The following is a 56,405-nucleotide window of genomic DNA, read 5'->3' on the forward strand; positions in this document are numbered from 1 at the left end:
AAAACTACCCCGCTAAACACCCCCCCCCCCCCGGGGTTTTTTGGCGCGGGGCGGGGCCCCACAAAAATCTCGGCAAAAAAAACCCCGTTTTATCCCCCCCCCGCCCCCCCGGGGGCGCGCGGCCCGGCGGCGTCGATGAACACCTTTATTCGCCGAGCTTGGATAGCGGCATCCCTATCACGCTGAGAGCCTGTTATGCTGGTCCAGCGTTTGATCGCAGTCTTGATCCATGCGAGCAGCTTGTGAGGGATGCAACCGAACGAGGCGCTGCTCCCACAGTCGTCGCAGGCCCTCCATCACAGCGTCACGCTTAGCCTGATCCGGCGCAATTGTATTGAGGAGATCTCCCAACATGGCTTCGCCCTCAATCCGCATCAGCAGATTAAACAAGTCGTGTGAAATTCGTACACTGTCACTGCTGAAGTGGGTCGTGCTGATCTCGCAGTGAGTCTCCCGACGATCTGGCGCTTTGTAAGCGCGGGTTTGATGGAGGGACACATAGGGCGGCAACGAAACCGCAAGCGCAGTCCAATCCTGCAGCGTTGCAGCCCGCTTTTTTACCAGGAAGGGCCCGACCACAAGTCCATCCAGCTCTGTCGTCAGAAAGGTGGCAATCGCGTCTGCAACCGAATCCACGATCGGTTCGGCATTGTTGTTAAAGGACGTATTGAGCAGAATTGGAGTGCCTGTGCGCTTCTTGAACGCATTGATGACCTCCCAGTACGCGGGATTGGCGTTGCGCGATACTGTTTGCAGGCGAGCGGTACCGTCGACGTGCGTGATGGCACCGAGCAAGGCGCGCTTTGAGTCACGCACGCGAACGACGAAATTCATGAATGGAAATTCGTGCCTACCGTCCGGCAGGTCGAAAAATTCGCTCGCATCCTCCTCCAGCACAGATGGCGCGAAGGGCCGATAGCCTTCGCGCTTCTTGACCATCGCATTGATCCGGTCCTTGTTTGCGGCGGGCCGAGGGTCGGCAAGAATGCTGCGGTTGCCCAGCGCACGTGGCCCAAACTCCGAACGACCCTGCACCCAGCCGATCACGGCGCCGTTGGCGATCCAGTCGGCTGCACTGCTTGCCACGTCATCAGAGCGTTCAACCTCGAGATGTCCGGCCCATGCATTCAGTTCCTGTTGCACGGCGCGCTCGCTCCCGAGATCAGGACCCCAATAGACCTCCTGCAGTCGCTCACACGGCGCGGGGCGGCCCATCTCGTTAGAGACTATCAGCGCAGCTCCCAATGCGCAGCCAGCGTCGTGAGACGCGGGTTGCACGAAAATGTCTTCGAAAAGCCCTGAATACAGCAGCTTACCGTTCATCGTGCAGTTGTGGGCCACCCCCCCCGCCAGGCACAACCGCTTCATGCCGGTGGCCTCACGGTGATGCCGGAGAATGTGGAACACGATCCGCTCAAGCGCTTCCTGCAGTGACGCACTCACATCTCGATGCTGCTGGGTGAAGGGCATTCCCTTTCGCCTGACCTCGATATTGCGGAGCAACGCCGGACCGATGCGGTCGAGGTGAACACGGTAGCCACCGCCGTTGGCGGAGAGCTCGTAGAACTGCTCGAAGAGCTCGCGATAGGGAGCGGGGTCGCCGTAGGGCGCGAGTCCCATTACCTTATACTCGTCGAACAAGCCGTAGCCGAGATAGCGGATCGTCTCGAGATAAAACAGCCCAAGAGAATTGTTCTCGGGGAAAGCCTCGAGTTGCGTAATTTCTGTGCCAGACCCTACCGCCAAGAGGCCCGATAGGAAATCACCAGAGCCATCAATCGCTAGAATGAGACTTTGTTCGAAGCCCGACATTGCAAAGGCGCTCACGGCGTGCGCCTGATGATGACTTACGAATGAAATACGCGAACTGTCCAACTTAGTGCCGAACTCACGCGTTAACAGATCCTGCACCAACGTTTTAGCATCCAGCGGAATGGAGAGAATGTCCGGGTGGGACGCGGACATACCTTCAAGCATGGCGTTGGCATAGGGCTCGCTGGCGTAGAGCGCGACACGATCAATGTCGTTGAGCTGAACCCCCGCCGCTGACAGACAGTATTGAATCGAACGAATTGGGAGCTTGTTGGAGTGTTTCATCCGATTGAGGCGTTCCTCTTCGACGGCTGCTATCACCCGTCCGTCTCGGACGAGCACCGCGGCGCCATCGTGCATAAAGGCGTTCCGAAGCTCGAATCGGTTTTCATGGACTTGGTCAAGTCCGCCGCTAATTCCTAGACACAGCATTTCTTTCTCCACATAGTGACGGGCAAGCCAAATTGGCCTGCCTCAGACCGTTTCCAACTAAATAGGCCGCGTTGTCGCTTGCAGCTGCAACCGCCTGTCAGGCATCACCGGCATCAAAGAACGCCTCATAAGGGTCCGCCTGAATCAACATGAGATGCTTCGATCGTGGTGCCTGCCGTTCCATGACGCCGAGAGCTTGGCTGGATCATCGAATCTTGAGCGGCTGCTGACTTGCATGCCGGCGATGCCGTTTTCATCTGCAGCACGAACTTGTGACGCGGGCTGCCTATACCCTTGCGAAGGGGCGGCTGTTGACGAATAATGCCGCGCCGTGAACTGGCCCGATTTCATTCCCCGAAAGACAGTCGCACAGGCGAGTGACATGTGCTGCACTGTCCGCCTGCTTCCCGGTCGCACATCCGATACCGCCTTCGCTTGTGCAGGAGGCCGCATCGCGTCATTCGTCGGCCAAACATGGCACCGACTGGAAGCCCGGCAATACCGCGTAGATGTAAAGTGCGCTGATGTTGTATGGTAGCGCTGCCGGCCGGGTCTCCAATCCGCTGCCCAAACGAGCGGACTGCCTGCAGCAAAAAGCCCGCCACAAGCAGAATCGCGCTGGGCAGCTGGCTCGCTTGCAAGACTTCGCAGCTCAGGAACATTGGGGACGACTAGCGTCGAACCGCCGACATGATCGGCCAGTTGCAACTCACTTCTCGGCACGACCTCCACTGCACGTCAGGGCGCATGGAAGATTTTCTCCTTTGGATGGGTGATCGGTGCGGACGTGCTTTTGTCCATGCAAGATTTCCGTAGAGTTATGAAATCGTTTGTTTCGATCAAAGTCATCCACGCTATGAATAGCTGCCGGACATGCGCTTCAAAGGGGCTTCAGGCTTCCCGGATGGCTACTCCGATTCGAAGCGCGTGGCATTCCATGCGCTCTATGACAACATTTTTCAGCAAAGGGTATGAGAGCAAACCCACACTTCTTTTTCAGAAGTCGCTTCGAAGCAGCCGAGGCCTTGATGGGCTTCTTCACCAAGTTCGGCGATGGTGCCGCAGACATTCTTCCTCTTTCCGGGCTGAACAAGCGCAGAGTTCGCGCCTTGGCAGTGTATCTGGGCGCTCCGTCTGATCTTGTTGAAAAGATCCCGACCGCCGACCTGGAGAACCTCGTCCCGGTCTCACATACGATGAGATTGACGACTTCCTCGAAGGCCAAGAGATCAACGAAGCGGCGCACAGGCGTATACTTCATGCGCATTCCAGCACAGCCCATAAGCGAGCGCTTCCCGTCACAACGATTGCCATGACGGGTTCGATATTTAGGCATCGGCAATAGCGTCTCAACATACACGATCGATGGGCTTGCCGCAGTTAGGCAGCTAGCGGCCTGAATTACCGCTGGAGCGAAGCGCTGCTCTTTCAGCCCGCATGCGGTCATGAGGTTGACAGTGTCGGCACGTATCGCCGAGGCCGGCACGCGAACTCATTCTCCCTGAATGCCTGCTCTATCGATCTTCCGCAGCGTACCCACTTGACCGGTCGCTTCGACATTCCAAGGCACCTGGATTGTAGCCGATCCTTGCCGCTCTCCTTCGGCCGGTCGCAATGCTAGACGTGCGGCCGTTACGCTATGCAGAGCTGGTTGTCAGATGCGTGATGCGAAACGTGAGATGCAGCTCCAGTTTTGGCGATGGCGGGCTCGCCGCATTGTTGATATCATCCGCACAGAACAGGCGCGCAAATGACATCGGATTCAGAGAAGGCTGAGGCGGTCGAGCAGTTACTTGATACACCTGACCTTGCAACCGCACTGGAAAGCGAACAGTTCAAGAAATTCCTCGACCAGGTGCCGATCGCCATAGCCGTTTCGGACCTTGCCGGTGAAGAGCGCGTGGTCTACGCCAATCCGGAATTCGAGAAACTCTCAGGCCTGATGGCCGCCAGGCTCACCCAAGAAAACTGGGCGGCCCTTTTAGGCACGGGCCTCCATCAGCAAAAGGACAGGCCGCTAGCCGAGGCGGTGGTCGAGGGAACCGATTTGGTCGGCACCTTCAGGCTGGAGCGCGGCGAGGACAAACCCGCGATCGTCGACGTTTATTCGAACGAAATAGAGGACGACAACGGCAAGGTTTGCTTCCGACTGGTGGCCCTGGTCGACGTATCGGCTCACGGGGAGGCGGGAGATCAGCGCTCGGCCGAGGAGCGTGTCAGCGAGAAAGACACCCTGCTTCGCGAACTGCAGCACAGGGTGAAGAACAACCTGCAGATGATCACCGCACTGATCCGGCTGGAAAGCCGCAACGCTACCGAGGCCGACCGGAGACGGTTTGAGCGGCTCGCCGGTCGCGCGACGCTTTGGCGATCCTCTACCAGACGCTAACGGCCGACGAGCCGAAGGAGGAGGTCGACCTTGGTGTGTATCTCAGCCAGGTCGCGTCCTCGGTGATGAGCTCGCATGCAGTCGAGGGGATCCGGCTGGATATGAAGGTGGATACATATCCGGTGTCAATAAACGTCGCCATGCCGGCGGGACTGGTCGTGAACGAATTGCTGACCAATTCACTAAAACATGCCTTCCGGGGGCGCGACGGCGGTACGATAACGCTGCACAGCATCGTCGATGGCGACGGCTGCCGGGTTATTGTGGCGGACGACGGAATCGGCCTGCCGGAAGGCGAGGTGTGGCCCAAACCAGGCAAGCTCGGAGCGCTGATCGCGCGATCGCTGACCGAGAACGCCAAGGCGCAGCTAGCCGTCGAGTCCAGCGCCAACAAAGGGACGAAGGTGACCATCGTTTTCAAGCGGTCGGCGGCAGCAAGCTGAACGGTTGCTGTCGAACTAGCAGGCTGGCGGCTGGCTTCATGTCGCGGCTTTGAGCAGGTGGCTGCAAATAGGCTAGGTCGCCCTTCACGGCCTGTTTCACATGGTCGAGGTCTTCCATTATGCTCCAGGCTTGCTGCTTCTGACTTCGGCGGCCAGTCCATCCCCACCTAGCGGAAGGCACTCCCGCCTGATTACGTTGCGGCTTGAGTCTTGACGGCGGGGGCACCTGACGCCTTCGCGCTCATCACGCGCGGGCCGGCAATTCAGCAGCGAGTCATCGCTTGGCCAATCTTGCCGAGGACGAAGGTCTAACCTACAAATAAAATTGGTCCGACTGTTCGTGGCCGGAGGTAACCGCGAATTTGCGCTATCGGGACAGGAGAGCAGTGCTGTAGGCAAACCGCGATGCGTGCATTCGTTCGATTGGTTCTACGATTATCCTGACGCCTGGGGTGACCAGTTGCACCAGTATTTCCTACTACGCGCAATCTTTGTAGGGTCATGTGCAGATCATCGCGGCCCGCCAAGACATCGGAAAACTGATCGACGATCCTTCAACCCCTGAGATATTGCGCGCCCGAATGGCATCGGCGGCCGCCATATAATAGTTTGCGGCAAAGACGGCCGCGATCGAACGGCTGAGGACGCGCTCGCCAACAGATTGCGCGACAGACGATGGGGTGGATACCGCGGATACGACGCCTGGTTCGATGCTCCGATCAACAACGCGAAGCTCGCCGCGACTTCCGTCTACAGCGATTCGGTTCAAAGGCTTGGCGCGTTGGACAAAGCTCGCCGCGCCGAAGCGCGATGCATAGAAGCCGGGATAAGTCGCCCGAACACAAGTCGAACAAGCGGAGTGGTCGACCGTTTCGTCCTCCCCGGGGACGAGCCGGTTGCTCTGGCCTGGGGCGACCTGATGGGTCTTGCGGAGCACCGTCTCCAGCATGGCGATCAGGTCTTCGGGAAGTATGGCCTCATTCTGCACAGACGGTTTTGCGTGGCTGTTACGGATGCCGGCGGGCACGGTGGCGATATGGCGGTCCTTTCGATCGAGCGGCTCGCCACGCTGCGTATAATTCCACGCCAGGGAGGAGAGACGGCGCTCGATCGTCGCCACAGAGTTTGGTTTCTTGTCTCCTGTAACCTTTCTGGATGCACAGGCCGTGATGTAGAGGCCGACGGTCTGCGGATCAGGCGGCAACACCTCCGAGGTGCTGCCGGCGCGCCCAGGCGCAAAAAATCCGCTCTCGACCGAGCGGCGTCAGACCGGTATTCTTATGGATGTTCATCCGGTCCCCCTGGAGTCACTGAAGCTTCGACAATCTCAGCTTTCCCGGTTCGGACCGGATGGACAAGCTACTGAAAGCTCACAACTAGCTACCAATGCGATCAGCTTTCGGGCTATCGGGCGCATCCAGGGAGGATGGGTATGTTCTTGGCTAACGGGCTCAAGCTGCGGGACCGCGGGTGCACGCTGGCACTGATGTTGGCGATTATATGTGTATGTGCGCCTGCACTGGCGGCAAACGCGTCGGATCAGGCGTGCCGGTCCATCGCCAAGCTCAAAATTCCAAGCGTGATCTTTACCGAGGCTAGCCTTCAAAAGCCGCAGGAGATCCCCGCAGATCCCTTCACTGCATTCACCGGCGCCTCGCCTCAGGCGGTAAAAGTGGGCGGGCACTGCCTTGTCCGAGGTGTTATCGGGAAACGCCAGGGGGTCGATGGTCAATCATATGGCACCCGGTTTGAGGTGCGTCTTCCGACGACCTGGAACGACATGTTCCTTTTCCAGGGCGGCGGCGCAGTTGATGGCTTCCTGGCGCCGGCCGTCGGGACCATTCCTTGCCGGAACTCGACCGCGGCTCCCGGGCTCTTGCGCGGCTACGCTGTTGTAAGCATGGATGGCGGGCACCCAAGCCCCGATCCGGCTTTCGGGGTCGATCAAGCCGCACGCATTGATTTTGCGTACGCCTCCATTGGCAAAGTCACTTCGGTCTCGAAGCAGGTGATTGCAAAGTTCTATGGGGCGGCTCCGAAAAAGTCGGTGTTCATGGGATGCTCGAATGGCGGTCGTGAGGCGTTGATAGCGGCTCAGCGATATCCGCTCGAGTTCGACGGCATTGTTGCAGGTAGCCCGGGTTTTCGTCTCAGTGCCGCCAACATTGCCGAAGCCTGGGATACTCGCCAGTACATGAGCATCGCTCCCAAGGATGAGGCCGGCCATCCCATTCTGTCCCGCGCCTTCTCCCAGCAGGATCTGAACATCGTCGCCAAGGCGGTTCTCGCTGCCTGTGATGCCCGCGATGGCATTGAGGATGGCGTCATCAACGCCTGGCAGCAGTGCCGGTTCGACCCAAAGGTCCTGTCCTGCCAAGGCGATAAGACGGACAGCTGCCTCACGGCTGGTCAAGTGCAGGCCATGAGCCGCGCGTTCGCGGGTCCGGAAAGCTCCGATGGCGAAAAGCTTTACAGCGATTGGCCATATGATACGGGCGTTGCGGGCGCGGACTGGAGAATGTGGAAGCTGGGCAATTCCCCCACTTCCCAGTCGGATGCAAATAACATCGTTCTGGGAGCCCGCTCGCTTCAATACTACTTCATGACGCCCCCGGCGCCGAATTTTGACCCCCTGAAGTTCGACTTCGACAAGGATCCGGCACGCGTTGCGGATACGGCCAAGCTCAATGATGCGACCGGCACGTATCTCGCCAGCTTCGCTGCCCACGGTGGAAAGCTGCTCTTGTTTCAGGGACTTTCCGATCCGGTCTTCTCAGCCAACGATCTGGTGCGCTGGTACAAGCAAGTCGTCGAGGTCACAAGCGGCGGCGATTTGGAAGCGACTCGCCGTTTCGTGCGCATGTTCATAATCCCGGGGATGACCCACTGCGGCGATGGCCAAGCCTTCGACGACTTTGATCCTTTGGCCGCCATCGAGGGCTGGATAAACCAAGACAAGGCTCCGGATTCTCTCGCGGCTGGCAGCAAGGCATTCCCCGGCAAGCACCAGCCGATCTGCGCTTATCCCACTCAAGCTGCCTATGGCGGTAAGGGAAATCCCGATGAGATCGCGAGCTATTCGTGTCGGGGATAAGAGACCTCGTCATTTGTTCGCTTCAATCTGCGCGCATTCCCGGAACAGGTCTCCCGGACCAAGGATCGGTTGGAAAAGCTAAACCCGGAATTTGTGGGCCGTGCCATAACGCAGTTGATGATCATGCCTGACTACGAAGCGTCGGCCGCCGATAGTCTGGACACAGCGCTCGCTGTGCTCGATGAGGTAATTGTTATCGGCTGAGATCTGACCGCCTCATCCCAGCGGACAAAACGGGGGCATCAGAGCCCGGACGCCTTGGTGAGATTTACGCGGAAACGATCGCGCCGGCGCTGATAATTTCGCGTCATCTCCGCGGAGGCATGGCCGAGCTGTTTTTGCACATAGCGTTCGTCGACCTCGGCCGACGAGGCGAGGCCGGCGCGCAGTGAGTGGCCGGCGAATTTCTTGGCCCGTTCGCCCTCCGACAGATCGCCGCGCACGCCGGCGGCGAGCGCCGTGCGCTTGACCAGGCGTGCGACCTCCTGGTCGTTCAAGCGATCGGCACCGACGGCTCTGCCTTGACCAGCAACGCGCCGAAACAGCGGTCCGTGCGCAATGCGCGCCAGTCTTAGCCAGGTCTGCAGAGCGACCACAGGGCAGGTGGCGTCGGAGGAGCCGCGGCCGATTTCGACCTCGCGCCAGCCGGTTTTGCCGCGCAATGTGACAAGCAGACCCTTATCGGCAAAAATCTCGACCCAGCCGCGCCCGTCCTCGGTCTGATCCCTGCCGACGTCGAGGCCGACGATTTCGGATCGGCGAAGGCCGCCGGCGAGACCCAAAAGCAGCATGGCGCGGTCGCGCAGACCACGCAGCGTGCCGCGGTCGAGGGTCTCGAACATGCGATCAGATCCTCGGGCAGGATCGCTTCCTTCTGCCGGGGAGGGGAGGCGTGGGTGTTGCGAACGCCAGCCATCACCGTGGCGATATGCCGGTCCTTGCGGTCCAGCGGCTGGCCGCGCTGGGCAAAATTCCAGGAGAGCGACGAAAGCCGGCGCTCGATGGTTGAAACGGTGTTGGGCTTTTTGTCGCCAGTGGCCGTACCTGACGCGCAGGCGGCGATATAGAGCCCGACGACCTCAGGATCGGGCGGGAACATCTCGATGCCTTGGCGCCGGCACCAGCTCGAAAAATGCTTCCAGTCGGCTGCGTAGGCGCGGCGCGTGTTGGCCGAACTCGCCGCCTCGATATAATCGCGCGCGCGGCCGGCGAGCGCCTCAAGATGCGCAGGCAGGCTGGGATTGGCAATGGCTGGAAGGGGAGGGGACGAGGCTAGGTCGGCATCGCCCATCTGCATGACGATATCGATGATGTCGGGCAAAGCCGCGGCGCTTTGTGTGTGAAGCTTGTCCGAAATTCGTAGCATGTTTCGGACATCTTGACCGTCACTTCGTCCGAAATCGGACCACAGATTTCGGACAAAGCCCCGGCATCAACCCGCCAATATCTCGATCTGCCGTCGCCGCTGCAAACGTCGCCTGTGAGAGGCGAGCCGCCTCTAAACTGGTCGTATATCCCGATTAATAATAAGAATGTAGTCAACTTCCATATTTTAGAGGGCACGCATGCTGCCACTCAACCGGCCTGATCACCACACAAAGTGAGGAAGAACCTGGTTAGGTGCAAAGCGACAATTGCCTCGACAGCGGGTCCCGGAAGGTTTATGCTGCCCAATCTTACCGCAATCCGAAATGGCGATTGAGTACCTTCACGAGTGAAGGGATTCCCGCGGTCTTAGAGATGAGTTGTCGAATGGCGCGAAGTCGCACAGAATCGCGAAGTCGCACAGAATCGTGTGTTTGATACCGATCAGGATCGCGAGCTATTTCAGGCGCAGAGAGGTCTTGCGCCCGATGCACGAGTTGCTCCCGGTCCAACGGAAGTGAATGGGGTGGAACTGCTTTGTCGACCAAATTGTTGACGGAACGTCCGGCGCCCATTGTTGCTACATGTCTGGATTCTTGGGGCGTTTTGGATGATGCAATCCACCATCTCACTCCAAAGGGCAGTGGAATCTGGAACAATGTCGCTTTTGTACGCAGGACATCCTTCGCGCCCGATTGGCATATTGTCTTTAACTCTGCTTCTATTTTTGGGCTCCCTGTTGATATCGAGGCGAGTCCAAACAGGACAATTTTTGCAATCGGCGAACCGCCGACGAAAGCTCATCGCGCATTTCATGAAGGGCAAGGGAAAAATACCATCGTCCTGACGTCTGACGCAGAGCTGGCTGCTCGGCAGAATGCAGAGCGCCGATTCGTTTTGTCTCCACCTATCACTCGGTCTTGGTCTGTAACAAAGACATATGACCAACTTCTGGTCAGCGAAGTCGTGGACAAGCCGCTTCGGCTCTCATGGATTACCAGTAACATCGCCCTGCTTAAAGGGCATCGATATCGGCTGGCGTTTCTGGAACGGCTGAGAGAGGAGCTCGATTTTGACCTGTTCGGCCGAGGTTTTCGGCTGATTGGAGATAAATGGGACGCACTCGCACCGTACCGTTACAGTATAGCTTTCGAGAATACTCGTGCTGATTACTATTTTACAGAGAAGCTTATGGACTGCTTCGTTGCTGAAACAATGCCGATCTATTACGGCAGCCCGGCAATCACGAGGTTCTTCCCTTCCGACTCAATGGTTCTGATTGACCCAGAGGACAAGAACGTAATCCAAAAAATTCAAGAAATCATCGACTCGGACCTCTGGAAGGAGCGTCGCGGCGCAATACAAGAGGCGAAGCGGTTGGTTCTTGAGAAATACAATACGTTTGCTTATCTCGCGGGCTTCATCGAAAGCGTTCACGATAAACCCTTACCGCCGGAAGTTATACACATCGGTTCGCCTGCGGTCGATTTTGGGACAGACGAATGAAGTACTCCAACGCTCGCTTCGCGTGCCCGGCGGTTGGTGGTCTGGCGAGATCGGTACGGAGCGCTCGGCGGAGAATGCCTACCTGCGCAGACGGGCCAGCACGGGCGCACGAGGTCATGCGCCCCCGGCTGCCGCTGATCAGACGAACTGGGGAAGGCCAGGAACGGAATTGAGGACCTCGTCCACGAGTTCGTCGCCGGCATGTTCCTTGGCGAAGGCGATCGTCTCGTTGGCGATGGCGGCGATCTTTAGAATGCTGAGACCCTCACTCATCAATTGCTGGCCGAGCCCCATGAGGCCGCCTCCGCCCTCTGGGTCGTTGCCATGATACTTCGCCACTAATTCCGAAGCTCCGGGAATGGCCGCGATCATGCGCGCAACGGGACCGTCGGCCGCGTGGCGTTGCAGGAAACCCAGCATTAACCCAACGGCCTTCTCTGCGAGAGCCGGGCCGATGCCGGCACCAGTGGCGATGCGCGATAAGAATTCTTCCATGGCAGGGTTCGTCTCTCTTTAATGAGGTTTACACGGGGCCGGTCCGGCGCCCAAAGCGCCCTTGGCCGAACCACAATTGAACTCCACAAAAATAGGCCGGCGGAAGTGCTATTGCAACTGCGCGTAAAACCGCCTCTGTCAACGCAAGCTGCGTCGGACGTGCGTATTTCGCAAAAACGGGACAGTCGTTCCGCTAAATCGCGGACAGCAGTTTCACTAAATCGCGGACAGCAGGATCGGGTCGACCCCCGGTTGCCTGGTTGAACTCATTTGCGATTGATTTCGCCGTTTTCGGCGCCGGTCAAGGGCGGCGGTGTTTTTTGCTTTCTCATGCTGTCGCCTTCGAGGGTGATGCGATGGGCGTTGTGGATGATCCGGTCGAGAATGGCGTCGGCTATTGTCGGCTCCGCGAATGCTTCATGATGCACCTTTCCTTGATCGCCTGGTCCGTTGCAGTCGGCGTTGAAGTTGATCGATCTGGTCGCTGGAAAGGTTTCCGCTTGGCCGCGGGCGTCACCATTTCTTTCCCACAAGATCCTTCAACGCGGCATTGTCGAGCATGGCGTCGGCCAAAAGCCGCTTCAGCCGCGTGTTCTCGTCCTCCAGAGCCTTCAGTCGCCGAGCCCCGCAGACATCCATCCCGCCGAAGCGGGCCTTCCAGTTGTAAATCGAGGCGTCGCTGACCCCGTGCTTGCGGCACAGATCGGCAACCGATACCCCGGCCTCATGTTCCTTCAAAATTCCGATGATCTGCTCTTCAGAGAAGCGGCTACGTTTCATGTCCTGGTCCTCTCGATGGGCCACAACGAACTTCAAACCGGATTAGATAAGAGGGGCAAGGTCAAGGTCGATGACTCAACTGTTGTGTGGGGAGAGCTCTTACTTCTCATTCGCTCCAAATGCGGACGCGGCGCACGAGCTCGGAAGTTGAGATCCCGTAGCGATCGTGAAGCGTCGGCAGCGCGCCAGCGTCGAGGAACTCGTCGGGCAGGGCGATCTGGCGAAAGACTGGGGTCACTCTCTCGCGCATCAGCAGCGCGGCAACGCCTTCGCCAAGGCCACCAATGATGGTGTGGTTCTCCGCCGCCACCACCAGCCGTCCCGAACGGCGCGCGGCAGCGAGTATCGCCTCCGTATCCAGAGGTTTGATCGTCGGAACGTGCAGAACGGCGCAGCCGATCCTGTCGGCTTCAAGCGCCTTCGCGGCCTCCAGCGCGCGCATGGTCATCAGGCCGCTGGAAATGAACAATACGTCCGCGCCCTCGCGCAGCATTCGCGCCTTGCCGATTTCAAATGTATAGTCGTCTTCGTCGAGCACGACAGGAACCTTACCGCGCGAAAGCCGCATGTAGACCGGCCCGTTGTAGTCCGCGATCGCCTCCGTGGCCTGTTCGATGTCGAGCGCGTCGCAAGGGTCGATGATCGTCAGGTTCGGCATCCCGCGGAAAATCGCGATGTCCTCCGTCGCCTGGTGGCTGGGGCCGTAGCCGGTCGTCAGCCCCGGTAAGGCGCAGACGATCTTCACATTGAGTTTCTCCTCGGCGATCGCCATGCAGATGAAATCGTAGGCACGTCGCGATGCGAAGACGGCGTAGGTGCTGGCGAAGGGCGTAAAACCCTCCCGCGCCAAGCCGGCGGCGGCGCTCATCAGCACCTGCTCCGCCATGCCCATCTGATAGAAGCGGTCCGGATGCTCCTGTGCGAAGACATGGAGATCGGTGTATTTCGCGAGGTCCGCCGTCAGGCCAACTATCCCGGGCCGCTGGTGCGCCAGTCTGGCCAGTGTGTGCCCGAACGGCGCATTGCGTGTCGGTACGCCATCGGGCGCGATCGACGCGATCATCGCCGATGTGGTCTTGCGCTCACCGGCATTGGCGGCGTGGCGCGGCGCGAACTTTGACAACTTCAACGCGGACGTCCCTTTTCCAAAGCTTCGAGCGCTAACGTCCATTCGTGCGGTTCGACGCGGATGAAATGCGTGATGTCGCGGGTTTCCAGGAATGGCACACCCTTGGCCATGCGCGTATCGCAAACGATCACACGCGGACGAGGTTCCTTCAGGCCGCGCGCCATGTCGAAGGCCTTGCGGACCGCCTCGATGTCGTTGCCGTCGACGCGCTGCGCATGCCAGCCGAACGCCTCGAACTTGTCGGTCACCGGTTCGGAGGAGAGCATGGCCGTCGACGGACCATCGGCCTGCTGATTGTTGAAGTCGACAATGGCAATGAGATTGTCGAGCTTGTGGTGGGCGGCCGACATCGCGGCTTCCCAGGTCGAGCCCTCACCGAGCTCGCCGTCGGACAAAAGATTGTAGACGAAACTGTCGCTTCGCTTGCGCGTCAGCCCCATGCACATGCCAACGGCAATGCCAAGGCCGTGACCGAGCGAGCCGCCGGTGATCTCCATGCCGGGCGTGTATGGCGCCATGCCGGACATCGGCATACGGCTTTCATCGCTGCCATAGGTTTCGAGCTCTTCCTCCGGCAGCACGCCCGCTTCGATCAGAGCCGCGTAGAGCGCGAGCGCATAGTGTCCGATCGACAGCAGGAAGCGGTCGCGTCCCTCCCACAACGTGTCCTCCGGCCGGTAACGAAGCGCATGGAAATAGGCGACGGCAAGCACGTCGGCGACACCCAGCGCCTGTCCGACATAACCTTGGCCCTGGACTTGACCCATCCGCACGGCGTGTCGGCGGATACGATAGGCTCGTTCGGCCAGGCTGACATTGCTGCCAGCGCGAGGCATCTCAAGCTCCGTTGTCCACTCAGCCATGGATTAGCATCCCACCGTTGACATCGATCACGGCGCCGGTGATGTAGCTGGCCAGATCGGAAGCCAGGAAGAGATAGGCGCCGGCTACGTCGCGCGCCTCGCCCAGCCGGCTGAGCGGGATTCCCTTGATGATGTCGGCGCGCATGGCGTTGGTCAGTTTGCCGCCGGTGATGTCGGTCTGGATCAGGCCCGGTGTGATGCAGTTGACGCGGATGCCTTCGGGACCGAATTCGCGCGCCATGGCCTTGGCAAGCCCCAGAACACCCGCCTTGGCAGCCGAATAGTGCGGGCCACCGAAGATGCCGCCGCCGCGCTGGGCCGAAACTGACGACATGCAGATGATCGAGCCGCCGCCATTTTCGCGCATGTGCGGGATGAATGCCTGGCTGAGATGGAGCACGCCGCGTAGGTTGACATCGAGGATGCGGTCCCAGTCAGCCGCGCTGATCTCCAGCGTCTTGACCGGCTGCGTGACGCCCGCATTGTTGCAGAGCACATCGATCCTGCCCAAGGTTTCTGTCACTTGCGCCGCCGCCCTCTTGCAGGCGTCGAGGTCCGCGACGTTGCACGCAAGGCCGATATGGTCGGGTCCAAGCGACGCAGCGGCATCACGCGCTTGCCCGTCATCGAGGTCGAGTATTGCAACGCGAGCCCCGTGCTGTACCATCAGCGCTGCCGTGGAGCGGCCAATTCCCCGGGGGCCCGCGGCCCCCGAAATCACCACGGCCTTGCCCTTCAGCAACAAGTCGAACTCTCCTGCTATTTCTGTTTGCCGGTGATCTAAAGTCGGTAGAACCGGGCGGCGTTGTCATGGAACAGCGCGAGCCGCTCCTCGTGCGGGTGGGCGATCGTAATTTCCTTGAAGGCGTTCAAAATGGCGTCGAAGCTCGAGAACAGCTTGTCGACGGGGAAGTTCGTCGCGAACATCGAGCGGCCGACGCCGAAGGCTGCGATCGCCTCCTCGATGCTCGGCGCCGTCGACCTGCATGCCGGTGTGATTGAGAATGATCTGCACGGCGGGAAAGTCGCGCGCCAGTTCGAGGAACTCGCTCATCTGCGGATAGTAGAGCTGCGGGTCGAAGCTCAGCCCGCGCTTCGCCAGCTCCCGGAAGCCGCGCCGCCATTCGGGCGTACGACTGACCTCCGGCCGCGCCAGATAGGTCTCGGCGGGGTCGGGATGATAATTCATCGGCTGCCGCATGCCGCGGAAGTTCGGATATTCCATGTGGCGGTCGAGGAGGTCGCCGACGTCGGGTTGGGACAGGTCGGCATAGCCGACGATGCCATGGGGAAAGCCTCGCTTATTGGCGATCTCCTGCAGCCAGCGCGTTTCCCCAACCGGATCGCCGGGATCGAGAAGCAGCACTTCGGCTCCGGTGGAAGGGCACGAGCGATCCGGACGATCTGGCCTTCGTGGAGGGACAATTTGCGTGCCGGCATTATCGATGCTCGCTTCGCCGATCGCTGGGTCGATCAGCTGGAGCGCTCCGAGCGCAGTTTCGCGCGTGCGGCGACGGCTGATCTGCGACCAGCCCGACCTCGCATGCACAATGCCGATGTTTTCCGCGACCGGACAGCTCGGGCAACAGCGCCAGCTCCTGATGCACCACCGCGATGATCGGGCTGTTGTGGTCGGCCTCCGACGAGGCGAAGCCAATCTCGCCGGCTTCGCGTGAGGTCAGCCCTGTGACGATGCGGATGAGAGTGCTTTTGCCGGCGCCGTTGCCGCCCAGGAGCGCGTGGATTTCGTCGGCCCGGACCTGAAAACTCACACCCCGCAGGACACGGGTTGCGTCATAACTCTTCTCGATATTGGCAGCTTCGATCAGGGGCTTCCTGGTCAATATCTGTCCAACTCCCGGCACGTTGCCGGCGCTACCCAAGCTTTGGGTTGAACTCGGCTCCATCCTGTATCTCCTTCCGGGACCACTGTGCGACCGATTGACATTCGGCTCAATTTTCGTTTCTTAACATTCTGTGTAGCTGAGCTTAACTGACGAGGACGAGGTCAGACATCAAGTTCAATTCGATGACGCATTTCGAGGCAGTCGCGCGGCTCGGCGGCGTGGCAAAGGCCGCTCAGGAATTGCAGGTGACACCTTCGGCGGTTAGCCAGCAGCTGCGGCTGCTCGAACACCAACTCGGGGTGCGGCTTTTTCAGCGCGAAAAGCGCCATCTCTCGCTCACGATCGACGGTGAGCGGCTCTTCCAGACCACGACCCAGGCTTTCGAATCCATACGCGAGGTGCGTAATGCCATTGTGCGGCAGCGCGAAAGCTTCCAGCTTAGCCTGCGCGTCAGTCCTTCCTTCGGCGAGAAATGGCTGGCGCCGCGGTTGGCCGAGTTCAGCAAGGGCTATCCGAGCTGGAATTTGCGCGTCGCCACGCCCAATTTCTCGGATTTCGAAACGGAGGTCATCGATCTCGATCTTCGTTATGGCGACGGCGGCTGGGCCGGCCTTTATTCGGATTGCGTCGTCAACGATCTGATCCTGCCGATGTGCTCGCCTTCCTATCTTGCCGAACTGCGCGCGATCTCACCGGATCCGCGGGAGCAGCTTCGCCATGCGCGGTTGATCGACAGTGTGAAGGCCTATTTCCGGTGGGATTATTGGCTGCCGTGCAACGGTATCCAGGGCGCCCGCATGACGTATCCCTATCGTTTCGACCGTTCGTCAATGTCAGTTCAACTGGCGAAGGACGGTGCAGGTGTGGTCCTGGAAAGCACATCCATCGCATTCGAGGACCTGGTGTCAGGTTCTCTGGTTCCGGTCTCGATAGAGTTCGAGGTCATCGAGTTTCCGGGATACTGGCTGGTCTGTCCTTCGCGGCATATGAACCGGCGCGCGGTTCGCCTGTTTTCGGACTGGGTGTCACGCGTGGGTAAGCGCGACACCGATCTGGCTCGCCGGTTTCTGGCGGATAAGCAACTGCGCATATCGTTCGAACGACGGCCTCATTTCGGGGCACGGGATGACAAAGCGGCGCCAATGGCGTGAACAGTTCGGCGTTCAAGACATGGCAAGACGAAGATTGACAGCACGTTGCGGTTGAGGAGCTGGCAAAACCCAGGCTGTGTGCAAGCGAATGGGTTGGCCCCGCTTTTCATTTTCCGCGTAGCCTGTGCCTGTGGCTGCCCGCGCCACAAGGCATTGGTGCAAAATGTGGCATTAGGCACAATCAGCTCTTTGATGCCGCCTGCTATGTCGGCCTTGCCGGGCAGCGAACGGACTCCGGGCGTGCGCACGCCGTCATGCGGTTGAGAACGGCGCAGCCGATGGCGACCTCGGTCTGCTGAGCCGAAAAGGAGCGGGCTCGCAGGCGACGTCCGATCAGCCCCTTGTAGCGCCCGACGGCGGTCTCGATCAGGGCGCGCTTGCCATAGCCGGTGGACGCCTGCCAATTCAGCCTTCCATCATTGGCGATCGCCGTGATGTGACCGTCCCTTTGACCGGGTGGTCCGGTGTCATCACTCTCCACGGCCGTTGAACGTGGCGGGATGACTATCCTTGCGGGGACGCTGTGTTGCAGCACCGCGCAGTAGGTGGGACCGCCATCATATGCTCCGTCGGCCGTGAATTGGTCGATCTCTGCGTCGATCCGGTCGAGCAGCGGCTTCACCTGCGTGGGATCGTCGCCGTCCTGGTCGGTCAGACAATGGGCGATGATCTCGCCGCTGTCGGCATTGAGAACCAAATGCAGCTTGCGCCAGGTCCGGCGTGATCTGGCACCGTGCTTGTCTTCCAGCCATTGGCCGGCGCCGTAGACTTTCATCCGGTGCTATCGATCAGCACATGCAGCGGACCGTCCTCGGATGCCGCTGCCGCTTGGCCGATGGTTCCCATATCTGCGCCCGGCGGCTTAGCGTCGTGTGATCGGGAACCGGTAGATCAAGCCCCATCAGATCGAGCAGCGAGGTCGCCAATCCCTCGCTCTGGCGCAGACGAAGCCCGAAGACGCATCCCAGTGTCAAGACCGCCTCGATGGCGAGATCGGAATAGCGGGGCTGGCCGCCGCGGGTCGTTCTTCGCGGCGCATGCCACCTGGCCAAGGCTTCTTCTGTCAACCACAGCGTCAGACTGCCGCGCCGCCGAAGGCCCGCCTCGTATTCCGGCCAGTTTGTCACCTTGAATTTCATCTTCGCGACTCGGTGACGGCGGCTGGCATTGTGTTTGTAGGGTATCGGGCGAAGATCATGTCGTTGGCGATCTCGCCTGCCTATCGGCAAACCCTTGAAAAATGTTCCACGCACCAACGCCTCGACAAACACCTTTCTTCATACATTTCCCGAACGACCCCCAGCGCAAAGCCTCCCCATGAGAAAAGAGCATCCCATGTCTTTCACGCCATTGATTGCCCCGAGATCAAGGCCCGCTACCGGGATTTTCATCTGATCAGCATTGTGGTGCGGAACGCTGGAATCGACGTGCCGGATGCACAGGCGTTGAACGACACGATTGCGGCGGCGGAACAGGCGGCGCTTCGCGATGACGCCCAAAGGGACGCGCATCTTGCGGCGTGGGCCGTTGCCTACGAGGCTTTCGGCACAAAGGCCAATCGAACGCCGTGCTCGGCCGCCGCGCTTCTCAAGCGGGTGCGGAAAGATGGCTCTCTCCGCGGATTTCCCCACTGGTTGATGCCTACAATGCCGTCAGCGTGTTGTATGGCCTTCCGATTGGCGGGGAAGATCTCGATCTCTACCAGGGGTCCCGAGACTTTTAATTGCGAAGGGAGCGGAGCCATTCGACACGATCGAGCAAGGTGAAATGGTAACCGAGCATCCCGAACCGGGCGAAGTCATCTGGTGCGAGGTGTCACGTGCCGCCGCTGGAACTGGCGGCAGGGGCGGCGCACCATGGGTCACGGTCGATACCCGCGCCATGTGGCTCGTGCTGGAAGCCCTCGGCCCAATGTCAGCTAAACAGATGACGGGCACCGGAGAGCATTTGATGGGACTTATCCAAGCGTTGTGCCCGGGTGCGCGAATCGAAACCGCGCGGTCCGCGATCTGGCGGATGACCTTCGACAGCTTTCTGCCAGCATCGGAATTGTCGGCATGCTGACTGGCGCATTCATGGCCGCCAAACGACATGGCTTCGGACGCACCTTCGGATGCTGGCTCGCCGACGTCCTGCTGGCGCAGCGGTTGGGCTGGGCCCATGCGGTGCCGTTGCTGGGCGCGGAGGTGGCTTTGGGCTCAGGACCCGGCCGCTCCCGCCGCTCGACAATTGCCATTGCGGCGAGCACCGGGGATGAAGCCGATCGAGCGAAAGGACTGCTTGCCGCCCAGGCGCGCGCTGCGTTGCGCGCAATTGATCTTCACGCCGAACTCGGGCGCCGCGCGGACCGGCTGCTTGCCGTCGCCCCGAAACTCAGGGCCAAGGCGGCAGACGCCGTTGTCGGAAAGCTCCTGTCCGACGATGCGATCGTCGCGTCCGAAAAGATCGCCGGCATGAGTGATCGCGGCCTGCGCCGACTGTTCGACCGGCTGGTCGAACTCGGCGCCGTGCGTGAACTGTCCGGCCGCCCAACCTTCCGCATCTACGGACTGTGAAGACCATGGTGGAAGCGGCGCGCAGACGAGGGAAGGGCCGGTCAGATGACGGTCGATCAGGCGACCGCCTGTTTGATAAGGAACTGGATCACCTACCGCCGGAGGCGCGCTGGCGCGAATGGATGCACCGCGTCGAGGCGACCATTTTTGCGGCCAGCGAGCCGGTCAACCACGAAACGCTCGCCCGCATCGTCGGCAAAAGCTGCAGCATTGATCTCCTCATCGGCGACATCCGCGAAGAACTGCGCGGTCGGCCCTATGACCTCGTCGCCGTCGCCGGCGGCTGGAAGCATCTGACGCGGCCGGCCTATGCCGATGCCATCGCGCGGCAGACCTCACGCAGTCAGAGGTGCTCGTGCTGATGTGCATCGGCTACTTCCAGCCGATCACCCGCGCCGAGTTGTCTTCGTTCTTCGGCAAGGAGATCAGCCGCGATCTCATCGGTCATCTGCGCGGCGCGAAGCTGATTGCGTCCGGTCCGCGCAGCCCAACGCCCGGCGCGCCTTACACCTATGTCACGACCAAACAATTCCTACTGGAGTTCGGGCTCGACACACTGCGCGACCTGCCGGATTTCGAGGCGCTTGAGGATGCAGGACTGCTAAGCAAGGAAAAGCTGCTGGCTGGCGATATCATGCCAGGGTTTGCCGATGACCGCGATCCTGGCGCTAGCGCCGTAGGGGACAAATAGTCCCCGCGCCAAGACAGGAGGGGCCGCCGTCAATCCGTCAGGCTTGTGCAACTCCAACGTTGTGGTGTGGCTTTGACGTGGTTCGATCGGCGACCACGCGCAGATAGGCCGTCAGCACGTCGGCGGGAGTCGGCGAAGCGAGCAATTAATTCATCATGGCCGCTCGCTGCCAGGATCACTCGGCGCCGTTGCGAGTGTGGGTGCCGTCGGTCCCTGTGGACCTGCGATGCGATACTTCCCAAAAGGGCGTGGGCTAGACCTGTTCGGTCGTGAGTATCCACCAAGACCACATCGATGCGTTTTGTTCATCGACCACGATGCGAACCAGGTCTCCTGCGTCGCCACAGCGGGATCGGTCGATCCGGCTCGTCGATTTTTCCTCGATGCCATATCCGCGACAGCAGATAGCGGCTTGCGGAAGCTTGTCCGGCTTCAGCAAGCGCGTCTACAGATGGAACGAGAGCCTTGTCGCGGCGAGTCGTATCCGCGACTATGGTGTCGACGATGGCGAAGGTGACCCAACGTGGCGCGCTCAATCTTATTGCCGATTTGGGGGTGCGGGAGATGACCGGGAGAGGGCGGTATCGAGCATGGGCAATTATCTGGACTCTCCCTCGTTTGACGATAGACCGAGAAATACTCGCCGCGTAAAGTTGCATTCAGTGGGGGATAATAAATGCCATCGTTGAAGACAAATCTCGTCAAAAGAATTGATCGGCTTCCCAAGCCGACCAACGCTGCAGACGCCATGCAACCACTTTCGAAGCGGTCAGTAATTCGATTCACAGCACACAGGACCGGTTCAAGGAAAACGTCGCAACCAAAGGGAAAATCATTGTCACCCTCACCATGGCGCGCCGACAGGCGCCCGCAAAGATTGTGGTCGAAGACAATGGCATGGGGCTCGACGGCAGAAACTATGACGCTTTCACCACTACCGATACGGACAATAAGATTGCGCGCGGAGGCAAGGGCGTAGGGCGTCTATTGTGGCTGGATTGCTTTGACGCGATCAGCGTGTCCAGCACTTCGGTAGAAGATGGCGACCCGAAGCGCCGGAAGTTTCGCTTTGTCCTATCGCAATCCGACCAGATTCAAGACTACGAAGAGAGCAAACTCGACGCCACGGCACCGGACACCGGGGTAATGGTCGAGTTTGATGGGCTCCGTGACAATGGCTATCGTGCCAAATTCCCGGGTCGCCCAGCGTACGTCTTTCAGCATTTCACGTCGCATTTCTTGCCGACCTTCATCGGGTCGCGCTCGCCTCGCATCACGGTGCACTGCGGTGACGAAACCCGCCACTATCCGGATGAGATCAATTCGATCATCTATCGTCGGGAGACCATCGAGGACATTCCAACCGCTGACTATGGGCCGCTCACACTCACGTTGATGGAGTGCGATAAGGTTGCGAGCGCGGATCTGCAGAGGTCGCACTTCGTCCATTTCATAGCGCACGACCGAACGGTTCATTCCCAAAAGATCGACGGCAAGCTCGGCCTAAAGTACTTTGGGGTAAACGAGGACCGGGTCTTTCACGCTGTGCTCACCGGCAAATTCCTGGACGACAACGTCAATCAGGATCGCACGAAGTTCCAGTTCGAGGACGCGATCCTCGATCGCATCGTGAGCGATGTCTGCACACCACACATCGAGAAGGTCCTGGCAGAACCGCTGCAAGCACTGCGCCAGGATCAGCGAACCAGGGTCAAGGCAATTACCGAATCCCTACCCATCTGTTGCATTCGGCGACGTCGATGAACTGCAAGAAAAGCTCCCTTCGGGGGAGCTAAACGATGATGCGATCTTCGGACATCTGTCGCGTGAGCGCTATCGCCGGGATCAGCGCCAAGCGGAGAAAATTCGCGCGGTGCTGGAGCGATTGAAGGAGCCGTCCGTCGATGTCAATTCGTTTGCGAGCGCAATCGAGGCCGCCGGCAAGGCAATCGAAGAGGCGGAGCAGAAGAGTCTCACCGAGTACATCGTTCGCCGAAAGGTCGTGCTCGATTTCATCGAGATCCTGCTGGAGAAGGTCCGCGACGATACGCGTGACAGCAGCTATCAGCGCGAAGACATTTTGCACTCGTTCATCTGTCCTCTGCGGGTCAACACCCTAGCCGATGGCGCCAGAAAGGTAGTGCCGGCGGCGTCGCACGACCTCTGGATCATCGATGAGCGATTGACCTTCGCCCAGTATTTCAGCTCGGATGAGGAATTCCAGAATCTCTCTGATGCAGTCGCCAGCGACGAGCGGCCGGATGTTCTGATTTTCGATCACGTACACGGCCTGCGCCAGACCGAGGATCCCTCGCGCGTGCTGCTCGTTGAGTTCAAGCGCCCGGGACGAACCAGCTATGCCGCGGACGAGAACCCCCAGCATCAGGTCGAGCGCTATGTGCGCCGGCTGCTTGAAGGGGGGAAGCTTGACGTCAAGGGGCGCCCCATAAAGCTGAAGGAGGACACGGTTTTCTATTGCTTCATAGTTGCCGACATCGTGGGCAAAATGGACGACTGGACCTATTCGTGGGACCGCACTGCCGACGGGAGAGGGCGCTACTACCAGCCCCGTTCGGGTTTTAAAGGGTCGATCGAGCTCATCGGGTGGGACACACTCCTCAGTGACGCCAGAGAGCGGAATCAGGCATTCTTCGATCGCGCCGGCATTTCTGGAAAGAGCTTCTTTGTGGAAACGCAGGAAACATCCCATCAGCGTCTTCGGGCCGAGGACGAACACGCTGCAAACGCGATCTCACTAGCTGACGCGGCAACGGTTTGATCGGCGTCTCTCCACCGTGCTGCCAGATAGCTCGAGTCCGATGAACGCTGCGGGATTTTGTGTTTGAGGGGAGACAAGATGGGCTTGATGAATCTCAGTGACCGCGAGAAACAGGCTATTGGAGCCATCGACAGCGGGGCGCTTCACGACCTGGTTGACCAGGCCATCAGGTCAGAGCAACTCGGAAAACTCAGCAATCTACCGCTCTACAACTGCGGAGAATACGTGGCCACCAAGCTCCGATACTTCGATCAAGCGCTTGCGGCATACAGGATCGCGAAATCTGCGAAGAAGCGGGAAGGAATTCTACATTCTATTCGTAAAGCCGGCAGTGATCTGACTTTTGCATTCGGTCAGATGAAGCAGCGCTTGGAGGTCGAGGAACGCGAAAGCCAGTTGTTCTTCATCTACGATCCGACGATTGCTCCGTTTCGTCTGACCCAGGACATGCAGGTTCGTGTCAGCTACAAGTGGCGCCGAACGATCGAGGATGAGTGGACTTCCGGTTCCATCATCTTCAAACACAAGGTCCAGCCCCGTTTCGACTATCATACGATCGCTCAGCCCAAGTCTAAGCGCAAGCCGAGCGCCAGGGAAGCTTGCGGAGGACCGCGAGACCGACCTGCTACGCGAATGGGAGCACCTCGAGCAGCTGGCTCATTGGTCAGTGGCGACTATTTTCGGGCGGGTCATGACAGGGGGGGTATCCCCGGTGAGTTTGAGGTCAGGCTCGGTGACGGTGACCACCTGAACAATTTCAGCGCTGATTTCTGGGGGCGCAAAGCCAACACTTGAAGCTTAGTCAGCTCTCCATGGCCTTTTCTGCCGCAAATTTGCCAGCTCTCCACGTGTTGTGGACGAGCCAGTCTTCGGCAAGAAAGAACTCTCCACCCAGCACCTCAGCCCCCTCGGTCACGAGGCGCCGCTTCATTGCATCCTCGCCTACGATCGCCGTCTTGGCGTTAGAATACGGTGCGGCATCTGGGACGGGATGAGGGTACTTTATCACCCACTTGAATTGCCCCTGTGGGTATGCACTTTGGATCTGGTCGCGACGGGCCGCGGGGCTGCGGGAGAAACCGACCTTAATGATGGCGCGGCCATCAACGTCGGCGGGTGAACGCCCGAGATAGGCCGATGTATCGCCGCTGAGCTCCAATATGTAGAGATGCTTGGGGCCATCGGTTTCGCCAACCCAGTACGGTTCGGTCGCGGGTGGGATCGCGCGACTTGGCGACAAAGCGGACTCGAGCGTCTGGATTGTGCCGTTGACGCGGCTCCCTTGGCCATAGACGGGCACCTCATAGACATCGAGTTGCATGAGATGCTCGGCTTCAACTGCGTCAACCTGGACACCACTAGATCCGATGTATTCGGCGTGCGCGCTCGCATACGCGGCTGGAAACAACTGCTCGACAGGTTTCCAATCCTCCTGGACGATCCGCCATGCGCGGGTTGCCTGCACGGCGAACAGCCATTTGCCTCTCGAGGCAGGGTCCATTTCCTTCTCGGCCCAGCGGTCGCCGGCGATGAACTGACTGGCATGGCCGGCGTTGTGGGAAACCTCGAGGAGGCCCACGACCTTGCCCCGCATCTCCTCGGGCCCCTTGCCCTTGGTGACGTAGATCGCCACCAATGCATTGGGAGTGGATAATCTCAGATAGCGGTTGCGCTTGGCCTCGTCGGCAAAGCCGATGCAGCCCCAACTCGCGGGGTCAAACCCCCAAAAAGAGGTCAGCCAAATATCACGGCCGCTCGGAAGTCTGTCGACGTCAGGAGCCAGGTCTGGAATCGATCGCCAGTCGAAGGCGAAGACCTCACGTTGTGCGGCATCGATGTCGATATCGCCCAAGGCTCCGCGGATATACGCCATGGCGTCAGGCTCCGGATGCCTCTCGCCGCGCTTGACTAGCGTCGTGAGCGGCGGCAGTCCGCGATCATGCAAAGCGTGCAGGACGACCTCCAGATTCTTGCCCAGACCGCGACCTGTCGGATGGTTCCAACCGACGGCGTCCCCCACCTGCTGATATGTCGCACGCGTTTGCCGCACCGCTTTTTCCGCAAGGAAGCGTGCAATTTCGGCTTGCATAGAATCCATCGATCCCCCAATCGATCACTATGGTAAGTGTGCTTCAGGTGCCTACGTCCCGACGGCCAGCGGCTACTAAGCCTTGCCTATGCGTTCAACGCAATCTATATTCTGTTCAACACAGGAGGTTCTCATGGCTGCGCAGACACGGACGGCTGCAGAAAGCGAAGCAACGGTCGCATCGACCCGCAATAAGCTTGTACTCGAGCAAGCGAAAGCCGCCGGACTGCTCGGCGCGGCGAAGAATACCCGTCTTTCGGGGCGAGTGCCTTCGGAGTTGATCGAGGCGGCCAAGAAGCGCGCTCATGTCACCTCGGACACGGAGCTGTTGGAACTGGCGCTGTCGCGCCTGGCCCTCGAAGATGACTTTGGCGCCCGCCTGGTCGGACGTAAGGGCAGCATCCCGGCGGACATAGATCTTGGGGTTTGATCTTTCCGAAACCCTCCGATCGCTAAAGCCCCAAAAGCACAACGGAACGCTGAAGCGCAGGGCCGACGACGATCTCCCATGGGTTGCTGACGAACCTGCGATCGGGGGACCGCTGTTTCTGGATACGAGCGTCTATCTGGATGTCCTGCAGGGACGAGCACCGGTTGAAGTCGATACGCTGCTTACCTATCGCCGATGCCACCATTCCGCGGTCTGCCTTTCTGAGCTGACCCACGCCTTTGGCCGGCTCGACCCAAAGCATGCCTCCACAAAAGCTGTCCTCGAGACAATCAAAGCCACGGTGGAGGACATTCCGGACCACCGTCTTCATGACCCGGATGCAGCGATGTGGGGACAGGCCGGTGTGTTGGCTGGCTTGCTCTGCCGGCTGAGCAATCTGCCCAAGGGGGAGGGGCACGAGCGCCGCTTCGTAAATGACGCCCTCGTATTCCTGCAGGCGCGTCAGTTGGGGGCGGGCGTGCTGACCGGCAACGTCCGCGATTTTGATTTCCTTACCCAGATTCTGCCGACCGGACGGATCATTCTCTATCGAGCTCCGCCGGGACCGCAGACATCATGAACGTCACGGTCGGCCCTCCTGTCGATATTCTCCACGAACTGGAACAGCTGGGTCGGGCGCCGGCGACTGACGTTAATCACCTGCAGAACACTCCGGCGTTTCTGCGTTTTGCGGAGTTATGTCAAACTCGATACCCCCAGATTAGATCTGGCTCCATGCTGCGACTTTCGCTTGCCTCAGCATTGCGGCAGCTCGGCTTGGCCTGTCTCGTCGGTGGCCAGGGTTCTGGGTTGGCAGCGAGTGCGGCCGAAATATCGGATGGCCTCGACAAAGCCATCCGGAGCACGGCATCGAGGCGACTGCACCTGTGCCCGCTCGATCTGGCATCGCGCCTTCCGACGATCTCCTTCGGTCCAAATCAGGTGCGGTGCTTTTCGGCGACGGAGCTTGAGGAGCTTTTCGACGTTTTGCGTCTTCATCGGGCGAACCAGAACTGGTCGTTCGATAGCAAACGCTTCTCCGAGTTCAATTGGCTCGTCGTCGACGAGAAGGTTTCCCACGACGACATGGGTCCCGACGGGAGAACACTGCCCGGCCTGTTCGTGAATCTTAGCCAGGATTTTGGACGAATCGAACCGCACAAAACTAGCCTCCCTTCATCTGTCGAAGCTGCGCTTTTTGGACTCCTCACAATCCCCTGGGAGCAGATCGCTGAATACAAGGACATGGAATGGCGTGGTTTTAGAGTTCCTTGGGTCTACACCGTCGACTCTGACGTGTTTGCTCGTCGGGTTCCGCCACCTTCTCCAGACAGCCTGAGCTGGGAGCCTGCATGGCAGTTCGATGTCAATGGCGACGAGCATGAATATGAAGCGCCGGTCGCCTATCCGCTAAATGATGACAGCGACAGCGCAATTACCTGGCTGACCGACGACGCGTGGAGTGACATTGTAGCGGCGCGCCGGACGACGTTGTTCGACCGTCCTGTTGCGCACTTCTTTGTCCGTGGATTTCAATCAGAAGCCATCGACGAGTTTCTTGCCCATATTTCAACGATCGAGGCGGCGCTCGGCTTGCCTTTGGACCATGACCCACGCGCCCGAAAAAAGATCGAAGGAAAGAATCCCGGCGCGACGCGCCGGGCCACGCTTCGCATTTCCGGACTGCTCAACGATGGTTCGTTTGGGAACGCCTATTCCAAGCTTTTCGGGCTTAGGAGCGATTTCCTACACGGGAGGCCGATGGCGGACATATCCGGGAACGATAGACGAAGTGCCAGAGAACTCGCTCGCAAGGTGGTGTGCGGGCTTATTGGCGCCGTATCGTCGGATCCGATGGTGAACCGCGAACAACTCCTTGATGGCTTCCTGGATAGGGGGAGCCAGCTAAGCCAGCACGGCGGACCGCCCGCAAGTGAGGCTGCCCATGGCCATTAGCGTCTTGCCCCCGAGCCGCCAGGGCGTGCAGAGTTTTGCAACAAAGTTCGCGCTGCAGCAGGACAGATGGAACGATTTTTCCTTCATGACGCTGTATCACCTCTACTATCAGGTCGAGGGAAGCCCTCCTACTTTGATCGGGCCGGTCAAGATTCTACGGCGAGGCCAAACCACGCAAGACGGCATCCTGATCACCGAACCATTCGACCGGCTTCCGCCTGACTTCGGCTCTGTTGGCAGCTCACTCGACTATTACCAGCGGCTCAATGAGATTGCTGGGGAGGACCGAGATGAGATTCTGGGCTCGTTGAACGACGTCGTTGCCAACTCGCAACTAGAGCCGCTATTCAGCCAGGAGGAAGGCTGGCGAATATCTCTGTTCCGCGACAATCCGGAACCCGAGGGCTTCCTTTCCGATGCTAGACAGATTCACTCTCGCAATGCCAGCGAGGTTCCAGACCTCCATCTGTCGTTCACATTCCATCCGGCCGGATGGGCGGCGCCGATCCAGCTCTATTTCGATGCGCCGAGCCCACTGTTTTATTTCGGCCCGACACGCGAACTTGGCCCCAGCAAGCGCAAGGTCTTGCTCCCACGGCGAGTGATGGTGCTGATTGGACGCAACGGATCGGGCAAGAGCACCTTCCTATCGCGCATCGCACGGGTCGCGTTTGCGTCGCCATCGGACAGAACGTGGCCTCAGTTGACCGCCGTCGGCGTGTTCGATCCACCGTCAATTGGCTTCATGCGCATTATCGCGGTTTCGTACAGCGCGTTCGAGAACTTCTCCGTGCCCGGGTTGTATGAGACTGAGCTCGAGCAGATCGCATCGGACATGGAGAGGGGAGGCGGTCGCTACGTCTACGCCGGCCTTCGCGACGTCGTTGCCGAAGTGCGAGAGCAATTGTCATCCGCACGGGCCAAGCCGACGGACGTGGATGAAAGAACTGTCCTGGACATCGAGGATCGACGATCGAGTACGAAACTGAAGTCGCTCGAGCAGCTCGCTGACGAGTTTGTTCGCCTAATCGGGCAGATCGCGGAGCATGGAGATGATGCGCTGTTCGATGCTGCTCTTGCGCTGGTGCTCGCCGACGCCTCGTTTGCCGATGTTGCCGGGACGGATCGACAGGCTCTGCTTGGTGCCAATCCCCGTTCAAGCTTTCTCGGATGGAGCACAGGCCACAAAATCACGATGCATGCGATCGCCTCGCTGGTGGCACATACGACGAGAAAATCCCTCGTGCTCTTCGACGAGCCTGAGACACACCTTCATCCCCCGCTCATTGCAGCGGTCATGCACGCCTTGAGATTGGTACTGGAAGAAAAGAACGCGTTCGCAATCGTGGCAACGCATTCACCGGTGATCCTCCAGGAGACGTTGGCACTGCACGTGAGGGTCATAAGGCGGATCGGATCGGAATTTGAGGTCTTTATCCCGCCACGAGAGACATTCGGCGAGAACGTGGGAACCTTAACCCACGATACCTTCGGTCTGACTTCTGCCGCGACAGACTTTCATGGGATTCTTGATCTACTCATTCAGGCACACAATACAATCGAGGACGTGAACCAGCATTTTCGGCCGGGCCTTAGCGGGCAGGCGCTCGCATACGTGCTTGCGGGCCTCGCCCGGAAGGCTCGCCAGTGAGAACCCTGCCATGTCCTTCTCGCGAGGAGGCGCAAGCCTACCTCGTGCGCGCTATCGAGACCTACGTTCACGCCGGTATTGCGAAAGGCTATGCTGCGACCCAAGCTGAGATCGACAGCGTGATTGCCATCTACGACGCTTATGACGCGGGTTTGGGGGGCCCCGCGGAAATCCTAAAGGGCGGCGCGCTTCTTCAGCAGTTTCGCGACGCGATCTATAGCGGGTATGACTTCACCCAAGCGGGTGGCAAGTTAGCGTCGGTTCGAGCGTCGCTAATGGCAGGAATTGAGCTGTGCCCGATATGTGGAATTGCACCGCCGCGCCAACTGGATCACCATCTTCCGCGGTCAGATTACCATCCGTTGGCTGTTTATCCTCGCAATTTGGTGCCCCTTTGCCAAGAGTGTAATCAGTCGAAGAGCAAATCGGCTGCCCTAGAGCCTGCCCAGCAGTTCTTTCACCCCTATTTCGAAGCGGTTCCGGATACGTCATTCTTGCGAGCCGGCGTCACAATTGAAGGGGGCGGCCTGGTTGCTACGTTTGACATTGATCCAGCCGCTCCAATCGAAGCGCTAGTTAGCTCGCGCCTCTCATTTGTCTTGCAGCGCCTGAAACTCAACGAACGCTATGCGCGGGAGATCAATATCTATCTGACCAGTCAGGCGACCGCAGTTAGAATCCTGTTTGATAGTGCTGGCGCTGAGGGTGTCCGCAGCTATCTTCTTGCACAGGCAGATGTGGAGAGCCGAGAGTTTCACCTCAATCACTGGCGGCCCGTTCTGCTCCGAGCACTTGCAGCCCATGTCGGGTTCTGCGGTGGGGAATTTGCAGAGGTATTGCCAGCTTGATCCAAACAGTTCCCTTTTCGATCATGTCCGGCTTCCCGCGACGGCTGACCAGATCAGTTAGCTCACGTGCCACCCGGCGATCGGAGATCGAGCGAACACTTCGGCTTCTGACGGCCGCAACGGCGAGGTCGGAGCGTGGCGCTTCTCTACCGTCCGACTGGAACGACTTGGTGGTGTAAGATCAACGGGCGCAGTTCACCTCTCCTGTGATAGGTCTCTCGGCAATTGCTGTCATACGGCCGATTGGAAGATTGCTTCATCTCGCCCGGCGCATCCATGTCTAGGTCCGCGAGACGCGTTCCGATTGCAGCCGTGATCGCAGCGAATGCCGAAGCGAAGTTGCCATCAAATACGTATCCGAGCATACCGCCATGCTTGACGCGCTTGCCATACTGGCCCGTATGAATCGCATCATTCCCCGGGTGACTGCCAACCTTAAGCCTTAAGCCACACCTTCCCTCATAGGCACAGGAGCCGCCCCGGCACTTCTTGACGGGTGGCCCAGACAGGCCCCGGTGGCGGTAAGCGTCGAATTCCGATACGCCCGTTTCTGGCCTCTGCAATGAGACCGCCAGGCAAGTTGGATGAGGGGCTGACAAGGCCTTTGGCCAAATAAGGCTGCCTAAGCGAAATTCTCCAATTCTATCAGCCCCAAGCTGAGCATCTCGTCGACGATCACCGAACTGATTTGGAGTTGAGTCACGTCTAGTTTGCGCAACCAGTCCCGCGCGTGCTGGACGCTCAAATCGGAGTTTGGGAAATGAGGCTCAAGCGCAGCGGCAGCGATCCGCGAAAGTCCAAGTTCCATGAAAGACCAACCAGACCTCGTACATACACCGAGCTCAAGCGCCAGTGAGAAGTCAAAGATTTCTCTGATCCGCGCTTCGAATCCGCAGTGCCGCAATGCCAAGGCCAGGACATCAATGTAGGCTTTTCCGAGTTGCACATACCGGAAGCGGATGACGTCCTCAATGAGGTCGAACTCCTTACGGATCACATCATTGATGTCGATCGGTTTCGGCCGACGTTTGCGTGACTTCGCATTCGATGCAATTTCATCCTCATAGGCCTTGATCTTTTTCGCAAGGGTTCGCTCTTCGCGCCGGATAGCGTCGGCAAGAAGAACGGGGTAGGGCGTGCCCTGCATCCATTTGACCGCGACGCCGGCGACCAATGCGGGGAACCTGCTGGCGGACAGATTCACCAGCCTCTGTGCACGCATGAAAATCGACTCATACGCTTTACGCGCCGGTAGATAGTCGTGCGGGTTGACTGGGATCAATCCGTCGATTTCGCCGGCTACGATCTTGCTGACCAATTCATTGAACAGGCGTTTCAACCCGAAAGGATCTACGGTCCAGTTTGTGGACAGCAGCGTCGCGGGCAGGCCGATCCCATCGCTCGCAGCTTGGGCCGCGACGACTAGGGCGTCGCGATCTTTTGCCGCGAACGAGGACAGGGATCGTGACGCAAAAAGAGCCACGTCGCCTCTGGCGGCTCTTGCTATGAGCAGGCCCGCAGCGGCGCGAACCTTCCCCGCCACCTCATCGCCAGGTACCATCCTTGGCAGTTCGCCGGCCAGAGCTTGTAGTATGGCGGATCCATGGTCGGCGGCGGCCTTTCCGAATGCAGGTTCGATCCGGTAGCCGACGAAGCTGTTCATCGGCTTATCCGGCCACTCGTCGTAGTCAACGAGAAAAACATTTCCAACGATGTCGGCCTTCATCCGACCTGCGCGTCCCGCAAAATTCCATAGAGCTGCCGGATCCAGCCGCGAGTTAGTCCCCCGCGTAGGCGTGTCGATGAAAACGTTGCGGGCGGGAAGGTTTACGCCTTGAAAAAGGGTCGTGGTACAAGCAAGGAATTTCAGCGCGCCGGACTTGAAGGCACTCTCAATAGACTCCCGCAGCAGCGTGGGCATCTTACCGTAGTGAAAGGCTACGCCACGCCGGACCAAGGCGGCGAGAGCATATCGGGGATGGATGTGCTTTTCAATGAACTGCGCCAAATCTTGGAGCACCTTATCGCCGCTATCTCGGCAATCTTGGTGTAGCTGTAGTGCGACTGTTTCGGCGTCCTTGGGTCCCGTCGCATACACCAGAGAACCGCCTGTGCGTCCGAGCTCCAGCGCGACCGCTGCGAGACGGCTGGCGGGGTGGTCAAACCCTCGATGGCTCTGAACCACGCCTAACGATGTCGAGCCAAGAGCGGTTAGGAGTCGCAGACTGAGGGTCCTCGGCTCGGCCGCCCGGCTCACGAGGATGCGGTTCTGTATGACGGACGGCAGAAGCGAAACAGATGCTTTCAGTCCCTTCAGGCCGATGGAATCGGCGACGGTTTCGAAACCTTCCGCACCCGGCGCCAACAGGACCAGACGAGTGTCAGCCCGTCGGGCAATTGCCTGTTCGAGGCATTCCTGCAGGATCATTCCCCGGGCGCCGTCCGAAAAATTCTGCGCCTCATCGACGATCACCAAGTCGAAATCTATAGTTGAGACCGCCAGCAGAACTTGCAATCTTTCCTGGGTCAGAACGAATATTTGACGCTCGGGGGCCGCAGGGTCGATCGTTGGCACCGTCGAAACGCGAATGCCGACTTCATCGTTTAGCCGGCGCTGGATCGAGGCATAGACTTCCGAGAGAAGCGCACGTGTGGGCGCGACATAGACCGCCCGGAAGATGGCGGACCGTTCTGCGGTCCTGCAAAGGTGCTCGATGACTAGAAAGGACTTACCGGCCGATGTCGGCGCGGAAATAGCCAGCGCCGTATCCTGGCCAAGCCGATCCCAAGCACGTTTCTGGAAATCGGTAAGGGCAATTCGCTCGCTGCCGACGTCGATGCCATTTACCTCGCGTGAGATCGCCGCCCGTAGGGCCTGCCGAATTGTGGCGACTGGCTCATGCCGGGCTTCCGCGTACGTTAGGGCGGGGAAATTGCCTAGATCGGTCAAAAGGCGAAGGCTGGCGTCCACTGGAATGTCGTCGCGACCGATAAGAAGGGCGCCCAACGAGATCGCCTGGGCAAGCGCCCGCAGGGTCTCGTCGTCGGTCTGGGCGAACACCCCGGCGCAGTACATCAGGCGTAGTACATCCTGCCGATCCATTCCGCCACGGCGCGACTCTATCGTGTGGGGAAGTGTGGCAAAGGCGGCTTCCGCCTGAAGACGGTCGAAGTCGGATCGGAAGGCCTGGTGGGTCTCAAGCCGACGGGAAAGGTCCAGGGCGAAGGTCATGCGTCGGTGCTCTCGACCGGCGCGACGACGTCGAGATCCTCCGCCGACCCGGGTGCGTTCTCCTCCTCATCTTCAGACGCGGCTGGAATATCTTCGTGAGGAGGCTCCACTCCCATCGCCCGGTAAAAGGCTTTGCGAAGCACATTGACGTCCGGAACCGCCACAAGGAACAAAAGGGTCTTCGCGGTGTCAGCTCCTGACGCCTTGATATGCTTATTCGCCGCGCTGCGATGCCGTTTGTGATCTGTTCGGTAGAGGCCCGCGAAATGCTCCTCGTGCGCGTCCACGGGACCATCGGAGACGGGCAATTTGGCATTGAACCGGCGTTCGGAATAGCAGATCACTCCGACAGAACGTTCGCGTCTCGGTAGATCGGGTTTGCCGACGATGTCGAAGAAATCGAGCGCCGCTTCTCGGGCCGCGCCCTCCAGAGAGTCCAAATGCCCAAGGTCCGATACTAATTCATATTCGCGAAGGTACTGTTTCCGGTTGGCGAGAAATCCCGCGGCGGATTTGGCATAGTCCTTAAGGCCGGCGTTGGCGCTCCCGGCGAGCTTCGATTCCAGGAAAAAGATTGTCAGGGCGTCGCCTTCAAAAGTTGCGTGGATCCCGTCTAGGCCGTGGACCGGCATATTAGCGGAGGTTTTGAGCGCCATCTTTGCCGCGACCTGTGCCGCTGAAAGATGATGCTGAACGACGCAATAGGCGAGCACCTCGCCCAGTTCGCTAGCGCGCGACGGGCTGGTGGCGTTGAAGGTGATGAAGACGTCCCGCACGGCCTGATGCACCCGGGCGATCAATGTGAAATCCTTCTCGATCGCCGCCGTGTACTCGAGCCGCCGCTTTCGCGGCAGGGCATAGTACATGCACTGGCCCCACAGAAACTCCGCAAGGGCATCGATCTGCGGTTCGTCTTCGTTGAAACGCACATGAAGTAGTGCAGTCCGTGGCCCGTCGCCCTCGCATGGCGCGTCGTGCGCGACGGCGCAGGCGACATGCGCGCCTAACTTCGATGGATTGAGGAGGCTAGAGATCGCCTTTTGGATGTTCATGCCGGTGTTGCTGTCCAGGAAATAACTTGCACGCAGTGATTCGGATTACAGAATTCTAAAGGAGCGCAACAATTATCGCACTTCTATTCGCGATATGCTTCCGACCTGAGGCCTGTATTCGCAGGAAATGCGAGCCCCAAACGGAGTTTAGACTGCTTCGGGGAGGGCCCGACTCGAAAAACCGTGCTAGATGAAAGAAGTTCGAAGTCGTCCAGTTTAGTCTAGATACATCAGTGCGGGAGCGTAAAACAAGGTGGGGAAAAACATTGTCGTCTGCTGCGACGGTACGGGCAACCAGATCGAGCGCAATCTCTCGAACGTTTTGAAACTGTTCCGCATCCTGAAGAAGAATGAGGAACAGCGCGTCTATTACGACGCTGGCGTAGGCACGATCGGCGCCAGCAACGCATGGGCCCGTTGGCGGCAAAACACCAAATCGGTGTTTGAACTGGCCACGGGATATGGGCTCGACGCTGAAATCGCGGGCGCCTACGCATTCATCTGCCGGCACTACGTCGAAGGGGACGCAATTTTCCTCTTTGGCTTCAGCCGCGGTGCCTACACAGTCCGCGCCGTTGGGGGCCTGATCCACATGATCGGCCTGCTGCAGCCGGATCAGCTTAACATCGTTCGATATGCTGTAAGCTCCTATAAGCAGGCCAGCGACGAGAACGACCTAAACGTCGCCTGGCACTTCTCCAAAGTCTCTGGAGCCCGAGACGCTCGTATCAAATTTCTTGGTGTCTGGGATACGGTTGCGTCGGTCATCGTGCCGCGAAGGGACCGACTTCTGCCCCAGCTCCAGACACTGCCACATACAAGGACCAACCCGAGCGTCGAGGTCTTTCGCCACGCGATTGCGATCGATGAGCATCGTCGCATGTTCCGGCTGAACCGGTGGGTCGAACCACAGCCGTTTGTCGAAGATCCTTTCGACAAAACTGCGCCAGCAAAAGAGCAAGATATCAGGCAAGTCTGGTTCGCCGGGTGTCATTCGGATGTTGGTGGTGGCTATCCTGAAGAGGACGGCGCTATCTCTAAGTTTCCGCTCGACTGGATGATTGATGAAGCCACGGCGTTTGGACTGCAGATCAACTCTCGGATGCGGGAGCGCCTCGTCTTCGGAACAGGGGAGGGCGAGGGGAAGATGAACTTCGTGGGCCCGAATCCACTTGGGGCCGTGCACGATTCAGTGACGTGGGGCTGGAAGCCGCTCGAGTGGATTCCAAAATCGGTCAAATTGCGTGAATGGAAGCGAAAATCCGCCCTCGGTTTCTATCTTCCGCAGGCCGAGCCTCGCATGATCGAGAAACAGGAGCCGCGGCCGTTTGTTCATCAGTCGGTTCTGGATCGGAAGGCAGCCATCTTGGGATATAAGCCAGAGAATTTTCCAACGGCGTTCGATGTTGAGCCTTATGGTGACCTTATGAAAGATCGCCTGGCAAAAGAAGCCGGCAGTTAGGGTAGAGAGTCGTAACGTCTCCAAGTTCACGATTGCAGGGGGATGCAGATGGCGAAAAAGAGCAGTCCCGTTAAGAAGGGTGAAAAGGCTGTCGCGGTGGCCCTGTCACCTGCTGAGACGCGAGACGTCTACGCCTCTCGACGGTTCCTGGATGGGGTGACGCAGAAGAAGCTCGGCCTCAAGGTCCGCTTCGACACATATTACAAGGACCCCCTTGTCGCGAAGAATAATCCCGGCCTGGAAATCGATGACGATTTTTATGTGCCTTGGGAGCCACGCATTGGCGACGGCCCCACAAGTGCGAGGTTCGCTATTGTCGATTACGACAGCACCAGAAATACGTTGGAAGAACCGGCCAAATGGAGCGTCGGCGAGAAGGTTTTTCTCGATCCGAAGGGGCGTAGGATCGATCGAGCGTTAAAAGAAACCGCTCACTTCCGCCAGGTCAGCACTTGGGCAATTCTGCAAAGCACACTTGATTTCTTCGAGAGCCCAAGCGGCCTCGGCCGGCGCATCTCTTGGGCGTTCGAAGGCAATCGGCTTCTGGTCACGCCAAATGCCGGTTACGGCGCAAATGCCTATTATGATCGCCAGAGCAAATCGCTCCAGTTCTACTATTTTGACGACGACAACGGTCAGCGTATTCACACCTGCTTGTCCAGCGATATCGTCAATCACGAGTTTGGTCATGCACTGCTGGATGGCATTCGGCCTTATCTTCTGGAAGCGGTCTCACCACAGACAGGTGCCTTTCACGAATTCCTGGGGGACTTGACCGCAATCTTGATGACGCTGCGGAACAATTCGTTCCGTAAGGAGCTTGCGGCCAGGACCAAGGGCCACTTGAAGACGAAATCCGGTGACGAACTCATCGCATCTGTCGCCACAGAGTTCGGCAACGCCGTGTCAGGACAACCATACCTTCGTAGTGCGGGTAACGAGCATTTTCTGGGCGAATACAAGGATGAGATCGAACCTCACGCGCTCTCGGAGGTGATGACCGGAGCGATGTTCGACATCTTCGTTGCCTTGACCGAGCAATATCTCAAACGAGAGCGCAGCGACGGGGAGACACACACTCCGGCTCAATCGCTACAATATGCGGTCGCTCAGATGCAGATAATTGCCATCCAGGCGCTTGATCTTTTGCCGCCAGTCGAGGTTACGTTCAACGACTACGCGCGCGCTGTCTTGCGCAACCTCGCGATCGCAAACCCAACTGATCCCACCAACTATCGCGAGATGATCGCGGACATTTTCGTCCACCGCGAGATCATGACCGCAGAGGAGAGAACCGACCTACTGGTGCGCGCGCCCTTGTACGATCGGATGCCAGGAACAATTTCGCACGACCCGGAGCTTATCGGGAGTTCGCGTGCAGCGGCCTATCGCTATCTCGATGACAACCGCGACAAGCTCTTCATTCCCGACCATGTCGACATCATGGTCGATGAGGTCTTCACCTCCGAGAAGATGGTCGGTCCAGGCCTCTTCCAGCCCAAACAGATCATCCTCCAATATCTGTGGCGCGAGAACTTGGCGTTAGCGGGCACGCAGTTTGGCTCCTTTAGTGGCAAGACGACCAGCCTGCTCTGTGGCGGGACGATGGTCTTCGACGTCAATGGCAGCCTGCTTTATTGGGCGCGCAAGCCAGGCAGCGAACCCTTTGCCACCGCAAGCGTGGCGATGGAGAAGATAAAATCGCGCAAAAAACTCTTTGGCACCGAGCAGGTAGCCTTGGCTGAACTCGAGGCTGGCAAGCAGCGCAGGCAGGAGTATCTCGATGCACTTGCCAGACGCATCGAGGAGGGGATGGTTGGTGAAGAACTTGCCGGCCCCGAAGGTCTTGTTGGAAGCCTTACACCGCCACTGATCGCGCGCGAAGTTGACGGCTCAGTTCGGTTTGAGCTCTCGCCGCACCTTCATGTTTACGATGCCGATGATTCCAGCCTGGGAGCGCTTAGATGGCAAATGAGCTCCTGATCCGCCTTTATGATGTCGGTCTGGGCGACTGCATCTATGTTCGCATCCCCGGCAAAACCGACAAGAAGGAAGATGCATTCCATATGCTGATCGACTGCGGCACCTGGAGCGAAGGGAAGCTTCTTGCCGCAGCGATGAAACAGCTCGAGAGCGAGTTGCCAGACGCACAGGACGGAAAAAAGCGGCTCGATCTTGTCGTTGTCACGCACGAGCACAAGGATCACATAGCGGGCTTCGATCCCAAGCTATTCGAGAACATGAAGGTCGGCGCGGTTTGGATGAACTGCGCCATGGATCCCAAACATCCGCAGGCGGGAAAGACCCGAAAAATTAGAGGGGTCGCTGAGCAGGCCATGCGGGGGCTTGCCGCGCTTGGGCCGAGTCTGAGCCCTCGCGCAAGCGAGCTCTTGTCAGTTTTCCAGATTGACAACAAAGGCGCCATGCAGACCTTGCGCAAGACGCTGCTCGATGGCGGAGAGCCGACCTATGTGCATGGCGGCGAAACCAACGAAACACATGGCATTGAACTCCATAAAGCGAAAATCAACATCCTTGGCCCGGAGGCTGATTTCGATCGTTATTATCTCGGCGCGACCGCTCAGCGAACATTGAAGGGCGTGCTGGGAGCGGCCGCGTTCGACGCGGAAAAAGAGTTTGATGCCACTGCAAAAGCGCAAGAGCCGCCTTTGCCCCGCAATATCAGCCCGGCCTCTTTTCGCGCCCTTCGTGCCCGCATGCAGTCGAACGCTTTGGCATTCGCGGAACTGGATGGCACTTTGAAAAACAATTCCAGCATCGTTCTGCTGATCGAATGGAACAAGAAGCGCCTGCTGTTTATCGGGGACGCCGAATGGCACGGCGACTTCAAAGAGGGCAAGATGAATGGCTCATGGAACGTGATGTGGAACGAGCGCCGAGATCTGCTCGGCAAAACAGTCGACTTCCTCAAGATCGGCCATCATGGCAGTGAAAACAGCACACCCTGGGACATGGGCAAAGGAAAGCCCAGCGAAGCGACTGCGATCCTGGATGCAATCCTGCCGGTACCGGCGGCCGGCCAGCAGTCGAAAGCGACAGCGGTCGTGTCGACCGAACGAGGGAAATACCGCACGATTCCGCGTGGCCTGTTAATGACGGAAATTGCTCGGCGGGTTGGCGATACCCGAATTTACAAGCCTGATCTCGAACACTTCAAACCGAAGGATCCCGCGGACTTTGAGACCTATGAGAGGGAATGGCTGGATAAAGCTCAGCCATTACGCACTGACTTCGAGCGGATTAGGGAAGGAAAGGGCTTTATCGACGTGGTTTTGAGCTGACAATTACGGCGTGCACGCTGGTCAATTTTGTCAGCTATTGCACATGAACATAGGACATTTCGGTACCCATTGGCAGCTTCGCGCGTGAACTCGACTGAAGCCGATGTGCCGGCTGAAGATGCATCTCAGAACGGGCGATTGAACCCGTCATGGCTCTATCGATTATCGACTAGATTGAGCTTGTCGAAGAAAATACGATTACGCTTTTTGGCGTCGCTGAGCATCTTCGTGTAGTCCATAACCTCGTAGTAGACCCTGTGATTGGCGTGATAGCCGTAGAATCCCTGCTTGTCCGGCGTCATTGTGGCATTGAAGTCAGTGAGAACTTGCCTGAGTTTTGGCGTTAAGTCTGCCACCACGAAAATCGTGGCCGGAATATCTGCGTTCGCGATTGGGATCGCTCGACCCTTATGTAGGTACTTACCGCCGCGGATCGCGTTGATCACTTTTGCGGCCTGAAGAACGGGGTTCTCATCACCCGCATACTTGTTGCGCCCCGGTTGCTTGAACTCAATCACAATGATTGAGTTCAGCGGATGCTCGTCGTCGGGCCGCTCACCGCTGAAAATAATTTTTTCATCAAAGATGACGATGTCGCCTCTCTGCTTATCCTTCGAATCTACGACTGACAGCGCGTTGTTTCGCTTATCGGACGAAATGAACGAATGGAATGTGAGGCGCTCGTCGATCATCCAGAGATTCTGCTCGCTGGAGGGGATATCTTCAGAGCTATGCTGCATTGGAAATACGAGCTGATGCACGACCTTTTCGAGCGGGTAGTTCTTCTTGTCCTCAGGCAACTTGACTGCGCGTTCGAGGAAATCAAGGATGATCCGTCTGTGCTGAACGTACTGGGCTAAGGCTGACACTCCAAGCTCATTGTACCGGTCCAGGAATTCGGTGAACTCCTTGTGGTATGACTCGTAATCGGTGATCTTGCTCGCCTCGCGAATGATGCGAGTGCTGTCTTTCTTGAGTTCAGTCTCCCGCAAGAACAGTTCCCGGTGGAGTATGCCTTCCATCTCAGACCGAGACGGTGTCGGAGTGATCTTGTTTAAGAAGCTGCCGGCGTGCTTGAGAAGCATCCGATATTGTGGCGCCTCTTCTTGCACGTACCGACGAATCCTATCGAGCTTGACAGAGTTGATGGTCTCGATGACATCCTTCAGATCGTCCTCCACGAACGCTAGTGCCGAAGCGCGTATATCCGTTTTTGGAATGAGCTTGTGATCCGAGAGGGGAAGTTCAAGCTCGGCATCATCAGGATTGCCGAACTCGAAATCGGTACGATTGGTGTTGACGTGTTCGGTGAGGTAAGGGCTCTGGACGATGCCAAGGTAGAAAAACGCCTTGCCGTCGTAGTCCTCAAGCCGGGATGTCAGATTTGGAAGATGGTCTGCTAGGCGGTCGCTGAGGACTGACCGTTGATCCGCAGCGTAGACAAGCTTGTGCTTGGTCGCCCGTGAGGTGGGAAGTCGGAAACCATGTAAAGTGAATGAGTATCCACCGACTTCGAAGGGATAAGCCGAAGCCGTGGCCTTATAGTCTCTTTCAAAAATTTCTTTGAGGTTATGCTTGAGCCCAAGGTCGTTAACCTGAACCGCCGGACACTCCTCGTCCATCAGTACAAGGATGAAGTGTTCGATGAGTTTCTGGATAAGCACTTCCGAGGTGCGGGGGCACTGCCCGTGATATTCCGGCCTTAGTTCCACAAGCTCGATTGTTGTGCCTGTCGCATGTCGCGTGACAGATTTGGGGAGGCCGCGCAGGTCGTCTACATCGTAGTTCTCGTCAAAGGTGAAAGCTCGAGTGAGCAATGCGCCGTCGTCATCCTTGAACGTGCTTTCGATGCGCGCAAATGCAAAGGCCTTGAGCCAGGTGAAGCGACCCAAGCCCTTGCCGCCTCGGCTCAGTTTGTGTGGCGAGAACGCAGTATTAAAAGAGTCGTAGTTGGCATCGTCGAGACCGATGCCGTTATCAATGACTTTGAACCCGCTGATCGGCGGAACTTCCAGGTCGAGTTGACGGCCGTCGCGAACGACCTCGACCGTCATGCGTCCGGGCGTACCCGTCGGCAGTTTCGCTTCCTTGATTGCCTGAAACGAGTTCATGACTGCTTCGAACAATGGCAGCAATGGGCGCCACTGCAGTACGGTGGTCTGCCGTACCTGGTTAGCGATATTTACACGGATAGACATTAGCCGCCGTTGCCCCTTGCGCCGTATCCTACCACTAGATGAACATTCAGGCCGCGCAAGTGATACCAGGTTCTCCTTTTACACACAGCGGTGTCATCAAGACAGAACCGGGCGGAAAGACCTCGGACCCTTATAGGCATCTCAGTGCGAGAATGACGCGAACCATACTCGATGTTCATGCTTCGTGCTTCGAAAGTCGCATAAGATTGCAGTGTGGAACTCAACGGCGGCTCATTGGTTTTGCGGGTTCAGCTCGTGGAAAAGGTCCGTCGGCCTTCCGTGAATGCGGGTTTCCGCATCGCCTACCTCGATTTGGTCGATGACCGCCGGACAGGCGAGGCGGAGCCGTATCTCGCCCGAGAGTACATTCGCGCGCATGATTTCGACGAACGCGCCTATCTTTTCATCCGCAGTGAGAAACCTGCGTTTGACGGATGCAGTGGTGCTACGCTTGTGGAGCCCGGGGCGTCTCTATGCGGCAATCCTTCATCGTGAGCCGATGCTATTGTGCAAGTTTCGCAGCACTGCGGGTGGCGATATCGCCCAAGACAGCATGAAGAAGCGTTCCAACTTCCTGTTCGGCGACCCCGGGTGCAATTCCTGATTCGGACAGTTGAACGAGAATTGCCTTGGCGGTGTTGCGCCAGAAGGCGTTCGCGTCCTTCCCGTTCTTGGATTCCAGGACCCGGGCGATCCCTTCGACCAACTTCCGACGCCGATGCAGCGGAAACGCGCTTATGTTTGAATCACACATCGATCACCTCACCCCTTCAGTCGCGCGAATAAGCATTGGCGGGTGAGAAAATTTGGTTAACAGCGCTTTTGGACAATGGTCAGCAATGGAATAAAGCGTCTACCCAACAAGCCAAGAGGTGTGCCACGTGTTGATGATCGGCGCGTGCTGAACGGCATCTTCTGGGTGCTGCGCTCCGGTGCTCCATGGCGCGACCTGCCTCAGCGCTATGGCCCGCGCACCACCTGTTGCAACCGCTTCGTCCGATGGCGAAAAGCAGGTGTGTGGCTGCGCAGTAACGAGTCTACGGCCTAAGGTTTGCGGAGCCTCACGCCGGCGCGGCTGCCGTTCTCCGGGATGAACTCGACGCCGGCGGCCTAGAGGGCGATGCGCAAGGCAGCAACGGTTCGCTCTTGTGTGGAGCCCTGTCGGGCCGCGACATCTACTTAATGTCTATTTTAGACAGTCGCCGCGACCATAACTTTTGATAACAGGTCAGGGTCGCGGGATGCCGAGCCGCTTGAAATACCGGGTTACGTCCGGATGCTCGCGATCGTCCCGCCTCAACCGCGCAAGCGCGTCATCATCGCCGGCGAGCGCCATAGCCAAACCGGGAGCGCTTATTCTCCACGGAGCACCGGGCATTGTCTGGTTGTGAAGACGGTGCTTGATCACCAGCCGCCTGAGTGTGTCTTCGCTTACGTTGTAGTCGTACCTGAACAGATCAATGGCCCTCTGGACCGTGATCCCTCTGCCCGTGGGATGTAGAGCGGCCGAAGCCGTTCGCCTGTTGCCGGCGCTGTTTTGACACGGCGCGCATTGGTCATTCGGCCCATCGCGCTTTTCTGCGGCCCGCCGTTTCGCCCGACATCAGGGAACGATATCGCGCCCCATGTATTAGAAACCCATGGACACTATGGAACCCCACGGCCACGGGATGGCGGCCGATCTTTTGACATCGGAAGTTGCCAATGCCAGGCAGCGCATCCGCCAGACCGAGCTCGCGCTTCAACGCACTGAAGAAATGCTGGCCGAAAATCTCGCGCTGTGCAGCAGGATACGAACTGCGGTCGAGGCTGCAGACGGCTTGGTGAAGATCGATCCCGCCAGGTTTGAAGGACGTCGCGCGGGTTGAACTGGGCCGGCGTTCATTCGCCTTGCGGCACCCTGCCGCAAGAGCCTGCCCGTTGGCATCACAGCGTGAGCAAACATTGGACAGAAGCATTCCAACGTTCACGATGTGCAACGCCGACGCTAGATAGACACGAATTTCAGTTCAAAGAGCGAGGTTAATGCTGCGGCAAACGAAGGGGGCACGGGGGGGTCTTCGCGCGAGCCAGTTATCCGATCTCCCGCTCAGAAATTTCAGCCAAAATATTCCGACCTCCTGATGGAACCCGTTCGTTGCGGGCGAGTTACGGCTCATTGGGGACGGACTTCCCGAACATGACAACGAGCAACAAAGCAGACCATCAGTCTGTCTCCGGAGCGTTTCGGAAACTGATCCGTTCCGAAGGCTATCGTCATAACGTACAAACGTTCTTAAATCTGGAGATCGAACCAGAACTGCCGCCAGCCCTACAGTCATTACTTGCGGCTATTGATGGGGCCAAACAGGGGCCGACGGAAGAAGGTCCCTAGCCGGCTGGCTGAGCGCCAAAGCGGAAGAGTACAGAGGCTCGCTCCGTACTTGTTTCTCTGGTTCCCGCTCAGAAATTCCGGCAAACATTTCTTCTTGATTTTTCCCGACAGAGGATCATGAATGTCCCCTTGGGTTCTCGCTGAGGTGGGAGGCCTTGTATGAACGTTTGGACGAACTGCCGACCCGACAAAGTGACTGCCAAACACCTTGTTCACGAGCTGATCCTACAAGCCCGTCGCGGCCAAATCATCTCCGTCAAAGAGACTATCGCAGCGGTGCGCCGAGACGGGCCACATCTGGCGGAAACTGACTGCGAGCTGGTGGAGTTTATTGTCAATGTTGCCCCAGCCTTTGGCCTGTTCGTCGGGTTCGATCTTCGCGAATAGCCTCATGGCAACCCATTGGTTCTCGCCTGCGGTGTACGTCAGGACAGACCGACCTGGGATTGTGGGAGAAAGGCGGCTCGAGGCGCGTCAATAGGATCGAGGAGGAGCATGAGGGTCTTCGCGAGCTGGTGTCCGATTCCCACCACAAATTCTACAGACATTCCTGACTGTCGCGGCCTAGCACCGTGCCAATTTGTACGATTCGTACATGGCGTTGATGTCCGTCAGGAAGTGAGTAGATTCCCCTTCGGCGTGTCCCTGGGGAGGGCTGGATGAGCGTCGCGCAAAGGGTCGGTCCGCTTCTAGAGCAAGCAATCACTGTACTCCTCAACAGGGCGGACCGTCGCGATACGGTCTCGATCAAAGCGGCACTACGCGAAGCGCGGGAGGCTGCGCCTTATTTGGTGGCCTCCGACGAAGAACTAACCGAGGCAATCGTCGAGGCAGCAACTGCCATGGGCCTCTGCGTGGCTTTCGACGCCCAGGAGTAGCTGTCAGCCAACTTCAGTCACTGTGGCATCACAACGGAAGCGCGCAGTCCTGCGTCATTTTCAATAGTCAGAGGTAATCCGCAATTACCGTCGCAACCTGCTCACTCTGCCTGTAGAACGGGAACTGGGCTGAGCAAAAGTATTTGCTGGAGGAACTTGATCGGGCCGACAAAGAGTGACCGCATGGCTCTCCACTGGTTCAACCCTCCGGTCCCGGTCAAGACCGAGCGTCCCGGGATCATCCACAACGTCAACAACGCCGAGACTGCCGGCGAGGAGCTGATGAAGTGGACCAAGCGTGGCCCTTGCTGGGACCTCGCGGTGCACGTTTGCATGGCCGTGATTTTCGACGAGATGGAAGCTGAGGAGGCCCGCAAGGCATTCCTGGCTGCTGCAAAAGAGGAGGGGACATTACTCCCCCCAATGGCAACTAGCTAACTTGGATGCGGTATAAGGTTCTATGTGTCTCTGACCAACACCGCCTTCGCGAAAGGAGCCCGCCGCCGGTGAGGGACAGGCGACGGACCCCCCACAGCGGCTGCACATCCACGAAGACTCGACCGCTGCAAGTTCTAACCCCGCGAGGGCCTACATCGTTCCCTTAGCTGCGGCTACAGCTGGGTTGGTCAGCGGGCTCTTGCCGCTCTAGGTTCATCCTTATGGGTCCCGTCTGGTTCTCTCCACCGGTCTACGTCAAGACGAAACGTCCAGGCATTCGCCATGGGGTCAGCCACGTCGAGGGAGCCGCTGAGGAACTCATGGCGTGGGACACAAAGGGCCCGAAGTCGACCAAGGCGGTCCAATCCTGCGTCGATGCGTTCGAGGGCAGAGCCTCCCCCCAAGAGGTCCGTGAAGCCTTTGAGGCGGCTGCCAAGGAGGCCAACGTGTATCTCTCCCCTGAGTAGGAGGTATCATGGCAACCCATTGGTTCGTCCCTCCGGTGTTCGTGAAGACTGAAACCGGTGTCAGGCATGGCTGCAACAATGCGAGGGCAGCCCTTGAGCAGCTCAAGATGTGGACCCGGAGGGGGCCTCGCTGGCATAAGGCGGTGACCCTCTGCCTGTCAGCCTTGGAGGGCGATTCGATTGACCCCCACATAATACGAAAGGCCTTTGAGGCTGCCGCTAAGGAGGCCAACGTGTATCTCTCCCCTGAGTAGGAGGTGTCGTGGTAACCCATTGGTTCTCCCCTCCGGTGTACGTTAAGACCGACCGACCTGGGGTCACCTACGGGTGCAACAACGTCGAGGGTGCCGCCGAGGAACTCATGAAGTGGACCAAGATGGGACCTAAGTGGAGGAAGGCTGTGCAACTGTGCGCCGACGCCCTTCAGGACCGTGTGACTCCGGAAGAGGTCCGTCAGGCTTTCGAGGCTGCTGCCAAGGAGGAGAGGGTGCTGCGTGAGTAGCAGGCCGGTGCCCATGGCTATGTTGGGAAGGACCCGTTAGGCTGTCTAATGCTGACCAAGTCCGCGCTGCTCGAAATAGACCCGGATACGAGAGCATTCACTCTGGTCGGCGCATTCATGGGCATTTTGCACTTCTTGAAACTGGCATCGGAGCTGCTCTGGGCGAGGTACTTGGCCTCAATGGGGCACGTCGAGTAATCATCAATCGTAACATGGGGTTCGACGAGAAGATCAAACCGTACCCACAGGGGACCGGAACCGGAATGTCAGGCTTCTAAAGCCGATGGCAGAATGCGGGATATCGCTGTGGCGGCATTTGAGGGCCCGTTCCTGCTCTTGATTATTGCCTGTGAGCTGTGCACGAAAATCGGGAATGGAAGGGCCGGAGGCAGGAAGCACGCCCTCAGGCCGAGGCGCTAATCAAGCGGGTCGGCAATGATCGAAAAGCTCAACACGGCCGGCAGCGAAACTAAAGAAGTAGTCGCGCGTTGGACGCGGATAACACTATTTCGTCTCTGAGTATGGTTTAGGTCAGAGTGGTCAAGCCAACGCCGCGTAAGGCAATCAATGGGTCGAACGCTAGTCAAGCGAAGTCGCCCGCTCGTGACGAGGTCACTTTAGCGCCGCCCGCTTTCCGGCCGGTCCAGCTCGCAACGCTCGTGGACACGGTCCCTGCCGGCGATCGTTGGATCCATGAGATGAAATACGACGGTTATCGTATTCTCGTTGCCGTCGGCGGTGGCGAGGCGCGAGCCTACACACGATCTGGTCTGGACTGGTCTACGCGTTTTCCCTCGATCCTCTCCGAGGCTCGCAAGCTCAAGGTGCGCTCCGCCCTGATTGACGGCGAGGCCGTGGTTGTCGATGCGGAAGGAAGATCTAACTTCCAGGCGCTTCAGAATGCATTGAAGGGTGCCCCGGCGATTATCGACTTTTATGCGTTCGATCTGCTGCAGCTCGGCGGCGAAGATCTGACAAGGCTTCCTCTTGTTGAGCGCAAGGCGAAGCTGGAGGCGATCTTGCCTGCGAAAAATCCGGTCCTTCGTTACTCCGACCATATCCTCGGCCGCGGAGAAGAGCTGCTCGATCGCTTCTGCGCAGCCGGCCTTGAGGGCGTCATCTCAAAGCTCGCGGATTCGAGTTATGTGGCGGCCCGCGGCGCAAGCTGGCTGAAGATCAAATGCATCAGGCGGCAGGAATTTGTGATTGTCGGCTGGACGCCGTCCGACAAGGTCCGCGCGTTTCGGTCCTTGATCCTTGGCGTTCATGACCGCGGCAAGCTGCGTTACGCCGGCAAAGTCGGCACCGGCTTCGATACCGCTGAACTTCTTCGTCTCTTGAAGATCATGGCGCCGCTTGAGCAGAAGGCCGCCACCGTCGACGCACCACGCGCCGAAGTGCGCGGCGCACACTGGCTCCGTCCGAAACTGGTCGCTGAGATTGCCTTCACCGAAATGACAAATGAAGGGACGTTACGACATCCGAGCTATCTTGGTCTTCGCGAAGACAAGAAGCCGGAGGCGGTCGTGCTCGAGACGGAACGTCATGCAGCCGATCTCGCCGCGTCTGCGACAACCGCCATCGCGATAAGTAACCGTGACCGCGTCATCTATCCGGAGTCCAACATCACCAAGGGACAGCTCGCCGACCATTACGCCGCGGTCGCGGCGATCATGCTTCCTTGGGTTGGCAGCCGGCCGATCAGTCTGGTTCGATGCCCACAGGGCCGCGCGAAGAAGTGCTTCTTCCAAAAACACGACGCCGGCAGCTTTGGCGACAAAGTCCACCACGTCGGCATCACGGAGAAGGACGGGCACGAGGAACCATATCTCTATGTCGATGATGCCGACGGACTGATGACTTGCGTCCAGATGGGAACGATTGAGCTGCATGGATGGGGGGCTCGGATCGAGGATGTCGAAAAGGCCGACCGCCTCGTGTTCGACCTCGACCCCGATGAAGGCCTCGATTTCGAGGCCGTCCGCGCCGCTGCCTTTCAGTTCCGCGCTATCCTTAAATCGCTGGGACTTACGACTTTTCCGATGCTGACGGGAGGCAAAGGAGTGCACGTCATCGCGCCGCTCACCCCTGACGCCGAGTGGCCAGAGGTGAAGGACTTCGCGTCTCGCCTGGCGCAGGCGGTCGCCCGGAGCGATCCGGCCCATTTCACGGCCGTGTTGTCAAAGGCGCGCCGCAAGGGTCGCATCTTTGTGGACTATCTACGCAATCAGCGCGGGGCGACCGCGATCATTCCCTACAGCGCAAGATCACGTCCGGGCGCTCCTGTCGCGGCACCGATCACGTGGGCGGAGATGAAGACAATAGATGCGCCCTCTCATTTCCACGTGGGCGATGCTCCTGAATTGAAGAAACGCGCAGCCTCCAAAGCTCTGGCTGGATGGGGTCGCGCTGACCAATCCTTGCCCAATCTGTAGCGTCCGACGCGTGGACAGGCAGTAAAGCCGGGGTTCAAAGGGCAACGCGGCGCTCATGGCCTTGCCTGATTGGAACCTGCGGAGATCGGCCTCGTTTGGCTGAAGCCATGGCAAAAATCGATCCGAGGACCGTCGCCAGTCTTTTGAGGGAATACGCACAACGGGCGTCTATGCGCGGCGACAATCCCTATCGCATAAAGGCATACTTGCGCGCGGCAGACAGTCTGACGGCGCTGTCGCAGCCGCTTGATCGGATCATCGCCGCCGGCGCCCTCACCAGGATCCCGGGGATCGGTGACGCGATCGCAGACATCGTGACCAAGCTTTACCAAACCGGCACGCACCCGAGCCTTGAGAAGCTGCGCGAGGATGTTCCAGCGGGCGTGATGGAGCTGTTTGCCATACCCGGGCTTCGTCCCGATAAGATACTGAAGCTTCATCAGGCGCTCGGCGTGAACTCGCTGGCGGAGCTCGAGGCCGCAGCAAGAGAAGACCGCATACGCCCAGTCAAAGGCCTCGGCGCCGCGCTTCAGACAAAGCTCCTGCAGAACCTGGCCATCGTGCGAAGTGGCGAAACGCAACTTCACCTGCACAAGGCCGCCGCCCTTCTCGAACATGCGGTCATATCGGTGAAGCAAGAGCATCCAGAGTTTTCGCGCGTCGAAATTGCAGGCGACTTCCGGCGCGGTTGCGAGCTCGTTTCCGACTTCGCCCTGGTAGCGCAGGGCAGAAAGTCGACGACTGGAATCGAGGATACGACGCTCAGGCTTGTTGTCACGGACAGGAAGCACTTTGGCGCGAGCCTGCTCGAAGCAACCGGTTCGGCAGACCACTTTGAGCAACTGAAGACGTTCGCGGCCGACAAGGGATTCACCCTAAACGCCGACGGGCTTCATCGCGGGAGAAAGCTGATCGCGTCAGCGACAGAAGAAGAAATCTACCAAGCTCTAGACTTGCAGTTTATCGAGCCTGAATTGCGCGAAGGCAGGGACGAGATTGAGCGGGCGGCAAAGCAGAAGCTACCCGCCCTCGTTCGGGATGAAGATCTGCATGGCATCCTGCATTCTCACACGACCGCATCCGATGGCACCGAAACGCTTGAGGCAATGGCGGAAGCCACGCGCAAGCGCGGTTTCGAATACTATGGTGTCGCCGATCATTCGCAGTCCGCTCACTACGCAGGCGGCCTTTCGTTGCAGGAGATTGCTGAACAGCACCGCGAAGCTGACCGGCTGAACAAGGCATACAATGGAAAATTTCGCATACTGAAGGGCATCGAAGCGGACATCCTGGCGGATGGCTCGCTCGATTACCCGGATCATATCCTGGAGCAGTTCGATTTCGTCGTCGCGAGCGTGCACAGCCGCTTCAAGTTGCCGAAGAAGGAGCAGACGGAGCGTATCATTGAGGCGGTCGGAAATCCTCGGACGACAATCATCGGGCACATGACCGGTCGCCAGCTGTTGCGGCGGCCCGGTTATGATCTCGACGTCGAAAAAGTCCTCAAAGCGTGTGCGAAACACGGCGTCGCTGTCGAAATCAACGCACATCCGTGGCGACTCGACCTCGACTGGCGCTGGCATCAAAAGGCACTCGATCAGGGCTGCATCTTCAGCATCAATCCGGACGCTCATTCGATCCGCGAGCTCGATCACATGCATTGGGGTGTCGAGATGGCGCGCAAGGGCGGTGTCCCTGCGAAGCGGGTCCTGAACGCGATGCGTTTGACGGCCCTCCTTGCGCATCTCGCACGGCGCAGGCAAACGTCCTAACCTGCTTGTGCGCCCGGCCTATCAGCGCAGGAGTCCGTCCTTCTCAAAATCTTCCCAGCCGCGCAAACTGGCGTGCGAGTTTTCATCGGGGCCATAGCCAGCTGAAGCTGCAGTTCCGCGACCGCTTCTTTGAGCGCGTTTCATAGCGGCCTTCCCCGCGGCTCGCCGCCTATTCTCTGCAGCTGTCGCTGCGTCCTGTTCGCGCCAGACCGTAACCAGGTCGCGGTCAAGCACATCCTCCCCGTGCTGCGGGTCGAACACGTGAAAGGTGATGTTCCTTGCCCGCCCGCGGAGTTTCACCGTTTTCGTCCCGGCGCTCTGCAAGCGACCATCTTTCAGCCAGCGGTGCCGTTCGGCCGTCGAGATCGTCAGAATGTCCTCGATTTCACGGGGGATTACGGGCAGGTCTTCGATATTCTGCAGTGCTTTGGATATGATCCCGAATACCACCTGCCCATCATTCTCGGCGCCCTCAGACAGGCGCAGGGTAAGCACGCGGGACTCGATATTGAGCAATTTCCTGAACTCCGTTGGAAGGCGGGCGCGTATTTCGAGAAAAATACCCCTCGCTCTGACCGACGATCCAAACGTTGCAGCCGGGGTTAAAGGCCACTCTCCAATCAGCTTCGCTGTTGCATTGATTTTACGGCGCGTGGACATGCCCCTTTATATAGGTCCCCGATAGTCGGCAGCGATGAGCCGATCGCAAAGCCAATATGAGTTCTAATCCGCCAGCGGTCTGAACCACGATGCCCAAAGGGGCAACCACGATTGTGAGCGGGGCCGTTTGCAACTTCGGCTAACAGGAAACGGCAGAGTTGATCTCGAAGTGCGATATCAGGCGCGTCGCCGCCTGGCGGCTTTTTGGGGGCCGTTTGCTGTCCGTCCGGTTATTGCCGAGGGACCAGTTAAAGCCGCCGTTCGGCTCACGACCTCTTCGCGGAATACAAGGCAAGTTCAGATCCCGCGGAAGCCGACATTGAACTGCCTCTCCGTTTACACGTTTGGCAAATGTTGCGAATGGAGGGAGTTGCATGTTTGAAGGTTTCTCGCTGGAGCAGATCAAACTTCCGGAAGCGACGCTCAGAGTGCGGGTTGGTGGAAGGGGCCACCGCTTCCTGATGCTGCACGGTCATCCTCGCACCCATGCCACTTGGCATCGCGTGGCGCCGATTTTGGCTGAGGAATACACCGTAATTTGCCCTGGTCTTCGGTGCTCGCCCTTGCGGTGTGTCGCAACACAATCAGCGCGTCCGGTTTGCCGTGAACAGATCTTGCTGATGCACCAGTTCGTCCGCGACGGGCTGACGGAGGCGGCGTGTGCCATTCGGGTGGATGGCCGAAAATAACCCCACCTCTGCATGACGCGAATTGTCCCAGCCCGGGTAGGCCGTTATCGGGTACAGGCAAATACCCTCGAATCGATGCTCCGACACCCATAGCGGCACGCACCTCGTCGCGGCATACATAGTGGAGCCAAGCCGGCCCGCCGGATCCCTCTGATCCGGTCTCGGCAATGAACATCGGCTTACCGCACCGATGAGCAACCTCGAGCAACATTTCCGACAAAGCGCGGTACTCATGGTGTCCCATCGATATCGTCGGCCCGTTTATTTACCATTGATTGTGCGGCTAGAAATTCAGGCCCACGACAATCGACAACATCTTCGCTCCCGCCCAACTCAGGTTCGACGCGGCCCAGCAACATGTCGTAAGCTTCGAACTGCCCCTGACGGGCGTTTTCGGCCCGACCCCGTTCGCTGCGGGTCCGGTCACGAGGAGCGATTTGGATAAGGGGCTCGGCCCAGACAAATCTGCAGGCGGGGTCGATCTCCCGCATTACACGAACACCCGCGATGGCAGCCTTCACGAGATGCCGCTTGAACCAGCACGTTTGTTCGGCCCCACGCGGGAAATAGCCGACCTCAACAGCCCATGCGAAAAAGGAGATCTAGTTGATGGGACACAACAGAGGCGGTGTTCCGGCGATCGAACGCTGTACCCTCACGGCTTCTGCCGCGAACGAGGCATAGGCATCGATGAAATGCAGCGATCCCTGATCGACATGGTCTGGAGATCCGTAATGGAAGGTGTCCCAGATAACCTGGACACCTGCCGATCGGGCCGCCTCGACCATTGGCGCCCAACTTGACCAGTCATAGGCGAAGCTTGCGGAACCGGAGCCTCCACCTGGTGCTCGTCCATACGCCCCACTTCGCTCATTCGAAGTCTTCTTTCAGCAGTCGGCTTCGAACTCGGCCGCCTTGTTAGGACCGGGAACCGCGTTGGCGAAATACCGCATCCAATGGGGCGCGCGCCATCTTCGTTGCTCAGTCCAGCTCGTCCTGGCGTGACCGGGTAATGCCGAACCGATTTGGTCGAGCCTTTGTTCCTGTGGTGGACTGTCCGGAGCTGGGTGGCGAAGGAGGAACAAGGAGGGCCGTGCCAAGTTCGGGGCGATATACCACCGCCGCCGATCGACTCGAGCGGCTGCTCAGCAACAAGAGAGGCACGGGATCACATGACCGTTCAGATTCGACTTTCCGAGATCGACCACGCCAGGCGCGAGGATCGTGGCGACGGCGCTTGGAGCATCGCACCGGACTTGGGCTATTTGCGCCTAGCAATCGTCAATGTCGTGTTCTTCGGCGCACCGGGCAGCGGAGATCGGAACTGGATGCTGATCGATACCGGGTTGCCGACGTCCCGCGGCAGCATTCTTGCGGTCGCGGAAAAGCGGTTTGGCACGAACGCACGGCCGGCCGCGATCATCCTGACCCACGGCCATTTCGACCATGTGGGAACGGTTCTAGACCTCGCGAATAGGTGGGACGTGCCTGTCTTCGCGCATCCACTCGAGCGCCCCTATTTGGACGGAACCGCATCCTATCCGCCACCGGATCCCTGGGTCGGGGGTGGACTGATGGCGCTGCTTTCGCCGCTTTTTCCACGGGGGCCAATTGATCTTGGCAACCGTTTGGAACTCCTACCTGCCGACGGATCGATCCCCGGAATGCCCGGATGGCGATGGCTACACACACCCGGGCACGCTCCTGGGCATATCTCGCTCTGGCGCGAGGAGGACCGCTCGCTGATCGTAGGGGACGCTTTCATCACCACCGGTCAGGAGTCAGTCTATGAGGTCGCCGTTCAGGATCTTGAGATGCACGGTCCGCCGCGCTACTTCACGCCGGACTGGGATGCGGCGGAAAGATCCGTGAAGCACTTGGCTGCCCTGAACCCGCACATGGTCATCAGTGGACACGGTGCGGCTGCCGCGGGAGTGGGCATGCGTCAAGCTCTTGACAGCCTGGCTGAGCGGTTCAGGGTGTTCGCCGTCCCGCCGAAATTGAAATTCGTGCGCGAGCCGGCGGCAGTCCAAGGTAGCTGAGGCTAACCGAGCCGCCGTCGTTCTGAAATATGGTCAAATTGGGCAGACACTGTCTCTCGACCCGGTAGAGTTACCCCGTCGGGTCGCGCTCTCCATCGTCGCCGACAAACTCTGACAAGCGGAACAAACCCGGAAGGCGCCGGGTTAGGGCGTTCGATCAGCGTAGGGCGACTGCGGGCCAAGCGCCCCGAAATTCTGCGTCGGGAGAAGACGTCAGATGAAAACGAGTAACCCGAAGGACGCGTCCTCTCCGCCGGCGAGCCGACCGGCAAGAAGTTGTTCGAGCCCACACGGGTCGTCATCGGCACAGACTTGGCTTCGATTCGCTCATCGGCCAAAACCGTGGAGGAGATCAAATGGCAAATCTGGGAAGATTGGCGATCGCGATGCTTGGCGTTCTGGCATACCAAAATCGCGACAAGCTCTGTGAATTGATTCCGGGAGCGGGGTATCTTAACCCAAACGACCCGCAACGCAGAATTCTGGCTCAGATAACGAATGGCGTGTCGAGGGCTGACCTTGGTGAGATCCTCGACCGGTTCCGGGAGGTGGGGGCAGGATCGAAGGTCGACTCGTGGGTTGGCAGCGGGCCAAACCAACCGATTGAGCCAAGGGACGTCCAAGCGGCAATGGACGAAGGTACACTCACGTCCATTTCGATGCAGACGGGTCTTTCGCGCGAGGAGCTAATCAGAAGGATTGCGCGGGATCTACCCGAGACAGTCAACGAGATGACGCCGAATGGTGAATGGCCGCCTGAGCCGACACATGGCTTGGATAAGTCGACCCTGCTCGACAATGTATCCTAGGGGACACAGCCAGGAATGCAGCCGGCCAAGGCGAGATCCAGGGTGGCAACTCTACACGGGGGACGCTCCTGCGCGATCGCCTTCATCCGCTCGCGAACCAAGGGTCTGTTTCGAGCGCGCCGAACGCTCAACTGGCCGCCATCCTGAAAATGCGGCACCGCTGCATCGCGGCGCCCTCGCTCGCGTATATCGGTGAGCGGAAGAAGGCGCGTTCCTGGCTGGCCAGAGCGCTGGCGATCGATCCGGACGACTTCGTGACGCAGTACAACGCCGCTTGCATGTATTCCGTGCTCGGGGAAGTGGAGGAAGCGGTGCGGTACCTGGAAAGAGCCGTCGGAGGAAGCGTGAGTCAGAACGTACTGGAACGAATCCGTCACGAAGTCATTTCGACGCCATTCGCGATCACCCGCGGTTCGTGCAGCTTCTTAGTTCACTTGCCTTGTGACGCCACGACGATTCGATCGGGAGTCTTCATCGGTCCGTTCTTGCCGCCGCGCCTGGGCCTTGCACTGGCGGGCTGCCGGCCTTGCCTGCCGCCGGTGGTGTTTTCCCCCACATTTTGCTGCCGCTGCTTGTGCTGCTCACCTGGCCGCTCGCCATGGGCAAGTATTTCGCCCCGGCATCGTCTCTGCAGGGTTTGCTTCGTCGGCAAAGGACATCGCCAGCGGCCTCACAGCTGCGGTCGATCGCGGCCGAATCGGGATTGATGCTGGCCGACGCGCTGGCCGGCGGCCGCTTCACCCTGTTGATGCCTGCCGGCATTATTGCCGGCGCCGGCGACCGGTTGTTCGATGCGAAAGCCGAGGCTCTTAGACTACAATAGGAGATTCCTGGTTCCTTTGTCGATATCATCCCGCAGGCCGGCCACATGGTCCACCACACCGCACCGCTAGCTGTTCTCGCCATGGTGGACAGGGTCGCTGCCGCGGCCAGCATGAAGTAGGCCGGCACTGGCGCGATCCCGAAGAAGTGGAATCGCGATTTTCGGAAAAGATCATGCTCAAAAGCAATAGGTAGAACCCCGTCCCGACTCTATCGGGTGGCGAATCCGATGATTTACTTCACGGCGGCACGCACTTCAGCGAACCGCATCCTGTGCATCCATCCGCGCCGGTTCGGCTAACATCGACGTCGAGGTCCCGTATCTTGGGGATTTGGCCAGGGGAACGGCCCCAATTCCGTGTTCGGCTTCTGCCTCTCTTTGTGGCTGCCAGCATCTAGTCGTCTGCAAATCGAGGCCACGGACTGACAAGCACCCCCGCACTACAAGGAGCTGGCGGTCGGAGAACAAATGTAGACATGTCGCACCATCCTTGCGGGTACGGCTTGCGATGCATACTGACGGTCGAGGGCTTAATGTAACCAAATCAACGGCTCGGCGTTTCGGTCAGCGCCGTTGCAATGAGCGAAGCCATAACCTCTGTCACGAGCATAGACTGGCGATTTCATGAATCGCAATTTTCTGGTGATCGAACCTGAGGAAGGCATTGCCGTGCTCAAGGGGCTTGCCTCCTCGGCGCGGATCTCGATGCTGAAACTGCTGCATGAGAAGGGGCCGATGAATGTCAACGAAATCGCCGCCGTGCTGTCGCTTCCGCAGTCGACCGTCTCGACCAACATCCAGGTGCTGGAGGATGCGGGGCTGATCCGCACCGAGAGAGCGAAGAAAGGCAACCGGAAAATCTGCTATCCGACCGCCGAAAAAGTGCTCGTCGTGTTCAAGAGCGAATATCGTGCGGTCAAGAACGACGCGATCGAAGTGTCGATGCCGATCGGGCTTTACACCGG

The 56,405-nt window shown here is 58.8% G+C and carries 43 protein-coding genes and 12 pseudogenes; 37 read left to right on the forward strand and 18 right to left on the reverse strand.

From position 1 onward, the window contains the following. Positions 1-177: 177 nt before the first annotated feature. Positions 178-2,244 (reverse strand): carbamoyltransferase family protein, encoded by a 2,067-nt coding sequence (locus NKI01_RS25925; protein ID WP_352493622.1) that lies wholly within the window; start codon positions 2,242-2,244, stop codon positions 178-180. A 1,013-nt stretch (positions 2,245-3,257) separates the two neighbouring features. Here NKI01_RS25925 and nadE point away from each other — a divergent pair. From nadE to NKI01_RS25940, 3 pseudogenes are all read left to right on the forward strand, one after another. Further along, positions 3,258-3,589, forward strand: a pseudogene (nadE, locus tag NKI01_RS25930) (NAD(+) synthase); the annotation flags it as partial. A gap of 405 nt (positions 3,590-3,994) precedes the next feature. Continuing rightward, positions 3,995-5,076: pseudogene (locus tag NKI01_RS25935) on the forward strand (sensor histidine kinase). 661 nt (positions 5,077-5,737) lie between these two features. Next, positions 5,738-5,803 (forward strand): annotated as a pseudogene (locus NKI01_RS25940) (hypothetical protein); the annotation flags it as partial. Between the two features lie 195 nt (positions 5,804-5,998). On the opposite strand, the pseudogene NKI01_RS25945 reads toward NKI01_RS25940, so the two are convergent. Continuing rightward, positions 5,999-6,317 (reverse strand): annotated as a pseudogene (locus NKI01_RS25945) (integrase); the annotation flags it as partial. Positions 6,318-6,508: 191 nt separating this feature from the next. Between NKI01_RS25945 and NKI01_RS25950 the strand changes: the two are divergent. After that, complete coding sequence (locus tag NKI01_RS25950; protein WP_352493621.1) at positions 6,509-8,170, forward strand: tannase/feruloyl esterase family alpha/beta hydrolase; 1,662 nt, start codon at positions 6,509-6,511, stop codon at positions 8,168-8,170. 242 nt (positions 8,171-8,412) lie between these two features. On the opposite strand, the pseudogene NKI01_RS25955 reads toward NKI01_RS25950, so the two are convergent. Beyond that, positions 8,413-9,536 (reverse strand): annotated as a pseudogene (locus NKI01_RS25955) (tyrosine-type recombinase/integrase). Positions 9,537-10,072: 536 nt separating this feature from the next. On the opposite strand from NKI01_RS25955, the gene NKI01_RS25960 reads away from it, so the two are divergent. Next, positions 10,073-11,041 carry a glycosyltransferase family 10 domain-containing protein gene (locus NKI01_RS25960; RefSeq protein ID WP_352453731.1) on the forward strand — a complete coding sequence of 323 codons (969 nt, stop codon included), beginning with the start codon at positions 10,073-10,075 and terminating at the stop codon, positions 11,039-11,041. A gap of 138 nt (positions 11,042-11,179) precedes the next feature. Here NKI01_RS25960 and NKI01_RS25965 read toward each other — a convergent pair whose 3' ends face one another. The 8 genes and pseudogenes from NKI01_RS25965 to NKI01_RS26000 form a co-directional block, all read right to left on the reverse strand. Further along, positions 11,180-11,536, reverse strand: coding sequence for a hypothetical protein (locus NKI01_RS25965; protein ID WP_352453730.1), 357 nt, complete (start codon positions 11,534-11,536; stop codon positions 11,180-11,182). A gap of 266 nt (positions 11,537-11,802) precedes the next feature. After that, a pseudogene (locus tag NKI01_RS25970) lies at positions 11,803-11,958 on the reverse strand (ATP-binding protein); the annotation flags it as partial. Positions 11,959-12,029: 71 nt separating this feature from the next. Beyond that, a pseudogene (locus NKI01_RS25975) lies at positions 12,030-12,316 on the reverse strand (transposase); the annotation flags it as partial. Positions 12,317-12,422: 106 nt separating this feature from the next. Next, positions 12,423-13,445, reverse strand: coding sequence for a transketolase family protein (locus NKI01_RS25980; RefSeq protein WP_502899471.1), 1,023 nt, complete (start codon positions 13,443-13,445; stop codon positions 12,423-12,425). After that, positions 13,442-14,281 carry a transketolase gene (locus NKI01_RS25985; RefSeq protein ID WP_352884912.1) on the reverse strand — a complete coding sequence of 280 codons (840 nt, stop codon included), beginning with the start codon at positions 14,279-14,281 and terminating at the stop codon, positions 13,442-13,444. The genes NKI01_RS25980 and NKI01_RS25985 overlap by 4 nt, the downstream gene beginning before the upstream one ends. Positions 14,282-14,300: 19 nt before the next feature. Further along, positions 14,301-15,053 carry an SDR family NAD(P)-dependent oxidoreductase gene (locus NKI01_RS25990; protein WP_352884914.1) on the reverse strand — a complete coding sequence of 251 codons (753 nt, stop codon included), beginning with the start codon at positions 15,051-15,053 and terminating at the stop codon, positions 14,301-14,303. A 35-nt stretch (positions 15,054-15,088) separates the two neighbouring features. Further along, positions 15,089-15,857 (reverse strand): annotated as a pseudogene (locus NKI01_RS25995) (amidohydrolase family protein). After that, positions 15,748-16,215, reverse strand: coding sequence for an ATP-binding cassette domain-containing protein (locus tag NKI01_RS26000; protein WP_352965148.1), 468 nt, complete (start codon positions 16,213-16,215; stop codon positions 15,748-15,750). Before NKI01_RS26000 ends, NKI01_RS25995 begins: the two are co-directional and overlap by 110 nt. Before the next feature lie 122 nt (positions 16,216-16,337). On the opposite strand from NKI01_RS26000, the gene NKI01_RS26005 reads away from it, so the two are divergent. Then, positions 16,338-17,306 carry a LysR substrate-binding domain-containing protein gene (locus NKI01_RS26005; protein ID WP_352965150.1) on the forward strand — a complete coding sequence of 323 codons (969 nt, stop codon included), beginning with the start codon at positions 16,338-16,340 and terminating at the stop codon, positions 17,304-17,306. 202 nt (positions 17,307-17,508) lie between these two features. Here the strand turns inward: NKI01_RS26005 and NKI01_RS26010 are convergent. Then, positions 17,509-18,490 (reverse strand): annotated as a pseudogene (locus NKI01_RS26010) (IS5 family transposase). A gap of 12 nt (positions 18,491-18,502) precedes the next feature. Between NKI01_RS26010 and NKI01_RS30895 the strand changes: the two are divergent. The 7 genes and pseudogenes from NKI01_RS30895 (at position 18,503) to NKI01_RS26045 (ending at position 24,126) form a co-directional block, all read left to right on the forward strand. After that, the gene (locus tag NKI01_RS30895) at positions 18,503-19,072 is read left to right on the forward strand and encodes a hypothetical protein (RefSeq protein ID WP_502899472.1); all 570 of its coding nucleotides are present in this window, start codon (positions 18,503-18,505) and stop codon (positions 19,070-19,072) included. A 1-nt stretch (position 19,073) separates the two neighbouring features. Further along, entirely contained in the window at positions 19,074-19,370 is a 297-nt protein-coding gene (locus tag NKI01_RS26020; protein ID WP_352965177.1) for a hypothetical protein, read from the forward strand. After that, a pseudogene (locus NKI01_RS26025) lies at positions 19,304-19,861 on the forward strand (DUF1403 family protein); the annotation flags it as partial. The gene NKI01_RS26020 and the pseudogene NKI01_RS26025, both read left to right, overlap by 67 nt. A 5-nt stretch (positions 19,862-19,866) precedes the next feature. Further along, positions 19,867-20,552: pseudogene (gene scpB, locus NKI01_RS26030) on the forward strand (SMC-Scp complex subunit ScpB). Positions 20,553-21,056: 504 nt separating this feature from the next. Beyond that, positions 21,057-21,203 (forward strand): helix-turn-helix domain-containing protein, encoded by a 147-nt coding sequence (locus NKI01_RS26035; protein ID WP_352884855.1) that lies wholly within the window; start codon positions 21,057-21,059, stop codon positions 21,201-21,203. Between the two features lie 985 nt (positions 21,204-22,188). After that, positions 22,189-23,331, forward strand: a complete 1,143-nt coding sequence (locus tag NKI01_RS26040) for a hypothetical protein (protein ID WP_352884856.1) — start codon at positions 22,189-22,191, stop codon at positions 23,329-23,331. A gap of 78 nt (positions 23,332-23,409) precedes the next feature. Beyond that, positions 23,410-24,126 carry a hypothetical protein gene (locus NKI01_RS26045; RefSeq protein ID WP_352965152.1) on the forward strand — a complete coding sequence of 239 codons (717 nt, stop codon included), beginning with the start codon at positions 23,410-23,412 and terminating at the stop codon, positions 24,124-24,126. Between the two features lie 7 nt (positions 24,127-24,133). Here the strand turns inward: NKI01_RS26045 and NKI01_RS26050 are convergent, their stop codons facing one another. Next, positions 24,134-25,420, reverse strand: coding sequence for a hypothetical protein (locus tag NKI01_RS26050; RefSeq protein WP_352965154.1), 1,287 nt, complete (start codon positions 25,418-25,420; stop codon positions 24,134-24,136). 133 nt (positions 25,421-25,553) lie between these two features. Here NKI01_RS26050 and NKI01_RS26055 point away from each other — a divergent pair, with 133 nt between their 5' ends. The 5 genes from NKI01_RS26055 to NKI01_RS26075 are packed head-to-tail and all read left to right on the forward strand — an operon-like array spanning position 25,554 to position 30,305. Further along, positions 25,554-25,850, forward strand: a complete 297-nt coding sequence (locus NKI01_RS26055) for a hypothetical protein (RefSeq protein WP_352772514.1) — start codon at positions 25,554-25,556, stop codon at positions 25,848-25,850. Beyond that, the gene (locus NKI01_RS26060) at positions 25,840-26,430 is read left to right on the forward strand and encodes a type II toxin-antitoxin system VapC family toxin (protein WP_352884859.1); all 591 of its coding nucleotides are present in this window, start codon (positions 25,840-25,842) and stop codon (positions 26,428-26,430) included. Before NKI01_RS26055 ends, NKI01_RS26060 begins: the two co-directional genes overlap by 11 nt. Continuing rightward, positions 26,427-27,806 (forward strand): hypothetical protein, encoded by a 1,380-nt coding sequence (locus NKI01_RS26065; protein WP_352508299.1) that lies wholly within the window; start codon positions 26,427-26,429, stop codon positions 27,804-27,806. Before NKI01_RS26060 ends, NKI01_RS26065 begins: the two co-directional genes overlap by 4 nt. Continuing rightward, a complete protein-coding gene (locus NKI01_RS26070) occupies positions 27,796-29,457 on the forward strand; it encodes an AAA family ATPase (RefSeq protein ID WP_352508300.1) in 1,662 nt (553 codons plus the stop codon). The genes NKI01_RS26065 and NKI01_RS26070 overlap by 11 nt, the downstream gene beginning before the upstream one ends. A gap of 44 nt (positions 29,458-29,501) precedes the next feature. After that, on the forward strand, positions 29,502-30,305 hold the full coding sequence (locus NKI01_RS26075; protein WP_352935546.1) for an HNH endonuclease: 804 nt from the start codon (positions 29,502-29,504) through the stop codon (positions 30,303-30,305). 622 nt (positions 30,306-30,927) lie between these two features. On the opposite strand, the gene NKI01_RS26080 is transcribed toward NKI01_RS26075, so the two are convergent. Both NKI01_RS26080 and NKI01_RS26085 read right to left on the reverse strand, forming a co-directional pair. Then, positions 30,928-33,537: a DEAD/DEAH box helicase gene (locus NKI01_RS26080; RefSeq protein ID WP_352965156.1), complete on the reverse strand. Its 2,610-nt coding sequence runs from the start codon at positions 33,535-33,537 to the stop codon at positions 30,928-30,930. After that, positions 33,534-34,589 (reverse strand): HamA C-terminal domain-containing protein, encoded by a 1,056-nt coding sequence (locus NKI01_RS26085; RefSeq protein ID WP_352508304.1) that lies wholly within the window; start codon positions 34,587-34,589, stop codon positions 33,534-33,536. The genes NKI01_RS26080 and NKI01_RS26085 overlap by 4 nt, the downstream gene beginning before the upstream one ends. Positions 34,590-34,842: 253 nt before the next feature. Here NKI01_RS26085 and NKI01_RS26090 point away from each other — a divergent pair, with 253 nt between their 5' ends. The 3 genes from NKI01_RS26090 to NKI01_RS26100 are packed head-to-tail and all read left to right on the forward strand — an operon-like array spanning position 34,843 to position 39,353. After that, a complete protein-coding gene (locus tag NKI01_RS26090) occupies positions 34,843-36,051 on the forward strand; it encodes a T6SS phospholipase effector Tle1-like catalytic domain-containing protein (RefSeq protein WP_352508305.1) in 1,209 nt (402 codons plus the stop codon). Positions 36,052-36,099: 48 nt separating this feature from the next. Next, entirely contained in the window at positions 36,100-38,034 is a 1,935-nt protein-coding gene (locus tag NKI01_RS26095; RefSeq protein WP_352965158.1) for a gluzincin family metallopeptidase, read from the forward strand. Further along, complete coding sequence (locus NKI01_RS26100; RefSeq protein ID WP_352965160.1) at positions 38,016-39,353, forward strand: MBL fold metallo-hydrolase; 1,338 nt, start codon at positions 38,016-38,018, stop codon at positions 39,351-39,353. Before NKI01_RS26095 ends, NKI01_RS26100 begins: the two co-directional genes overlap by 19 nt. A 155-nt stretch (positions 39,354-39,508) precedes the next feature. Here NKI01_RS26100 and NKI01_RS26105 read toward each other — a convergent pair whose 3' ends face one another. After that, positions 39,509-41,464, reverse strand: a complete 1,956-nt coding sequence (locus NKI01_RS26105) for a hypothetical protein (protein WP_352619027.1) — start codon at positions 41,462-41,464, stop codon at positions 39,509-39,511. A gap of 300 nt (positions 41,465-41,764) precedes the next feature. Between NKI01_RS26105 and NKI01_RS26110 the strand changes: the two genes are divergently transcribed. Beyond that, positions 41,765-42,046, forward strand: a complete 282-nt coding sequence (locus tag NKI01_RS26110; RefSeq protein WP_352686003.1) for a hypothetical protein — start codon at positions 41,765-41,767, stop codon at positions 42,044-42,046. A gap of 7 nt (positions 42,047-42,053) precedes the next feature. Here the strand turns inward: NKI01_RS26110 and NKI01_RS26115 are convergent, their stop codons facing one another. Continuing rightward, entirely contained in the window at positions 42,054-42,305 is a 252-nt protein-coding gene (locus NKI01_RS26115) for a DUF6074 family protein (protein ID WP_352457909.1), read from the reverse strand. A 75-nt stretch (positions 42,306-42,380) separates the two neighbouring features. Between NKI01_RS26115 and NKI01_RS26120 the strand changes: the two are divergent. From NKI01_RS26120 to NKI01_RS26165, 10 genes and pseudogenes are all read left to right on the forward strand, one after another. Continuing rightward, positions 42,381-42,578: pseudogene (locus NKI01_RS26120) on the forward strand (transposase); the annotation flags it as partial. Between the two features lie 643 nt (positions 42,579-43,221). Beyond that, positions 43,222-43,419, forward strand: a complete 198-nt coding sequence (locus NKI01_RS26125) for a hypothetical protein (protein ID WP_352643113.1) — start codon at positions 43,222-43,224, stop codon at positions 43,417-43,419. A 665-nt stretch (positions 43,420-44,084) separates the two neighbouring features. Continuing rightward, positions 44,085-44,312, forward strand: a complete 228-nt coding sequence (locus NKI01_RS26130; RefSeq protein WP_352457911.1) for a hypothetical protein — start codon at positions 44,085-44,087, stop codon at positions 44,310-44,312. Between the two features lie 272 nt (positions 44,313-44,584). After that, on the forward strand, positions 44,585-44,803 hold the full coding sequence (locus NKI01_RS26135) for a hypothetical protein (protein ID WP_352457912.1): 219 nt from the start codon (positions 44,585-44,587) through the stop codon (positions 44,801-44,803). Positions 44,804-44,986: 183 nt separating this feature from the next. Then, positions 44,987-45,241: a DUF982 domain-containing protein gene (locus tag NKI01_RS26140; protein WP_352965162.1), complete on the forward strand. Its 255-nt coding sequence runs from the start codon at positions 44,987-44,989 to the stop codon at positions 45,239-45,241. 221 nt (positions 45,242-45,462) lie between these two features. Continuing rightward, positions 45,463-45,708: a DUF982 domain-containing protein gene (locus NKI01_RS26145; protein ID WP_352965164.1), complete on the forward strand. Its 246-nt coding sequence runs from the start codon at positions 45,463-45,465 to the stop codon at positions 45,706-45,708. Positions 45,709-45,716: 8 nt separating this feature from the next. Beyond that, positions 45,717-45,962, forward strand: coding sequence for a DUF982 domain-containing protein (locus NKI01_RS26150; protein ID WP_352965166.1), 246 nt, complete (start codon positions 45,717-45,719; stop codon positions 45,960-45,962). Positions 45,963-45,970: 8 nt separating this feature from the next. Next, complete coding sequence (locus NKI01_RS26155; RefSeq protein WP_352884864.1) at positions 45,971-46,210, forward strand: DUF982 domain-containing protein; 240 nt, start codon at positions 45,971-45,973, stop codon at positions 46,208-46,210. 536 nt (positions 46,211-46,746) lie between these two features. Further along, complete coding sequence (gene ligD / locus NKI01_RS26160; protein ID WP_352965168.1) at positions 46,747-48,645, forward strand: DNA ligase D; 1,899 nt, start codon at positions 46,747-46,749, stop codon at positions 48,643-48,645. Between the two features lie 107 nt (positions 48,646-48,752). After that, complete coding sequence (locus NKI01_RS26165) at positions 48,753-50,417, forward strand: DNA polymerase/3'-5' exonuclease PolX (RefSeq protein WP_352965174.1); 1,665 nt, start codon at positions 48,753-48,755, stop codon at positions 50,415-50,417. Between the two features lie 21 nt (positions 50,418-50,438). On the opposite strand, the gene NKI01_RS26170 is transcribed toward NKI01_RS26165, so the two are convergent. Then, a complete protein-coding gene (locus NKI01_RS26170) occupies positions 50,439-51,077 on the reverse strand; it encodes a hypothetical protein (RefSeq protein WP_352965170.1) in 639 nt (212 codons plus the stop codon). Between the two features lie 374 nt (positions 51,078-51,451). Between NKI01_RS26170 and NKI01_RS26175 the strand changes: the two genes are divergently transcribed. From NKI01_RS26175 to NKI01_RS26195, 5 genes are all read left to right on the forward strand, one after another. Next, positions 51,452-51,766 carry an alpha/beta fold hydrolase gene (locus NKI01_RS26175; protein ID WP_352467863.1) on the forward strand — a complete coding sequence of 105 codons (315 nt, stop codon included), beginning with the start codon at positions 51,452-51,454 and terminating at the stop codon, positions 51,764-51,766. A 1,172-nt stretch (positions 51,767-52,938) separates the two neighbouring features. Beyond that, a complete protein-coding gene (locus tag NKI01_RS26180; protein ID WP_352492316.1) occupies positions 52,939-53,808 on the forward strand; it encodes an MBL fold metallo-hydrolase in 870 nt (289 codons plus the stop codon). Between the two features lie 356 nt (positions 53,809-54,164). Beyond that, positions 54,165-54,617 carry a YidB family protein gene (locus NKI01_RS26185; protein WP_352503351.1) on the forward strand — a complete coding sequence of 151 codons (453 nt, stop codon included), beginning with the start codon at positions 54,165-54,167 and terminating at the stop codon, positions 54,615-54,617. A 526-nt stretch (positions 54,618-55,143) separates the two neighbouring features. Next, positions 55,144-55,440, forward strand: a complete 297-nt coding sequence (locus NKI01_RS26190; protein ID WP_352884868.1) for a hypothetical protein — start codon at positions 55,144-55,146, stop codon at positions 55,438-55,440. 624 nt (positions 55,441-56,064) lie between these two features. Then, a partial coding sequence (locus tag NKI01_RS26195) for an ArsR/SmtB family transcription factor (protein WP_352965172.1) occupies positions 56,065-56,405 on the forward strand: 341 nt, incomplete at its 3' end.

The organism is Mesorhizobium sp. M0815 (assembly GCF_040319995.1).
Lineage (GTDB): Bacteria > Pseudomonadota > Alphaproteobacteria > Rhizobiales > Rhizobiaceae > Mesorhizobium.

What these genes read in the sequence shown, in the direction of transcription:
- NKI01_RS25925 (WP_352493622.1), bottom strand. Translation starts at nt 2,244, where the DNA reads ATGCTGTGTCTAGGAATTAGCGGCGGACTTGACCAAGTCCATGAAAAC.
- NKI01_RS25950 (WP_352493621.1), top strand. Translation starts at nt 6,509, where the DNA reads ATGTTCTTGGCTAACGGGCTCAAGCTGCGGGACCGCGGGTGCACGCTG.
- NKI01_RS25965 (WP_352453730.1), bottom strand. Translation starts at nt 11,536, where the DNA reads ATGGAAGAATTCTTATCGCGCATCGCCACTGGTGCCGGCATCGGCCCG.
- NKI01_RS25985 (WP_352884912.1), bottom strand. Translation starts at nt 14,281, where the DNA reads ATGCCTCGCGCTGGCAGCAATGTCAGCCTGGCCGAACGAGCCTATCGT.
- NKI01_RS26000 (WP_352965148.1), bottom strand. Translation starts at nt 16,215, where the DNA reads ATGGAGCCGAGTTCAACCCAAAGCTTGGGTAGCGCCGGCAACGTGCCG.
- NKI01_RS26005 (WP_352965150.1), top strand. Translation starts at nt 16,338, where the DNA reads ATGACGCATTTCGAGGCAGTCGCGCGGCTCGGCGGCGTGGCAAAGGCC.
- NKI01_RS30895 (WP_502899472.1), top strand. Translation starts at nt 18,503, where the DNA reads ATGTCGTTGGCGATCTCGCCTGCCTATCGGCAAACCCTTGAAAAATGT.
- NKI01_RS26020 (WP_352965177.1), top strand. Translation starts at nt 19,074, where the DNA reads ATGGTAACCGAGCATCCCGAACCGGGCGAAGTCATCTGGTGCGAGGTG.
- NKI01_RS26035 (WP_352884855.1), top strand. Translation starts at nt 21,057, where the DNA reads ATGGCGAAGGTGACCCAACGTGGCGCGCTCAATCTTATTGCCGATTTG.
- NKI01_RS26040 (WP_352884856.1), top strand. Translation starts at nt 22,189, where the DNA reads ATGTCTGCACACCACACATCGAGAAGGTCCTGGCAGAACCGCTGCAAG.
- NKI01_RS26045 (WP_352965152.1), top strand. Translation starts at nt 23,410, where the DNA reads ATGGGCTTGATGAATCTCAGTGACCGCGAGAAACAGGCTATTGGAGCC.
- NKI01_RS26050 (WP_352965154.1), bottom strand. Translation starts at nt 25,420, where the DNA reads ATGCAAGCCGAAATTGCACGCTTCCTTGCGGAAAAAGCGGTGCGGCAA.
- NKI01_RS26055 (WP_352772514.1), top strand. Translation starts at nt 25,554, where the DNA reads ATGGCTGCGCAGACACGGACGGCTGCAGAAAGCGAAGCAACGGTCGCA.
- NKI01_RS26065 (WP_352508299.1), top strand. Translation starts at nt 26,427, where the DNA reads ATGAACGTCACGGTCGGCCCTCCTGTCGATATTCTCCACGAACTGGAA.
- NKI01_RS26070 (WP_352508300.1), top strand. Translation starts at nt 27,796, where the DNA reads ATGGCCATTAGCGTCTTGCCCCCGAGCCGCCAGGGCGTGCAGAGTTTT.
- NKI01_RS26080 (WP_352965156.1), bottom strand. Translation starts at nt 33,537, where the DNA reads ATGACCTTCGCCCTGGACCTTTCCCGTCGGCTTGAGACCCACCAGGCC.
- NKI01_RS26085 (WP_352508304.1), bottom strand. Translation starts at nt 34,589, where the DNA reads ATGAACATCCAAAAGGCGATCTCTAGCCTCCTCAATCCATCGAAGTTA.
- NKI01_RS26095 (WP_352965158.1), top strand. Translation starts at nt 36,100, where the DNA reads ATGGCGAAAAAGAGCAGTCCCGTTAAGAAGGGTGAAAAGGCTGTCGCG.
- NKI01_RS26100 (WP_352965160.1), top strand. Translation starts at nt 38,016, where the DNA reads ATGGCAAATGAGCTCCTGATCCGCCTTTATGATGTCGGTCTGGGCGAC.
- NKI01_RS26105 (WP_352619027.1), bottom strand. Translation starts at nt 41,464, where the DNA reads ATGAACTCGTTTCAGGCAATCAAGGAAGCGAAACTGCCGACGGGTACG.
- NKI01_RS26115 (WP_352457909.1), bottom strand. Translation starts at nt 42,305, where the DNA reads ATGTGTGATTCAAACATAAGCGCGTTTCCGCTGCATCGGCGTCGGAAG.
- NKI01_RS26125 (WP_352643113.1), top strand. Translation starts at nt 43,222, where the DNA reads ATGGCGGCCGATCTTTTGACATCGGAAGTTGCCAATGCCAGGCAGCGC.
- NKI01_RS26130 (WP_352457911.1), top strand. Translation starts at nt 44,085, where the DNA reads ATGAACGTTTGGACGAACTGCCGACCCGACAAAGTGACTGCCAAACAC.
- NKI01_RS26135 (WP_352457912.1), top strand. Translation starts at nt 44,585, where the DNA reads ATGAGCGTCGCGCAAAGGGTCGGTCCGCTTCTAGAGCAAGCAATCACT.
- NKI01_RS26140 (WP_352965162.1), top strand. Translation starts at nt 44,987, where the DNA reads ATGGCTCTCCACTGGTTCAACCCTCCGGTCCCGGTCAAGACCGAGCGT.
- NKI01_RS26145 (WP_352965164.1), top strand. Translation starts at nt 45,463, where the DNA reads ATGGGTCCCGTCTGGTTCTCTCCACCGGTCTACGTCAAGACGAAACGT.
- NKI01_RS26150 (WP_352965166.1), top strand. Translation starts at nt 45,717, where the DNA reads ATGGCAACCCATTGGTTCGTCCCTCCGGTGTTCGTGAAGACTGAAACC.
- NKI01_RS26165 (WP_352965174.1), top strand. Translation starts at nt 48,753, where the DNA reads ATGGCAAAAATCGATCCGAGGACCGTCGCCAGTCTTTTGAGGGAATAC.
- NKI01_RS26170 (WP_352965170.1), bottom strand. Translation starts at nt 51,077, where the DNA reads ATGTCCACGCGCCGTAAAATCAATGCAACAGCGAAGCTGATTGGAGAG.
- NKI01_RS26175 (WP_352467863.1), top strand. Translation starts at nt 51,452, where the DNA reads ATGTTTGAAGGTTTCTCGCTGGAGCAGATCAAACTTCCGGAAGCGACG.
- NKI01_RS26180 (WP_352492316.1), top strand. Translation starts at nt 52,939, where the DNA reads ATGACCGTTCAGATTCGACTTTCCGAGATCGACCACGCCAGGCGCGAG.
- NKI01_RS26185 (WP_352503351.1), top strand. Translation starts at nt 54,165, where the DNA reads ATGGCAAATCTGGGAAGATTGGCGATCGCGATGCTTGGCGTTCTGGCA.